Source organism: Oceanobacillus piezotolerans (assembly GCF_003665065.1).
GTDB classification, from domain to species: Bacteria; Bacillota; Bacilli; order Bacillales; family Amphibacillaceae; genus Oceanobacillus; species Oceanobacillus piezotolerans.
The window spans coordinates 173,015-230,373 of record NZ_RCHR01000003.1 but is presented as its reverse complement, the minus strand read 5'-3'; the positions used below and the strand labels follow the sequence as shown (position 1 = coordinate 230,373).

At 37.0% G+C, this 57,359-nt stretch carries 63 protein-coding genes and 1 riboswitch (1 of these 64 cut by a window edge); of the genes, 19 read left to right on the top strand and 44 right to left on the bottom strand.

Annotated features, from left to right (window positions below):
- Nucleotides 1-71 precede the first annotated feature (71 nt).
- Entirely contained in the window at nt 72-731 is a 660-nt protein-coding gene (locus D8M04_RS09170; RefSeq protein WP_121522623.1) for a TVP38/TMEM64 family protein, read from the bottom strand.
- A gap of 198 nt (nt 732-929) precedes the next feature.
- Here D8M04_RS09170 and D8M04_RS09165 point away from each other — a divergent pair, with 198 nt between their 5' ends.
- Entirely contained in the window at nt 930-1,319 is a 390-nt protein-coding gene (locus D8M04_RS09165; protein WP_121522622.1) for a YhjD family protein, read from the top strand.
- Here D8M04_RS09165 and D8M04_RS09160 read toward each other — a convergent pair.
- The 3 genes from D8M04_RS09160 to D8M04_RS09150 all read right to left on the bottom strand — a co-directional run bounded on the left by D8M04_RS09160 (nt 1,267) and on the right by D8M04_RS09150 (nt 4,350).
- Entirely contained in the window at nt 1,267-1,788 is a 522-nt protein-coding gene (locus D8M04_RS09160) for a competence protein ComK (RefSeq protein ID WP_121522621.1), read from the bottom strand. The genes D8M04_RS09165 and D8M04_RS09160 overlap by 53 nt on opposite strands.
- Before the next feature lie 756 nt (nt 1,789-2,544).
- Complete coding sequence (lplA, locus tag D8M04_RS09155) at nt 2,545-3,540, bottom strand: lipoate--protein ligase (protein ID WP_121522620.1); 996 nt, start codon at nt 3,538-3,540, stop codon at nt 2,545-2,547.
- Nucleotides 3,541-3,618: 78 nt separating this feature from the next.
- The gene (locus D8M04_RS09150) at nt 3,619-4,350 is read right to left on the bottom strand and encodes an MBL fold metallo-hydrolase (protein ID WP_121522619.1); all 732 of its coding nucleotides are present in this window, start codon (nt 4,348-4,350) and stop codon (nt 3,619-3,621) included.
- A 99-nt stretch (nt 4,351-4,449) separates the two neighbouring features.
- Between D8M04_RS09150 and yhfH the strand changes: the two genes are divergently transcribed.
- On the top strand, nt 4,450-4,578 hold the full coding sequence (gene yhfH / locus D8M04_RS09145) for a protein YhfH (protein ID WP_121522618.1): 129 nt from the start codon (nt 4,450-4,452) through the stop codon (nt 4,576-4,578).
- A 129-nt stretch (nt 4,579-4,707) separates the two neighbouring features.
- Here yhfH and hemY read toward each other — a convergent pair whose 3' ends face one another.
- The 4 genes from hemY to D8M04_RS09125 form a co-directional block, all read right to left on the bottom strand.
- Nucleotides 4,708-6,108 carry a protoporphyrinogen oxidase gene (hemY, locus tag D8M04_RS09140; protein ID WP_121522617.1) on the bottom strand — a complete coding sequence of 467 codons (1,401 nt, stop codon included), beginning with the start codon at nt 6,106-6,108 and terminating at the stop codon, nt 4,708-4,710.
- Nucleotides 6,108-7,043 carry a ferrochelatase gene (gene hemH / locus D8M04_RS09135; RefSeq protein WP_121522616.1) on the bottom strand — a complete coding sequence of 312 codons (936 nt, stop codon included), beginning with the start codon at nt 7,041-7,043 and terminating at the stop codon, nt 6,108-6,110. Before hemH ends, hemY begins: the two co-directional genes overlap by 1 nt.
- 35 nt (nt 7,044-7,078) lie before the next feature.
- Nucleotides 7,079-8,113: a uroporphyrinogen decarboxylase gene (gene hemE, locus D8M04_RS09130; RefSeq protein ID WP_121522615.1), complete on the bottom strand. Its 1,035-nt coding sequence runs from the start codon at nt 8,111-8,113 to the stop codon at nt 7,079-7,081.
- A gap of 120 nt (nt 8,114-8,233) precedes the next feature.
- On the bottom strand, nt 8,234-10,408 hold the full coding sequence (locus tag D8M04_RS09125; RefSeq protein ID WP_121522614.1) for a transglycosylase domain-containing protein: 2,175 nt from the start codon (nt 10,406-10,408) through the stop codon (nt 8,234-8,236).
- Between the two features lie 175 nt (nt 10,409-10,583).
- On the opposite strand from D8M04_RS09125, the gene D8M04_RS09120 reads away from it, so the two are divergent.
- The gene (locus D8M04_RS09120) at nt 10,584-11,084 is read left to right on the top strand and encodes an antibiotic biosynthesis monooxygenase family protein (protein WP_121522613.1); all 501 of its coding nucleotides are present in this window, start codon (nt 10,584-10,586) and stop codon (nt 11,082-11,084) included.
- 26 nt (nt 11,085-11,110) lie between these two features.
- Here D8M04_RS09120 and D8M04_RS09115 read toward each other — a convergent pair whose 3' ends face one another.
- The 3 genes from D8M04_RS09115 to D8M04_RS09105 form a co-directional block, all read right to left on the bottom strand.
- Complete coding sequence (locus D8M04_RS09115) at nt 11,111-11,590, bottom strand: thioredoxin family protein (RefSeq protein WP_121522612.1); 480 nt, start codon at nt 11,588-11,590, stop codon at nt 11,111-11,113.
- Complete coding sequence (locus D8M04_RS09110; RefSeq protein ID WP_121522611.1) at nt 11,591-12,034, bottom strand: disulfide oxidoreductase; 444 nt, start codon at nt 12,032-12,034, stop codon at nt 11,591-11,593. It lies immediately after the preceding gene.
- 126 nt (nt 12,035-12,160) lie between these two features.
- On the bottom strand, nt 12,161-12,808 hold the full coding sequence (locus D8M04_RS09105; RefSeq protein ID WP_121522610.1) for a phosphatase PAP2 family protein: 648 nt from the start codon (nt 12,806-12,808) through the stop codon (nt 12,161-12,163).
- Between the two features lie 79 nt (nt 12,809-12,887).
- Here D8M04_RS09105 and D8M04_RS09100 point away from each other — a divergent pair, with 79 nt between their 5' ends.
- Nucleotides 12,888-13,322, top strand: coding sequence for a ferritin-like domain-containing protein (locus tag D8M04_RS09100; protein ID WP_121522609.1), 435 nt, complete (start codon nt 12,888-12,890; stop codon nt 13,320-13,322).
- A 26-nt stretch (nt 13,323-13,348) separates the two neighbouring features.
- Here D8M04_RS09100 and D8M04_RS09095 read toward each other — a convergent pair whose 3' ends face one another.
- The gene (locus D8M04_RS09095) at nt 13,349-14,566 is read right to left on the bottom strand and encodes an ABC transporter permease (protein WP_121522608.1); all 1,218 of its coding nucleotides are present in this window, start codon (nt 14,564-14,566) and stop codon (nt 13,349-13,351) included.
- A complete protein-coding gene (locus tag D8M04_RS09090) occupies nt 14,559-15,302 on the bottom strand; it encodes an ABC transporter ATP-binding protein (RefSeq protein WP_121523112.1) in 744 nt (247 codons plus the stop codon). The genes D8M04_RS09095 and D8M04_RS09090 overlap by 8 nt, the downstream gene beginning before the upstream one ends.
- Nucleotides 15,303-15,847: 545 nt before the next feature.
- On the opposite strand from D8M04_RS09090, the gene D8M04_RS09085 reads away from it, so the two are divergent.
- Together D8M04_RS09085 and D8M04_RS09080 are read left to right on the top strand one after the other, a co-directional pair.
- The gene (locus D8M04_RS09085) at nt 15,848-16,279 is read left to right on the top strand and encodes an HIT family protein (protein WP_121522607.1); all 432 of its coding nucleotides are present in this window, start codon (nt 15,848-15,850) and stop codon (nt 16,277-16,279) included.
- Between the two features lie 399 nt (nt 16,280-16,678).
- Entirely contained in the window at nt 16,679-16,999 is a 321-nt protein-coding gene (locus tag D8M04_RS09080) for a hypothetical protein (RefSeq protein ID WP_121522606.1), read from the top strand.
- Here D8M04_RS09080 and D8M04_RS20555 read toward each other — a convergent pair.
- The 5 genes from D8M04_RS20555 to D8M04_RS09065 form a co-directional block, all read right to left on the bottom strand.
- Entirely contained in the window at nt 16,993-17,172 is a 180-nt protein-coding gene (locus D8M04_RS20555) for a flagellin (RefSeq protein WP_121522605.1), read from the bottom strand. The two genes, D8M04_RS09080 and D8M04_RS20555, sit on opposite strands and share 7 nt — an antisense overlap.
- Entirely contained in the window at nt 17,169-17,291 is a 123-nt protein-coding gene (locus D8M04_RS20550) for a hypothetical protein (protein WP_281277121.1), read from the bottom strand. Before D8M04_RS20550 ends, D8M04_RS20555 begins: the two co-directional genes overlap by 4 nt.
- Before the next feature lie 471 nt (nt 17,292-17,762).
- A complete protein-coding gene (locus tag D8M04_RS19990; protein ID WP_158595103.1) occupies nt 17,763-17,915 on the bottom strand; it encodes a hypothetical protein in 153 nt (50 codons plus the stop codon).
- Nucleotides 17,916-18,411: 496 nt separating this feature from the next.
- A complete protein-coding gene (locus tag D8M04_RS09070) occupies nt 18,412-18,612 on the bottom strand; it encodes a flagellin N-terminal helical domain-containing protein (RefSeq protein WP_281277120.1) in 201 nt (66 codons plus the stop codon).
- Nucleotides 18,613-18,794: 182 nt separating this feature from the next.
- Nucleotides 18,795-19,955, bottom strand: a complete 1,161-nt coding sequence (locus D8M04_RS09065) for a flagellin N-terminal helical domain-containing protein (protein WP_121522604.1) — start codon at nt 19,953-19,955, stop codon at nt 18,795-18,797.
- 831 nt (nt 19,956-20,786) lie between these two features.
- Nucleotides 20,787-20,887, top strand: a riboswitch (purine riboswitch).
- Nucleotides 20,888-20,979: 92 nt separating this feature from the next.
- Here D8M04_RS09065 and D8M04_RS09060 point away from each other — a divergent pair.
- The 3 genes from D8M04_RS09060 to D8M04_RS09050 all read left to right on the top strand — a co-directional run bounded on the left by D8M04_RS09060 (nt 20,980) and on the right by D8M04_RS09050 (nt 23,477).
- Nucleotides 20,980-22,275 carry an NCS2 family permease gene (locus tag D8M04_RS09060; RefSeq protein WP_121522603.1) on the top strand — a complete coding sequence of 432 codons (1,296 nt, stop codon included), beginning with the start codon at nt 20,980-20,982 and terminating at the stop codon, nt 22,273-22,275.
- A 149-nt stretch (nt 22,276-22,424) separates the two neighbouring features.
- Nucleotides 22,425-22,949 (top strand): tryptophan transporter, encoded by a 525-nt coding sequence (locus D8M04_RS09055; protein WP_121522602.1) that lies wholly within the window; start codon nt 22,425-22,427, stop codon nt 22,947-22,949.
- A 165-nt stretch (nt 22,950-23,114) separates the two neighbouring features.
- Nucleotides 23,115-23,477 (top strand): YtxH domain-containing protein, encoded by a 363-nt coding sequence (locus D8M04_RS09050; protein ID WP_121522601.1) that lies wholly within the window; start codon nt 23,115-23,117, stop codon nt 23,475-23,477.
- A 483-nt stretch (nt 23,478-23,960) separates the two neighbouring features.
- Here the strand turns inward: D8M04_RS09050 and D8M04_RS09045 are convergent, their stop codons facing one another.
- The 3 genes from D8M04_RS09045 to D8M04_RS09035 form a co-directional block, all read right to left on the bottom strand.
- Complete coding sequence (locus D8M04_RS09045) at nt 23,961-24,860, bottom strand: glycine betaine ABC transporter substrate-binding protein (protein ID WP_121522600.1); 900 nt, start codon at nt 24,858-24,860, stop codon at nt 23,961-23,963.
- A 69-nt stretch (nt 24,861-24,929) separates the two neighbouring features.
- A complete protein-coding gene (locus tag D8M04_RS09040; RefSeq protein WP_121522599.1) occupies nt 24,930-25,787 on the bottom strand; it encodes an ABC transporter permease in 858 nt (285 codons plus the stop codon).
- Nucleotides 25,780-26,979, bottom strand: coding sequence for a quaternary amine ABC transporter ATP-binding protein (locus tag D8M04_RS09035; protein ID WP_121522598.1), 1,200 nt, complete (start codon nt 26,977-26,979; stop codon nt 25,780-25,782). The genes D8M04_RS09040 and D8M04_RS09035 overlap by 8 nt, the downstream gene beginning before the upstream one ends.
- A gap of 264 nt (nt 26,980-27,243) precedes the next feature.
- On the opposite strand from D8M04_RS09035, the gene D8M04_RS09030 reads away from it, so the two are divergent.
- The gene (locus D8M04_RS09030; protein WP_121522597.1) at nt 27,244-27,714 is read left to right on the top strand and encodes a GbsR/MarR family transcriptional regulator; all 471 of its coding nucleotides are present in this window, start codon (nt 27,244-27,246) and stop codon (nt 27,712-27,714) included.
- Nucleotides 27,715-27,816: 102 nt separating this feature from the next.
- On the opposite strand, the gene D8M04_RS09025 is transcribed toward D8M04_RS09030, so the two are convergent.
- Nucleotides 27,817-28,164 (bottom strand): DUF1878 family protein, encoded by a 348-nt coding sequence (locus D8M04_RS09025; protein ID WP_121523110.1) that lies wholly within the window; start codon nt 28,162-28,164, stop codon nt 27,817-27,819.
- 232 nt (nt 28,165-28,396) lie between these two features.
- Here D8M04_RS09025 and D8M04_RS09020 point away from each other — a divergent pair, with 232 nt between their 5' ends.
- Complete coding sequence (locus D8M04_RS09020) at nt 28,397-28,960, top strand: DUF3267 domain-containing protein (RefSeq protein ID WP_121522596.1); 564 nt, start codon at nt 28,397-28,399, stop codon at nt 28,958-28,960.
- Between the two features lie 199 nt (nt 28,961-29,159).
- Nucleotides 29,160-30,047 carry a peptidylprolyl isomerase gene (locus tag D8M04_RS09015; RefSeq protein ID WP_121522595.1) on the top strand — a complete coding sequence of 296 codons (888 nt, stop codon included), beginning with the start codon at nt 29,160-29,162 and terminating at the stop codon, nt 30,045-30,047.
- Between the two features lie 38 nt (nt 30,048-30,085).
- Here D8M04_RS09015 and D8M04_RS09010 read toward each other — a convergent pair whose 3' ends face one another.
- Nucleotides 30,086-30,283: a sporulation YhaL family protein gene (locus D8M04_RS09010; RefSeq protein ID WP_121522594.1), complete on the bottom strand. Its 198-nt coding sequence runs from the start codon at nt 30,281-30,283 to the stop codon at nt 30,086-30,088.
- Between the two features lie 160 nt (nt 30,284-30,443).
- Here D8M04_RS09010 and D8M04_RS09005 point away from each other — a divergent pair, with 160 nt between their 5' ends.
- Complete coding sequence (locus D8M04_RS09005; RefSeq protein ID WP_121522593.1) at nt 30,444-31,658, top strand: HD domain-containing protein; 1,215 nt, start codon at nt 30,444-30,446, stop codon at nt 31,656-31,658.
- A gap of 305 nt (nt 31,659-31,963) precedes the next feature.
- Here the strand turns inward: D8M04_RS09005 and D8M04_RS09000 are convergent, their stop codons facing one another.
- The 7 genes from D8M04_RS09000 to D8M04_RS08970 form a co-directional block, all read right to left on the bottom strand.
- Nucleotides 31,964-32,512 carry a GbsR/MarR family transcriptional regulator gene (locus D8M04_RS09000; RefSeq protein ID WP_121522592.1) on the bottom strand — a complete coding sequence of 183 codons (549 nt, stop codon included), beginning with the start codon at nt 32,510-32,512 and terminating at the stop codon, nt 31,964-31,966.
- 66 nt (nt 32,513-32,578) lie between these two features.
- Nucleotides 32,579-35,530 (bottom strand): ATP-binding protein, encoded by a 2,952-nt coding sequence (locus tag D8M04_RS08995; protein WP_158595102.1) that lies wholly within the window; start codon nt 35,528-35,530, stop codon nt 32,579-32,581.
- A gap of 5 nt (nt 35,531-35,535) precedes the next feature.
- The gene (locus D8M04_RS08990) at nt 35,536-36,771 is read right to left on the bottom strand and encodes a metallophosphoesterase family protein (RefSeq protein WP_246001169.1); all 1,236 of its coding nucleotides are present in this window, start codon (nt 36,769-36,771) and stop codon (nt 35,536-35,538) included.
- Nucleotides 36,772-36,883: 112 nt separating this feature from the next.
- Entirely contained in the window at nt 36,884-38,134 is a 1,251-nt protein-coding gene (locus D8M04_RS08985; RefSeq protein ID WP_121522589.1) for an ABC transporter permease, read from the bottom strand.
- Entirely contained in the window at nt 38,127-39,026 is a 900-nt protein-coding gene (locus D8M04_RS08980; protein WP_121522588.1) for an ABC transporter ATP-binding protein, read from the bottom strand. The genes D8M04_RS08985 and D8M04_RS08980 overlap by 8 nt, the downstream gene beginning before the upstream one ends.
- A gap of 58 nt (nt 39,027-39,084) precedes the next feature.
- Nucleotides 39,085-39,387, bottom strand: a complete 303-nt coding sequence (locus D8M04_RS08975) for a DUF2178 domain-containing protein (RefSeq protein WP_158595101.1) — start codon at nt 39,385-39,387, stop codon at nt 39,085-39,087.
- Nucleotides 39,380-39,589, bottom strand: a complete 210-nt coding sequence (locus tag D8M04_RS08970) for a helix-turn-helix transcriptional regulator (RefSeq protein WP_121522586.1) — start codon at nt 39,587-39,589, stop codon at nt 39,380-39,382. The genes D8M04_RS08975 and D8M04_RS08970 overlap by 8 nt, the downstream gene beginning before the upstream one ends.
- Nucleotides 39,590-39,746: 157 nt before the next feature.
- Here D8M04_RS08970 and D8M04_RS08965 point away from each other — a divergent pair, with 157 nt between their 5' ends.
- On the top strand, nt 39,747-39,932 hold the full coding sequence (locus tag D8M04_RS08965) for a YhzD family protein (protein ID WP_121522585.1): 186 nt from the start codon (nt 39,747-39,749) through the stop codon (nt 39,930-39,932).
- Between the two features lie 118 nt (nt 39,933-40,050).
- On the opposite strand, the gene D8M04_RS08960 is transcribed toward D8M04_RS08965, so the two are convergent.
- Nucleotides 40,051-40,398 (bottom strand): YlbF/YmcA family competence regulator, encoded by a 348-nt coding sequence (locus tag D8M04_RS08960; RefSeq protein ID WP_121522584.1) that lies wholly within the window; start codon nt 40,396-40,398, stop codon nt 40,051-40,053.
- A 166-nt stretch (nt 40,399-40,564) separates the two neighbouring features.
- On the opposite strand from D8M04_RS08960, the gene D8M04_RS08955 reads away from it, so the two are divergent.
- Together D8M04_RS08955 and D8M04_RS08950 are read left to right on the top strand one after the other, a co-directional pair.
- The gene (locus D8M04_RS08955; RefSeq protein ID WP_121522583.1) at nt 40,565-41,449 is read left to right on the top strand and encodes a PucR family transcriptional regulator; all 885 of its coding nucleotides are present in this window, start codon (nt 40,565-40,567) and stop codon (nt 41,447-41,449) included.
- Between the two features lie 89 nt (nt 41,450-41,538).
- Nucleotides 41,539-42,636 (top strand): ABC transporter ATP-binding protein, encoded by a 1,098-nt coding sequence (locus D8M04_RS08950; RefSeq protein ID WP_121522582.1) that lies wholly within the window; start codon nt 41,539-41,541, stop codon nt 42,634-42,636.
- A 66-nt stretch (nt 42,637-42,702) separates the two neighbouring features.
- Here D8M04_RS08950 and D8M04_RS08945 read toward each other — a convergent pair whose 3' ends face one another.
- Both D8M04_RS08945 and fumC read right to left on the bottom strand, forming a co-directional pair.
- Nucleotides 42,703-42,903, bottom strand: coding sequence for an alpha/beta-type small acid-soluble spore protein (locus tag D8M04_RS08945; protein WP_121522581.1), 201 nt, complete (start codon nt 42,901-42,903; stop codon nt 42,703-42,705).
- 196 nt (nt 42,904-43,099) lie between these two features.
- Nucleotides 43,100-44,485 carry a class II fumarate hydratase gene (gene fumC / locus D8M04_RS08940; protein ID WP_121522580.1) on the bottom strand — a complete coding sequence of 462 codons (1,386 nt, stop codon included), beginning with the start codon at nt 44,483-44,485 and terminating at the stop codon, nt 43,100-43,102.
- 186 nt (nt 44,486-44,671) lie between these two features.
- On the opposite strand from fumC, the gene D8M04_RS08935 reads away from it, so the two are divergent.
- On the top strand, nt 44,672-45,586 hold the full coding sequence (locus D8M04_RS08935; protein WP_121522579.1) for a zinc dependent phospholipase C family protein: 915 nt from the start codon (nt 44,672-44,674) through the stop codon (nt 45,584-45,586).
- Between the two features lie 42 nt (nt 45,587-45,628).
- Here D8M04_RS08935 and D8M04_RS08930 read toward each other — a convergent pair whose 3' ends face one another.
- Complete coding sequence (locus D8M04_RS08930; RefSeq protein WP_121522578.1) at nt 45,629-45,862, bottom strand: hypothetical protein; 234 nt, start codon at nt 45,860-45,862, stop codon at nt 45,629-45,631.
- Nucleotides 45,863-46,297: 435 nt separating this feature from the next.
- On the opposite strand from D8M04_RS08930, the gene D8M04_RS08925 reads away from it, so the two are divergent.
- Entirely contained in the window at nt 46,298-47,188 is an 891-nt protein-coding gene (locus tag D8M04_RS08925; RefSeq protein ID WP_121522577.1) for a cation diffusion facilitator family transporter, read from the top strand.
- Nucleotides 47,189-47,219: 31 nt separating this feature from the next.
- Here the strand turns inward: D8M04_RS08925 and D8M04_RS08920 are convergent, their stop codons facing one another.
- Complete coding sequence (locus D8M04_RS08920) at nt 47,220-47,516, bottom strand: AzlD domain-containing protein (protein ID WP_281277118.1); 297 nt, start codon at nt 47,514-47,516, stop codon at nt 47,220-47,222.
- Nucleotides 47,513-48,196, bottom strand: a complete 684-nt coding sequence (locus D8M04_RS08915) for an AzlC family ABC transporter permease (RefSeq protein ID WP_425464021.1) — start codon at nt 48,194-48,196, stop codon at nt 47,513-47,515. The genes D8M04_RS08920 and D8M04_RS08915 overlap by 4 nt, the downstream gene beginning before the upstream one ends.
- Nucleotides 48,197-48,615: 419 nt before the next feature.
- Here D8M04_RS08915 and nhaC point away from each other — a divergent pair, with 419 nt between their 5' ends.
- Nucleotides 48,616-50,004 (top strand): Na+/H+ antiporter NhaC, encoded by a 1,389-nt coding sequence (gene nhaC, locus D8M04_RS08910; protein ID WP_121522574.1) that lies wholly within the window; start codon nt 48,616-48,618, stop codon nt 50,002-50,004.
- A gap of 506 nt (nt 50,005-50,510) precedes the next feature.
- Here the strand turns inward: nhaC and D8M04_RS08905 are convergent.
- From D8M04_RS08905 to D8M04_RS08870, 8 genes are all read right to left on the bottom strand, one after another.
- Complete coding sequence (locus tag D8M04_RS08905) at nt 50,511-51,272, bottom strand: cobalamin-binding protein (protein ID WP_121522573.1); 762 nt, start codon at nt 51,270-51,272, stop codon at nt 50,511-50,513.
- 21 nt (nt 51,273-51,293) lie between these two features.
- The gene (gene map / locus D8M04_RS08900; protein ID WP_121522572.1) at nt 51,294-52,046 is read right to left on the bottom strand and encodes a type I methionyl aminopeptidase; all 753 of its coding nucleotides are present in this window, start codon (nt 52,044-52,046) and stop codon (nt 51,294-51,296) included.
- A 198-nt stretch (nt 52,047-52,244) separates the two neighbouring features.
- Entirely contained in the window at nt 52,245-52,364 is a 120-nt protein-coding gene (locus D8M04_RS08895; RefSeq protein ID WP_121522571.1) for a YjcZ family sporulation protein, read from the bottom strand.
- Nucleotides 52,365-52,455: 91 nt separating this feature from the next.
- Nucleotides 52,456-53,220 carry a (S)-benzoin forming benzil reductase gene (locus tag D8M04_RS08890; RefSeq protein WP_121522570.1) on the bottom strand — a complete coding sequence of 255 codons (765 nt, stop codon included), beginning with the start codon at nt 53,218-53,220 and terminating at the stop codon, nt 52,456-52,458.
- Between the two features lie 22 nt (nt 53,221-53,242).
- Nucleotides 53,243-54,610 (bottom strand): dipeptidase, encoded by a 1,368-nt coding sequence (locus tag D8M04_RS08885; protein WP_121522569.1) that lies wholly within the window; start codon nt 54,608-54,610, stop codon nt 53,243-53,245.
- Nucleotides 54,611-54,847: 237 nt separating this feature from the next.
- Entirely contained in the window at nt 54,848-55,981 is a 1,134-nt protein-coding gene (locus D8M04_RS08880) for a bifunctional cystathionine gamma-lyase/homocysteine desulfhydrase (protein WP_121522568.1), read from the bottom strand.
- A gap of 15 nt (nt 55,982-55,996) precedes the next feature.
- Nucleotides 55,997-56,911 (bottom strand): PLP-dependent cysteine synthase family protein, encoded by a 915-nt coding sequence (locus D8M04_RS08875; RefSeq protein WP_121522567.1) that lies wholly within the window; start codon nt 56,909-56,911, stop codon nt 55,997-55,999.
- Between the two features lie 13 nt (nt 56,912-56,924).
- Nucleotides 56,925-57,359: the 3' portion of a class I SAM-dependent DNA methyltransferase gene (locus D8M04_RS08870; protein ID WP_121522566.1), read on the bottom strand. 207 nt of this gene lie beyond the right edge of the window; the window shows 435 of its 642 coding nt (coding positions 208-642); its start codon lies off the right edge, out of view; the stop codon is at nt 56,925-56,927.

Here is a 57,359-nt window from a genome sequence, read left to right as displayed (position 1 = left end):
TCTAATCTCTATTTTAACAGAGTTAAAAGCTCATATATAGTAATAGGTTACGGGTAAAAATTGCCTTATCCTTACTTACTGTTCTCTATACTTTTTACTTCCTCTTCCTTGCTGCGTTTTTCTAATCTTTTCTCTACCATTTTTCCTATCATCCAGAACAAAACAATCATTAGAACAACCACAATTGTTTTCATCGGATTCTCAGCAAACTCCAATAAACTGGAACCAACAAAAGAGATAGAGAAAATCATGACTGACTTTCCAAGTAAAACAGCTAATGCAAATTGTTGTATACTAATTTTTGAAAGTCCAGCTACGACATTAATGACGGAGGATGGCGAGAATGGAAATGCCAATAATAGAAAAATTGGTCCAAATCCGCGTCGATCCACCCACGTTGTAATCGCAGTTACTTGCTTATTGCGTTGTATTTTATGTACCCATTTTGTATTGGATAATTGACGAATAATTAAAAATACCGAAATTGCCCCTATGCTTGCTCCTAACCAAGACAAGAGAAACCCTTCTAGAAGGCCATACGCCGCAGCGTTGCCAATAACAAACACAATTAACGGTAAAAAAGGCAGAAACGCCTCAATAAAGGGCAATAAAAAACCCGGTAATGGTCCAAGCCCTTCATATTGTGAGAGCAGCTGTTGAATAAAGCCTTCTACCCCCTCCTTTTCCAGCATTTCTCTCCAGTTCGAAAAAGTAATTGTCAGTATATACATGTAGTTTTATCCCCTCATCCGCACAGTGTCTTCTTGTTATATTCCCTATTATGTCTTTTCTAGTATATATTAAATCCCTAAATAGGAAAAATAGCTACTTTCTTCCATTTTACTAGAAATATTTATTTTATGTTGTATTTATCTTTACTTTTAGCATATAATAAAAGGGAACAAACGTTCCGATAAGGAGGAAATCTTATGCGCTATCTTACAGAAGAGGAACTACATATAGCATCCAGGTTCCTTTTTCTATCTATGGCGATTGTTGTGATTAAGCAAGATGTTGCTCATATTCAAAATGGAGCTTTCAAAATAAAAGATCCTTATATTGAGTTGTTGCAAAGAATGGAATCCAATGCATTAAATGAACGGAGAAAGCTAAGAAAAACAATGGAGGATAAGAAATTAAAAGTAGTTCAATTAAATAAAAATGATTCTTTTTCATCTTATTTATTCACTTGTAATGGATATGAGGAGAAACGAAACTACTTTAATCCAGCAATTCGAAAGCATGTGCAGGCCATTTACGAAGAACTTATGGAGCTGTCTCTGCAATCATCTCAACCTGCTGCTGTTGCAAAAGCTTAATTCGTTTATCCAATAAGAAGCGAAACTGCGCTGTACGTTGCACCTGATTTAACATAGAGCCATAAGAAACCTCTAATACAACAGATTTTCCATTTTTAAAGATGACTTCTGTGCGCAGATTGTTTACCTTTTTCATTTTGTGAATATGAGAATGTGAAATCCATGAACACATTCTATGGTTTGGAGAATTGGTAGGAAAGAAATACATGCCACTTGAAGGATCAATAGAAATGGGGATTTTATGTGTAATGCCACTGATGCCGGTAGTCCCCTCCTGCCTGCCTTTCAGACTGGAACCGAAAAACTTGCAAGCATACTCCATCATTCGACGCGGACTCATATCAACAACATATTCTGCCTCCTCTTCCATCACCACCGTTATAGGATTACCGCTAATATCTTCTTTTGTAATAATGGCCATCGTAAGAGGATTAACTTCATAATTCGAGCTATCAAAATCGATTTTCATTATATTCTATTCTTCCTTTCATGTTCAGTAAAATGTAAAGAAAGTAGCGTTACGTTCAATTTATCAAACAAAAAATCAAAAGTATAGCGAAAAAGACAATCTTTTCAATAAATTTACATTAATTGCGAGTTTTTGAATTTTACACTTAAAGTAAGGAAGTTTTAAGGGCTGCACTGAGTTGACTTAAATATACATTACGTTGGTTTCGTTTTTTTAACCCTTTGGCAATTAATAGAAAGTGCAGTTAAGTTAATTGTAAATAGTGCGTAGAACCGCTACGGAAATACACTACGCTTTCCGCGGGCTCGCGCTGAGCCTCCTCGTTCGCAAAAACCGCTCTCTGCGGGGTCTCAGCGTCTTCGCTTTCCCGCAGGAGTCTCCGTGTATTTCCTCCGCTGATGTGGTGCTTTAAAAGCTTTAACATATTCAAGGAAACACTAACCACATAGACAGTGATTGAAGCGGAGGGCAGTCGACTCCTGCGGGAGGACAGGCCTAGGTGAGACCCCGCAGTGCGTAGCACGAGGAGGCTCACCAGCCGCCCGCGGAAAGCGACTGCCCGCAGCGGAAATCAGCACATATTTTCATGTGTTTCCTAGTCTTTTTGCACAATAATAAGTCTGGAGCTTATCTATTTTGGCATAAACTACAAGTTTTTAAATATCATAATCTCATTAAGAATGATACACAGCCCCATAAATTTCACGATTTCCAAGCACAAAAAAAAGGCTACCATATAAGATAGCCTCCTAAGAGTTAGTAGAGTAAACCAACAAAATCTTCTTTTGAAATTTTACCTAAATAATGTGGCACGTCAATATCTGCTAAAGCATCTTCAATTGCTCCACGCTCATGACGGACTCCTACTAATTTCTCTTCCAAGTCTTTCACATTTCCAATTCCAAAGAAGTCTCCGAAAATCTTGCAATTTTCAATTACTCCTTTTTGCACATCTAATCGCACATCAACTAAACCAGCTGGGAATTTATGTGACTCTTGTACATTATAAGACGGAGATTTTCCAAAGTTCCATTCCCATTGCTGATATCTATTTTTTGAAATTTCATGGATATTTTCCCAATCTTTAACTGTTAGAACATATTGTGGAACATCCTTTATATCATCTACATCAAAGACGTTCTTAAGAATTGCTTCCTTGAACTGCTCCATCGTGACTTTTTCATCAAGATATTCAGAAATATTCGCTACACGGCTGCGGATAGATTTAATTCCTTTAGATGCGATTTTCTCTTTTTTCACTTTTAATGCCTTTGTAAGCTCTTCAAGCTCAGAATCTAACATAAGTGTGCCGTGACTAAACATACGTCCTTTTGTAGAGAACATGGCATTACCTGAGATTTTTCTTCCTTCAACAGCCACATCATTACGTCCTTGCAGTTCGGCTGGAACTCCTAATTCATTTAATACTTTAATAATTGGCTGAAGGAACTTAGCAAAGTTCTGGAAGCTTTCCCCGTCATCCTTCGTAATAAAGCTAAAGTTAAGGTTTTGTTCATCATGATATACAGCTCCGCCACCAGAAAGACGACGAACAACTTTGATTCCTTTTTCATCCACATAATCGGTATTAATCTCTTCAATCGTATTCTGATTTCTCCCAATAATAATAGATGGCTTATTAATATAGAATAATAAATATGTATCTTTCTCACCGAAGTTTTCTAAAATATATTCTTCAATAGCAAGATTAATCATTGGATCTGTAATGCCTTTGTTATCAATAAACTTCAACGCGAAAACCTCCTAGTAAATTAGTTCTACAAATTAGTTTAATGCATAAATTTAAAGGAATCAACGAATACGTTTCTTTTAGCCTTCCCAGGTTAGCCCTTCTTCAGCAAGCATCAGCTTTCCTTTATAACTTTCGCCTGCTTCTTTTAAAAGCTGACTTCTGTCCCCAAATTGAGGTAAATGACTTAATATAAGTGATTCTACCTTCGCCCTCTCAGCAATTTGACCAACTTCCTGACTATTCATATGGCCCGCTTTTGAACCATCTTGTCCAGCATAGTAATTGCAATCCGCGATAAGTAAACCACTATCTTTTGCAAAGTCAATCCAATCTTCTGTATAACTGGAATCTGCCGTATACACCAAGACACCTTTCCCGTCAGAAATTCTCATGCCATAGCACGGAACAGGGTGTTTCGTTTTCATAAACGTAATTGTAAATGGACCAACTTTTAAAGCTTCCCCCGGCTGATATGCGATTCCTTTTGTAAAGTTATGTGTCAGAGAGCCGAAACCTTCTTTATCCTCCGTATGACCGTATATTGGCAAAACTGTATCACTCTCTGTTACATAATAGTGAATTAAACGAGCGTACTGCAGGACACCAATATCCGCTGTGTGATCATGATGATAATGCGATAGAATAACGGCATCCAAATCTGATACAGCCTTATACTTCTGCAGCTTTGATAAAGAACCACTGCCAGCATCAATCAGCAATGTAAAATTATCATGTTCCAGTAAATAAGCTGATGTTGCCCCATCTTTAGTGGGATAGCCTCCCCAATATCCAACAACTGTTACCTTCATTTTATCCTCTCCTATTTAAAATTTTGTTATAAAACAGTATTGACAAAACACCTTCTGTAGTAATACAATATAAATAATCAAACGAAGGAGGAGTTAATCATGATGAGTGTAATTGAATTTTTCAAAAATCTACCGAAAAAGAAATGCCAGCAATGCGGGAATGACATCCACGAAAAAGCAGATTGTTACGGCAATATCTGTGACGAATGCGATCATCCTGCTAGATAATCACCTTGGATATCACATCGTTATTATAACAGCTAAATGGAGAAACATCCCCATTACAGCCAACCATAGCTGTATTTTTTTTGTCTAAAATAAAAAGGAACAGCAAAAGCTGCCCCTTTTAATTGATATTTACCTCGTTAGAAAATCCAAAACATCGTTTGCTGCTTTTTCCGCGTTTCGAACACAGTCAGGAATACCTGCTCCATCATAGGAACTTCCTATGAGATATACACCGGGCAATTGTGATGAAACAGATTCACGGATTTCTCTCACTCTCTGCTGGTGTCCAACCGTATACTGTGGCCTAGCATTCCTGAACCGAGTAACAATCGTAAAGTCTGGTTTTCCTTTTATTTTCATTACTTTACGTAAATCATTTAATACAATATCAATAATCTCATTATCTGATAAGTCCACTATCTCCTGATCACTCGGTTTCCCTGCGAAGCATCGCAATAACACTTTTCCTTCTGGCGTGGTTGTTGGCCATTTTTTGTTCGCCCATGTACAAGCGGTTATTCTGTACTCATTGGTCTTTCGGGAGACTTGAAAACCAGTCCCGTCCATATTATTCTTTACTTCTTTAGCATCAAAAGCCAAAACAACATTAACCGTAGAAGTTGTCGGTATATCATAAAGCTTCTTGAAGAAATCAAATTGACTAAATACCTTTGGAATTGCACGATGTTCGGTAGCCATCACAACTGCTTCTGCTTTTAATACGCTTCCATTACTTAATAACAAGTGATAACCTTTTTCCTTTTTTTCAATATGGTCGACTTTACAGTTCAATGTGACCGTATCTTCTTCCAGTGCTACTGTCAACCGAAGAACAAGGGTTTCAAGTCCCTCTTGGAAAGTGAAAAACATGCTCTGTTTCTTCTTCTTTCCTTGAGTAGCTGGCATTGTTTTCTGTAGCCCTTTCATTACACTGCCATACTTTTGCTCCAAATGATAGAAATTAGGATAAGTCGCCATAAGACTCATTTCATCAATGTCACCAGAATGAATGCCTGATAGCATAGGTGAAATTTGACTATCGACTACTTCATTACCAAACCTGCGCCGCATAAATTCTCCGATAGAAACATCTTCTTTTGGCTTAGCCTTCGGAAGAATGTAATCACACAATGCCCTTATCCTGCCTTTCACACTGACAAGCTTGGAAGTTAATAAGGGCCCTACTTCTTTTGGCACGCCCATAAACGTTCCTTTTGGCATCGGATGCAATTTGTTATTCTGTAAGATATAGGATTGGCCTGTCTTATTACGAATGATCTCATCGTTTAATCCAAGCTCATCTACCAGCTCTACAATCGAAGGCTTTCTTGAAAGAAGTGAATCAGGTCCCAGCTCAATTGTGTATCCATCTTTTTTTAAGGTTTTTATCCGTCCACCGAGCTTTTCCCCTGCTTCTATTAAAGTAACCTTATATGGAAGCCCCTGTTTATTTATCTTTTTTTGTAAATAATAGGCAGCGGATAAACCACTCATTCCGCCACCTACTACAACAATATTTTTTCGATTCATTACGCTTCACTCTTTGTTGCGTTTAGTACTACATGGGCTAACATTTGAATAAATTCCGGATTTGCATTCGGCATTTCTGGACGATAATAGTTTGCACCTACTTCATCACACACAACTTTACATTCATAGTCATTGTCATAAAGAACCTCCAGGTGATTGGCAACAAAGCCAACAGGTGCGTATACAAAGGAGCGATACCCTTTTTGCTCATATAAATCACGAGTTAAATCCTGTACATCTGGTCCTAGCCATGGATCTGGTGTATTTCCTTCACTTTGCCAGCCTACTTCATAGTTTTCCACCCCAGCAGCTTCTGCAACTAACTTAGCTGTTTCATGTAATTGATCTGAATATGGATCACCATTCTTTAGGATTTTCTCAGGTAAGCTGTGTGCAGATACGATGAGAACTGCATTTTTTCTTTCTTCATCATTCATATTTGTAAATATTTCACGAATCCCATCTGCCCAGTATTTAATAAACCCAGGTTCTTTGTACCAGCTCTCTACAGATTTAATCGTCATTCCGTATTTCTCAGCCTCTGTCTGAGCACGATCATTATAAGACTTGATACTGAATGTAGAATAATGTGGCGCTAAGACGATGGATACAGCTTCCTTTATTCCATCCTTCGCCATTTCTGCAACTGCATCTTCAATAAATGGTGTAATATGCTTCAATCCAATATAAGCTTTAAATTCGTACTCATCTTGACTATTATTTACTGCTTCTTCTAATGCCTTTGTTTGTTCTTCTGTGATTTTGGCAAGTGGAGAAATACCGCCTATTGCTTTGTAACGATCTTTTAAATCCTGCAAAGCTTCTGGTTCAGGTTTTCTGCCGTGACGTATATGTGTATAATACGGTTCGATATCTTCCTCTTTATATGGCGTTCCGTAAGCCATTACTAATAACCCTAGTTTCTTCTTTTCCATGTTGATGCACCTCTCCTGATAGATTAAATTGTCCCTTATTTCTGAGAATAGTCATGGATAAGGTTCGTTAACCTTTTTAAGGTCTCTGGTTTAATATCTGGGGTCACCCCATGACCTAAATTAAAGACATATCTGCCGTCTGCCATGCCTTCATCTAAAATTGCCTTTGTTCGTTTCTCAATTGTTTCCCAATTTGTTAATAGGATTGTCGGGTCAAGGTTACCCTGTAATACTTTTGTCACTCCCAGCTTTCGAGCTTCCGAAATGGAAGTGCGCCAGTCTAACCCGATAACATCTACAGGCAGGTCATTCCATTCCAGCAATAGATGTCTTGCTCCCACACCGAAGAGTATTAATGGTACTCCATGCTTTCTTAATTCCGAGAAAATCTCCGTCATTACAGGTTTAATAAACAGACGATAATCTGCTGCATTTAATGAACCCACCCATGAATCAAAGATTTGAATGGCCTTTGCTCCTGCTTCAATTTGAGCTTCTACATAGGTGATGACCATATCGGATAGCTTGTCCATTAGCGTAAACCATGTTTCAGGCTCGCTGTACATTAATGCTTTTGTTTTACTGTAGTTTTTCGATGGGCCCCCCTCAATCATATAGCTTGCTAAGGTGAATGGGGCACCACTGAATCCTATTAAAGGTACATTCAATTGCTCTTCTGTTAATAATCGAATCGTGTCTAAAACATACGGAACATCCGCTTTTGGATTAATCGTTCCCAGTTTCTCAACATCTTGGAAGTTTCTAATTGGATTGTGAATCACCGGGCCGATACCAGATTTAATTTCCACATCCACTCCAATTGCCGGCAATGGACTCATAATATCTTTGTAAAGTATTGCTGCATCTACGCCGTAATTCTCAACTGGAAGCCTGGTTACATATGCACAAAGTTCTGGTTGATGCGTGATTTCGAATAAAGAATATTTTTCTTTTAAAGCACGATATTCAGGTTGTGAACGACCCGCCTGACGCATAAACCAACCAGGAACATAATCCGTTTCTTCCCCATTATATGCTTTAACAATTGTCTCATTAATTTGTCTAGACATCTAATTTCACCCTTTGTCAATTCTGCCACATTTCTACTATAATAACTAATGTCATAAAAGTGTAGCATATTATATATATTGTCATGAATTTGTACGATATTCGCAAACTTTGACAATCTATTACCAAGAAAATTTAACCGTTTCTGACCGCTTGCCTTCTAATTTGGTTAATGGATTATAAGGTACTACATAGTAACTGTTTTCTTGGAAAAGTACATTGCTTATAACGTATTCTGTCTCTCCCTGCACTTCAGCAACACGCTTATCTATTCCATCCTGCTCCCGGTAAACTCGATATACGACCCGATCATCGCTGGAACCATCCCAGACTAACTTTCCTCTCAACATAGATAATCCACCAAACTCATATTGTGCATGGAGATTGTTAATCTCAGGCAATTCAATAGGTTCTGGGAGAGATTCTACATTCTCTGGTTTTAGAAATTCTTCTGATAGAGGATGGATATTATCCACTTCTGATAATATTGCCTTGGTTAGCGCTGTTGGATAGGCACTTCCGTCTGTCAAATAATGTTCCATATCTGAATGATCATACCCCATCCATAACGCTGTCACATATTCTGGTGTATATCCAACAAACCATGCATCCTTAACTCCCCCATCTACATGAGGATGCTGTGTGGAACCCGTTTTACCTGCTAAAGCTTTATCATAATCCCCAGCTTGAGCCGTCCCTTCCTCAACAGCTGTAGTCAGCATTTCCGTCATATTCCAAGCAACCTGAGAATCGAAGACCCCCGTTTCCTCTTGATTTGCCTGATAAATGACGTTATTTTCATTATCATAAATTGTATTAATACTATAAGAATCCATTACCTTTCCACCACTAGCAAAAGAACGAAAACCTTCCATCATTTGAAGTGGAGAAACACCATACTTTAACCCTCCAAGAGCGATTGCTAAGTCATTATCTTCAATGTGTATCCCCATTTTTTCAAGGTATTGCTTTGCATACTTCACACCTATTTGATCAAGCAGCCAAACAGCAGAGGTATTCTTAGAGTTTACAATCGCATCGTAAATACTTACGTAATCTTGGTAGACGTCATCCACATTGGAAACCATATATTCTTCCATCGGCTGATCAGGGATAATCGTATATGGTGTGTACCCATCTTCATGCATCATAGCTGGCCCGTAAACAGCAATTGGTTTAAAAGTAGAACCAGGCTGGCGGGTTACTGTAACTCGATTTAAATCGCCAAACATAAAGTCTCTTCCACCAAGAGCAGCAACAATCTCTCCTGTTTGTTGATTCATCATAACAAAAGCGCCCTCAACATCCTCTGTATTGCCAGGGAAGTACTCATCATTTTGAAACTGTTCATATGCAGCCTGCTGCACCTCAAGATCCACGCTCACTACAATTCTGTAACCTCCACGCCTGAGTTCATCAATGGAGAGCTGATATTTATCAGCAGCTTCTTTCGTAGCTAAATCTACATAGCTTGCCAACCATGGCATTTCCTCTTTTTCTTGAACATTTAACCCTAATGTTTTCCCCTGCTCACTTAATCTTGCCTCCGTAGAAATTTTCTCAGCTTCATCCATTGCATAAAGCACTGTATTTCTTCGGTCCAAAGCTTTCTCAGGATGATTAATAGGTGAATATCCATTAGGGGCCTTTGCTAGCCCAGCCAGTAAAGCTCCTTCTGCGACAGATAAATCTGCAACCGGCTTAGAGAAGAAGAATTGAGATGCTGTTTCTACTCCATACACACCATGACCAAAATAAATTTCATTAAGATAGAGCTCTAATATCTCATCCTTGGTTAGTTTCTTCTCTAAATAAATAGCTGCCATCACTTCTTTTATTTTTCTGGACCATGTTTTATCATTATATAGAAATAAGTTCTTTGCTAATTGCTGTGTTATGGTGCTGCCACCTTCTACCTTGCTCATGGCCATAATATCTTTTATTACTGCACGTGTAATAGATTTCATATCTATACCAGCATGGTCATAAAATCGTCTATCTTCTATGGCGATAAAAGCATCTTGAACGTGCTGCGGGATTTTTTCAATTGAAAAATAATCCCGGTTCTCGTGATACAAGGTTTCTATAACTTCACCATCTGTGGTTTCAATCGTTGTAGTCGTATTTAATATTAGATCTTCTTCCTTAACTACTATACTTCCACCAACTAAAACTCCGCCATATCCTATTAAACCAAGAAAAAGAACAGATACACAAATAATCATCGTATATCTAAGTTTTTTATTCTTAGGAAGAGGGAGGCGAAATTTCTTATAACGTTTTTCATTATCCTGCATTTGTTCACCTCTACACAGATTAAATCCATTATACGACATTTTCTAACATGTAGAAAGCAATATATACTTTATCTTATTTAATAATAATTACATTTTTAAACTTTGCAGATTATTAGATGTTGAGTATATAATGTCGTATACTCTAAGCAAAGGATAAGGAAAGGATGGTTGTTCAATGAAAGCTTATATGACTAAAGGAACCGTGGATTTTCTCGTTAAACTTTCTAAAAAGCATGCACTAGATATTTACATCATGAACAACAATGAAGGCGGATTAGCTTATTATGAGGATGCGAAGAAGAGTATTTTCACTACCGGTAAAGACTATGAAATCATTACACAAAATGGAGAAATGCAAGCAGAAGGGTTTGTTGTCATGAACAACATTCCTGTCACAGATGATGCACGTGCGGTGTTTGAGGACAGATTTAAGGCTAGACGCAGTGATGTGGATTCGATGCCAGGCTTTCAAGCATTTCGATTCCTGCGTCCACTGAAAGGAAATCATTACGTGGTACTGACTCAATGGAATTCGGCTTCAGATTTTGACAACTGGAAGAACTCAGAGACATTCCAAAAGGCACATCAAAACCAAGAAGTCAAAAAACCGGCTTATTATGCAGATCGTCCGTTTACTACAAGTTATCAAATGTATGTAGAAGAAGAAAACAGCTAACTAGGATTTCCTAGTTAGCTGTTTCGTTAGTTTAATACATATTGATCAAAAAACGCCTGAAATTCTTCTTCCGTTCGTTGACCAACAATGCGGGCAACTTCTTCCCCATTCTCAAAATGTACAAGAGTTGGAGTAGATTGGATTGCGTAAGGTGCAGCTTCTTGTCCAAATTCTAAAAGATTATATTTCTTCATATCTATATTATTGTCCTCTGCTAAAGGAACAAGATATGGTGTTGTTTGTTGACAGTATACACAAGTTGGACTATAGAAATAAACAGTAACTGGTTCGCCACTCTCTACTTTTCCAGCAAGCTCATCTGGTAAAATCTGATTCCCATAGTCTGGATTGTCTAATTGATCGATGGTTGCTTGATCCAGATCTGTAGTTCCATATGGATTATCAGCACCAGCCAGTTTTTGATTGTTTTGATATTGTACTACAAAGAATAATGCGATAAGAAGGACAACGATAACTCCTATTATTGCAATCATTTTTTTCCCCATTTATTTACTCTCCTTTTTGTTTTTTAACTCTCTTAATAGTAATAGATGTGAAATAAAAATTACACTAAAAGCTATGAAAGCTAAAAACGGTATAGTAATAAAACCAAAATAATCTATGTATTTTAGGTTACAAGAAACTCCTTCACACGATCCCCCTAACTCCTGGAAGGCAGGGACATTTTGCAGGAGATAGTGATACATGGATAGAAGTATCCCGATTCCACTCAAAATGAGTCCAGGTAATGCGACACTTATTTCTTTTTTAATAGCTGCGACCCCATAAATGACAACCAATGGATACATGAGAATACGCTGATACCAGCAGAGTTCACAAGGAACATACCCCATTACTTCAGAGTAAAACAAGCTGCCAGCCATCGCAATAAAGGCTTGAGTCCACGCTAGAATAAGTAGATTTTCTGCTTTCTTCGTTATTTTCACCATCGCCATTTCCCCTTCTTCATCCTTCTCTTAAAGTATACAAACTTTAATTACAATGTACAAGATAATTACTAATAATAAGTAATAGAAATTTGACAGAATCCGCAAACTTTACAACATGTCTTTCATTCAGTCACGAGATCGATACCTCTCTCTTTGAAGCCTCTCGTAAAGATAAGTGAGCGCGATTAAACATAAATAACCAATATTAAACCCAGCAATGATATCCGTTAAATAATGAACGTTTATAAAATATCTGCTAATCCCAATTAACAAAATAACAAGTGAAAAACCTACCTGCGTACAAATAATAGCATGTTTAGACTTCAATTTTCTCGTTATAAAATAAGCAAGCAAACCATAACAAACGATAGAAATCATCGCATGTCCTGACGGGAAACTATACCCCACTCCACGCGCTTCTTCTAATATAGAAGGTCTTTCGCGTTCAATCCATTGTTTGATCCAACTATTAAGATAATAAGTAAGCAATGTTCCAAAAGCAAAAATGATTGGTGCCTTCATATTTTTTAAAAGCACCCACAGCACAATAGACATAGAGATTACAAAGGGTATAAGAAAACCTCGAGAACCTAAGTGAGTAATCGTAAGAAAAATATTATAAACAAAAGTCCCACCTGCCTGACTGGCTAGTTCACGAGTCCATTGGTCTAATAAAGGGACAGAACCATTCACAATCTGTATCATCCAAATGCATGTCATAGCGACTAGGATCATCAATAAGACTAAAAGAATTCCTTTTCTCTCACTAAACATAAAGTACTCCTTCAAATGTTTGAAATATATTCATCGTGGTATAAGAGTAGTATAACAAAAAATAAAGGCAGGGATTAGGATGGATAAAGATTTACAAGAATTAATCGATGGGTTAAATGTTGATTTAGCGAATGAATATGGTGCAGCAATTCAATACACCTATAGTGCGTCGGTTGTTTCGGGTTTATACCGTTCTGCTTTAAAGCCATTCTTTGAAGAAGAAATTACCGATGAACTTGGGCACGCCCTCTATCTATCAGAAAAAATTAAATCATTAGGTGGTACACCAACTACAACGCCTGCAGAAGTACCTCAGCCTACAGATGTAAAAGATATACTAAATGCAACACTAGAAGCGGAAACAGCAACGATTAAGCGTTATGAAGAAAGAAAAGAGCAAGCAGAAAAACTAGGACTTACAGAGCTTGTTGTTAAACTGGAAGATTTAATTTCCGATGAAACACACCATAAAGAAGAAATCGAACGGCTATTGGAAGACCCTAGATTATCATAAAAAAGGATGGTACCGAACCATCCTTTTTATTTGCTTAATTTTCCTTTTACATATCCATTTATGAAAAGGAAAGTAAATAATATACCACTACCTAAAGCCAGGATAAACCCAAGGTATTCCTGTGAAAAAAGGAATAGAACTGAGAAGATAACCGTTTGAACCAAACCTAACTGATATAGAATAGTAACAAGTGCTCGCTTCTTCTCTTTTGCTTCCACAGGGTATATATCAAGCCACATAATCGTCCGGTGATGCTTATACAAAGCCATCATTTGAAAGATGCTTAAATAGAGAAACAGGATTCCGAAAAGCAGCTTCATCCAGAGGTTTGGAATAAAGACGATAAACAGACCTCCAATGATGATTAATCTGACATACATCCCGATATAATCACCGCTGCGAACAAACGTGATTCGATATAAATAATCATACGTCTGTTTTTTCTCTAACGGTACACGGTCTGTTATTAGAGATACTAACCATTGTCTCTTCCTTACCTTAACACGAAGGTGCGGAACCTCTGCAAACATACTGGCTAATCGATAAAAAGCCTGCATGCGCTGCTGGTCTTTTTCAATTAGATGGCCCCAATTTAAGCAAATTTGTTTCTTGGAGACCGTATAATCATATAAGAAGACCAGTCCAAAAATAACAGTCGTAATTGCTGCGAAGAGCATATCTCCGTTAACTAAAAAGTAGAAAATCGCTATATTTAGCAATAATCGAACAGCAACATCGATCCTTCTTACATTCTGATCGCGAACCTTTAACATCCACCAGTTCGCAAGTAAATTTCCTATTTTAAAAATTAAAATCACTATTAGAGTGTAGAGATAAATTCGTCCTGTTCGTTCTGGATATGCAGCAAAATACAAAGGTCCAAACGCAGCAACTATTAAAAGAATGACGTAAAGCTGTATGAAAAAGCTATATATGATTGCATTTCGAAAATAAGCGGTCATCTTGTCCTCGGCTGTAATAATAAAGACGACGTCCGGCTCTTTTAATAACGTTCTTACTGGGCTATATGTAACTAATATTCCAAACACCACTCCTATAATTAACGATGTTGGAAAATTATCTGGAAGCTGTGTCACCCAGCCCTGGTAATAATAAGCTAAGGCAGAAATCAGAAAAAGCATGGCAATGGCTGTATGTCCATTGAGGATATAACGCATATATCTTCCTATTTCCTTCATATGCGAGGACAATCGCTGTTTATAAAGTGAATTGGAATCAAACATGGCTATCTTCCTTTGTTAATTGTACATACAAATCATCCAGCGTCGCCATCGGCATATCAAAGCTTGCCCGTAATTCTTCTAATGTCCCCATCGCCCGAATTGTTCCATCATGCAGAATAATAAAACGGTCACAGTAACGTTCTGCCGTAGCTAAAATATGAGTGGACATTAAGATTCCCGACCCATTATTCTTCATTTCTTCCATTAAACGCAGATAAGACTGAATTCCTAATGGATCAAGCCCAACAAAAGGCTCGTCCACAATATATAAGGGTGGTTCTATAAGAAAGGCACACATAATCATTACCTTTTGTCTCATTCCCTTAGAGAAATGGACTGGAAACCACTTTAACTTCTTCTCCATGCGAAATTCCTTCAACAATGGCGGGAGCCGTTTTTCAAATTCTTCCTCTGAAATGCCATATGCCATCGCCGTTAATTTCAAATGCTCCTGTAGGGTTAATTCATCATATAATATCGGCATTTCTGGAATGTAGGCGATTTGATTACGGTAGGAAGTTGGATTGTCCTTAAATGTTTTTCCATTTATCGAAATCGTCCCTTTTCTCGCCTGCATCAAACCGATAATATGCTTAATGGTTGTACTTTTACCAGCACCATTAAGGCCAATCAAACCAACAATTTCTTTCGGCTGTATTTCAAAAGAAATTCCGTGTAACACATCTTTATGGGTATAACCTCCGTAAAGGTTCTCTATCCGTAACAATGATTCCACTAATTCTTCCTCCTCTTTACTTCTCTCCATTTTATCATTTCCACCTATCTTTTCCAAAGCAAACCGCAAATGACTTTTCGACAAGATTTTTTTATTTTTCATGTATAGTTATAAAGATATCGCACAAGATAGTATTGAAGAAACGGGATGCAGCAAGCACTTAAATCGTGTGTATCACAAATGAGGTGTTGGTGATCGAGTTACTAATTTAGCTTTTGTGTTTAACATTAAAACACAAATGAGGTGTTAGTGAACGATAAACTACTCTGAATTTCGTGTATAAAAGTCACACAAATGAGGTGTTAGTGTTGGCGTTCTAATGACAACAAAACCCTTTTGCCAGAACGCACCTCAGGCTCTCTGAGATGCTGACAAAAAGGTTTTAGTAAACAGTTCACGCAACTGCTTTACAGGGTCCCCACGCATTAGAGGTACCATCCCGTTTCTTCATTCACAAGGCTTAGTCCAGATGTTGGACTAAGTCTTTTATTTATGACATACTTAAGGAAACTAAATTTTAAAAATATATAAGGAGTGGAGTACTTATGAGTCATGAAGATTGTATCTTTTGTAAAATTATAAATGGAGAACTTCCATCCGCCAAGGTTTATGAAGATGAGAAGGTATATGCATTCCTGGATATTTCTCAAGTAACAAAAGGACATACACTAATTGTTCCAAAAACACATACGAAAAACATTTATGAAACACCTGCAGATGTTGCTGGCGCACTATTTGAACGTGTACCAAAGGTTGCTAATGCGATTAAAGCAGCATATAATCCTTTAGGTCTTAACCTTATTAATAATAATGAAGCAGCAGCTGAGCAATCTGTGTTCCACTTACATATTCATTTGATTCCTCGTTATGGTGAGGGTGATGGTTATACACCTAATTGGGTGACGCATAGTGAGGAGTATAGTTCGGAGGATTTGGGTAGGATTGCTGGGGAGATTAGTGGGGCTATTAAAGAGTAGATAAAGTATAGGTTCTTTCAAGGTTGGATAGTCGGAGGTTTAGATTTTGTTATGATTTCTTAAGAAAACGCTTGTCCTTTTATGGATTGAGCGTTTTTTGTGCTAGTCCTTTTGTAAATCATTAAAGTATAAGTATGCCAGTAAGTAATTTTTTACCTATTTTGTCATAAATACAATTAATAATATAAGGTAATGCTCACAGAAATATACTAATTACAAAATACAACAAAAATGAAAAGCATTTCAATTGATGATGAATATAAATACATTTCTTAGATTATAACTTTATAATTATTTATTTTGGGATAGAAATATAAATAAATATTCATATTACATGTAATGCATTACTGCTTTAACGTAAAAAGTAAGTGATTTTAATAAATTATAGGAGGTCGTAAAATGGAAAACTATATTAAAGTAAGCACTATTATGTTAACTCAAGGTAACATTACTGATATTACCATTAATAATGAGGAAACAATAGTAGAAGCTATTACAAAATCTGAGATACTCAATGAGTCAAACCTTCGTCAGATTTTCAATATAGGAGCTTGGCTGCTTATTATCCATTGTATTATTGTATTATTGTTTTGTTTTCGATCCTTCACATCTACCGTTTCCAGCTCCGTTGTGGTACAAAGCGATTTAGAAAGTTCCAGCAATTCACCCAGTTATGACCTAACCGGTAACCAGATTAGACAACCCCCATCAAATTACTGAAGTATTTGTAATACTCCTTGAGGAATTTGTTGGGATTGAGCTAACATAGATTGTGCGGCTTGTGTAAGGATATTATTCTTCGTGAATTCAATCATTTCTTTTGCCATATCAACGTCACGTATACGTGACTCTACAGAAGATAGGTTTTCTGTACTTAACTGGCTTACGTTCATGGCATGTTCTGTACAGCACCTAATTTTGAACGATAGGATGAAACTGATTCGATAGCATTATCAAATTTGGTAATTGCTTCAATGTTATCTGTTACAAGGTCAACATTCTCAATGCCCAATGCAGCTGTGCTAACCCCCCTCAGGTTTACTTCTATAGATTGTCCCCCATTTGCTCCAATTTAAAACTTAATAGAACCTGCAAGTGTATCCATATTTATTTCGGTAAAATTGTCAACCCAGTGTACCATTGGGTCTGTTGCAGCTGTTGGTGAAGTTAATTCATCTTCAACAAAGGTCTTCCCATTAGTCTTAAAGTCAGTAATAAAACCACTTAAACTTCCCCAAGTTGTTTTAGAAAGTGTATCATCTAAAGTTTCAGTCCTTTTCCCATTACCATCGGTAATTGATAGGTCAGCAAAAAAACTTTATATCTGAAATAGAGCCACCTTTAGTCGCTAACTTACTATCAAGATACTCCACCGATGCATAACCAGCGGCATAATTAATACTTTGACCGCCCCGCTTTGCCCATCTCCTACGGCATAACAATTTTGTCTGCAGCATCCGATTTGTCTACTGCAACCCTCTTATTAAATCAGGTTTTTCATTCCCCCCCAGACCCGGTCTGCACCACCACTTAAATATTCTGCTGATTCTTCATTGAACCATTTGGGTATAGCACGGTCGCCTGTTAGCCCTTCATTGTTTACGCCTTGATCCATGTTCAATGTACGAGTAAACACAGCATGTACCATTTCATGCGCAATAGTAGCATCAAAATAGTTAAATGGATCGTCATTTCCATTGGGAGCGAAAGATTTTTATAAATCAGCAATGTCGATTTCCATTACTATATTTACACCTTGATTTATGGAAGATTTCACACCATCAGCTAACCTGTGCTAATGTACCACTCTTTCCATCAACTTCAGTAAAACTTATGGTGATGCTAGCCCCATCCCCAGTTAAACTAAATTCTTGTTCAATCTTTTTTTCTGCATTTTGCAGCATTCCTGGCAGTGCATCTTTAAACTTTTGTATTTCTTCTAAGAATAGAAGAGCTATTACGATTTAATAATTTTATCGTATTAAATTCAGTTTCACTGAAATACAATTAAATTCTTCTTTCAATTGAGCAACTTCTTCTTGCGATATTTTTCGATCTTTTTCTGTTAATGTAATTGTTGCTAGCTTGTACACTTAATTCCCTGCCTCTTTGCAAAATTAAGTTAACCTCATTTAATCCGCCTTCCGAGTTTGGATTAAGGAAAATCCTTCTTGGATATTTCTAGAAGCTTGTTCTAGACCTCTTATTTTACCGTGCATTTTTTCAGGGATAGCTAGACCTGCTGCTTCGTCTCCAGAATTATTAATGCGTAAACCATAGGATAACTTCTCAAAGATTGTTGTATCTTTGATGAATTGACAGAGAGTTATCATTGTGCTTTTAATGCGGTGATATTGTGAATCATGATCATGCTGTATATTTTTTCCTTACAACCATTTAGAAAATTTAATGTAAACATTCATCTGGAAGTTAAACCCCATATATAAATATAGAATAACTCTCTTGAATTGAAAAAGGACTCTAGCAATGCTAGAGTCCTCATCTTCAATTGCTATTATTGAAGTAATTGTAATACACCTTGTGGTTGTTGGTTTGCTTGAGCTAACATAGATTGTGCCGCTTGTGAAAGGATGTTATTCTTAGTGAATTCCATCATTTCTTTAGCCATATCAACATCACGGATACGTGATTCTGCAGCAGTAATATTTTCTGCAGAAGTTCCTAAGTTGTTAATTGTGTGATCTAAACGGTTTTGAACTGCACCAAGTTTAGAACGTTCAGCAGAAACTGTATCAATTGCTGATTGAATCTTTGTAATTGCTACATCAGCTGAAGTTTGAGATGAAATATTAATTCCTTTTGCTGTATTCGGATTAGCTGGGTCAACAGCACTAGCAGTAACACCAGTTCCAACAGCAGATAATGCAGTATCACTATAATCATCGGCTTTAACTACGTTGATTTCACCTAACTTTTCCAAAGCTGCAACAACGTCATCAGTTGTTGCCGTCGAAGTACCATCAGCTTGTTGTGCTAGAGTGATTGTGATTGTATCTCCAGCGTCATTTAATTCTGCAGTTGTTTCAAGTATTGCTTCACCTGAAACTGTATCTAAAGCAGTATATGAAATGTCGATATCCTTAGTTGTATTGTTAGTTACACTAACCCCAGTAATACCAGTAAGTGCTTGTTCCGCACCAGTATAGCCAACAACACCTAATTTAGTAGCATCCATGTCACCAATTTCAATCTTAATATTTTGTCCTTCATTTGCACCAACTTGGAATGTACCGCTAAATGTACCATCTAATAGCTTTTGAGTATTAAACTCTGTGTCATCAGAGATATCAGTTAGTGCTTGTGCTAATTGATCCACTTCTTTTTGTAGCTCTGCGCGGTCAGATTTAGTATTCGTATCGTTAGAACTTTGTACAGCTAATTCACGCATACGTTGTAAAATTGCATGAGTCTCATTTAATGCACCTTCAGCTGTTTGAATTAAAGAAATACCGTCTTGAGCATTCTTTTCAGCCATTTCTAATCCACGAATCTGTCCACGCATTTTTTCAGAGATAGCTAAACCTGCTGCGTCATCTCCAGCTTTGTTGATACGAAGACCTGAAGAAAGTTTCTCCAATGAATTTTGTGTTGCACCTTGGTTTGCTCCTAATTGGCGGTGTGCGTTAAGAGCAGAAATATTGTGATTGATAATCATGATCAATCTACCTCCATGTTGTTTATTTTTAGCAAGTCACATCCTTGTGTCTTGCTTCATAATTAATATCGGCATGGTTTTGGATAGTTTAAATGTTTTGTATAAATTTTTTTCATATTGATAGATAACTTATTATTTGAAAAGTTCAAGAACATAATAGAAGATAAATGGAAAAAATCAATATGATAATTCAAGTGTTAACTTTGAAAGGAAAGAAGAGAGATATTTATTAATACAGCACCATCTCATGAGGCGAAGTTCATATAATCTATTAATTGGACACAGAGAACAGGAATTTTTAATTATTTCTAGAAGTGTCTAAAATGATTAATATAGAAGATTAGGTGAATTTGAATTTGTTATTATACTTCCCAACGACTTGAATAGAATTGATTCTATTTTAAAAATAATGAATTAAAAGGAAGGAGATTTTCGTTCCAATTATTGCAAGTAATTAACTACTCTAAGTAAAATTAGCTTACTTATGTATATTATTTTTATAATTACAATTCTCCTAAGAATTGTTTCCCCTGGGATTCTTTATGTAATCTTTACCTCTTAATAAGAGTTTAAATATATGGCTATGCTTTCAATATTCACATAGAACTCTTAAAAGTAGATTATAAGGGTTCTATGCATAATAATCTTAAAATGCTAATTGGCATTCTTCTTTCACCTCAAAACAACTGCAAAATCTCCTTTATCTCGACAATTATCTATAGATTAAATAAAAGCATAAACCATCCAGAAGATCTTGTAGGAAAAAAACATCTCTTAATCCCCCTCCACCTTGACGCCTCCCCCTCGACTTGTTAAAATCTTTCTATTGTCTAAAAACAAATAGCTACATCTTGTATAAGTCCAGGAATATGGCTTGGACGTTTCTACCAGCTACCTTAAATAGCTTGTCTACAAGGGATGGAATGTGTTTTATTTCTATACCTTTGAATGTTACTTTGGCATGCTGGAAAGAAGCCAAAGTTTTTTTATATACAAAAGTAGCAATTAGGAGATACTACACATTATGAAAAACTTTTTTGGATTTACCGAAAGAAATACATCATATAAGCAGGAAATATTTGCAGGTCTAACAACCTTTCTTTCCGTTTCGTATATTTTAATCGTAAACCCGCTTATTCTAAGTCAAGCGGGAATGGATCGAGGGGCTGTATTCACCGCAACCGCTCTTACCGCAATCATTGGTACATTACTTATTGGTTTACTTGCGAACTACCCAATCGCTATTGCACCTAGTATGGGACTAAATTCATTCTTTACTTTTTCCGTTGTGATCGGAATGGGGATTGAATGGCAAGTAGCTTTGACTGGCGTTTTTATTGCGGGAATTATTTTTATGATTTTAAGCTTAATGAAAATAAGGGAAAAGATCATTAACGCGATTCCCAAGGATATAAAACATGCGATTGCTGCTGGGATTGGTTTTTTCATTGCATTTATCGGTTTTAAAAATGCCGGAATTATTGTTGCCAACCCAGATACTTTTGTTTCCATTGGTGACCTAACATCTCCTGGTACAGGATTAGCTATCTTTGGTTTTATTATTACCATTATTATACTCGTTCGTGGTGTAAATGGAGCAATTTTTTATGGAATGGCGATTACAACGATTATCGGTATGCTTGTTGGCTTAATTAAAATTCCCTCTTCGATTATTGGTACCATTCCAAGTCTTGAACCCACCTTTGGTGTTGTATTTATGAATTTGGATGCAATTTTTACACCGGATGTGTTAGCAGTTATTTTCACCTTTTTATTCGTTGCCTTTTTTGATACAGCTGGTGCGTTAATTGCACTAACTAGTCAAGCTGGAATTATGAAAAACAATGAGATTCCGAAAATAGGACGAGCATTGCTAGCGGACTCTTCAGCTGGGGCAATAGGAGCGGTACTTGGAACGTCTACACCTGCAACAAGTGTTGAATCCTCCTCAGGTATTGCAGTTGGCGGGAAAACTGGATTTACATCGATTATCATTGCACTCTGCTTTGCAATAGCACTGTTCTTCTACCCTATTCTGGCGGTAATCACTACAGAGGTCACTGCTCCCGCATTAATTATTGTTGGGGCATTAATGTCGATGGATATTCGAAATATCGACTGGAGCAAAATCGAAATTGTCATTCCAGCATTTTTGACCATAATTATGATGCCACTAACTTCCAGTGTGGCAATGGGGCTTGCTTTTGGATTTATCCTTTACCCTTTAGTGCTACTAGCACAAAAGCGTTATAAAGAAATACATCCTATTATGTATATCCTGTGTGTATTGTTTATTTTATACTTTATTTTTATTGCATAGTGAGAATAAATTTCTGAAGCTACTCTTAATAATTAGTACTTTCTATTTACCTATTCCTCTGTTATAATTATTTGTATATTCCGCAACTGACAACAGTGTACAGTTGGGAAAAAAGATTAGAAGAGAAGAGCAGAGGAGAGATTTAGAAAATGAAAATACGTGTATTAATTATGTTGGCATTACTAGTTGGTATTGGTACGGTTCTACACGCCGCCATCCCTGGTTTATCTATAATGGGTGTAAAACCAGACTTGTTATTATCAATGATGTTTCTAGGAATCTTTTTATTCCCTAAAGCTAAATATGTATTATTACTATCCTTAACTTCAGGAATCGTTGCTGCTTTAACTACAACAGCAGCTGGTGGACAAATTGCAAATGTTATTGATAAACCAATAGCAGCATTTATTGTCTTAGCCCTATTCTTATTAATAAAGGATAGAATAAACACAGCAATCACTGCACCTATCTTAACGTTTATTGGTACAGTAATTAGTGGTTCCGTATTTATAGGTATCGTATCTATGATTGCAGGTTTACCTGAAGGTGGCTTTATTGCTTTAATATTAACAGCAGTAGTACCTGCTGCAGCTATAAACACTGTGATTATGGTAGTGGTTTATCCAATCGTTCAAGCAATTATGAAGCGTTCCAATTTAGCAACTGCATTATAATAAATAATAACCACCCTCTGGCACCCGATGTCAGAGGGTTTTTTTAAAAATTTTCACTTGTAGTGTTTAATAGCAGGTAAAGAGAGGAAATGTTATAATAAAGTGGAACTTCATTATGTGAAGGTTTGTACATCACATAAATGAAAGAAAGGGGCGTGTGTTTCTATGTCAAGAGCAAAATCATTAGCACTCGGGCTCGTAGTCGGGGCTTCCGTAAGTACAGCCATTACTTTGTTAACTACACCTTCATCTGGTCGTGATGTCCGTAGTCGTGTGAAAGATCAAAGTCTAGAACTTAAGGACTTGTTTTATAATCTTAAAGAAGATGGCTTACGCCTTAAAAGACAAATTACGGAAACTTCCAAAGAAAGTGCTGTTTTAATCAAAGATTTAACCGAGGATATTAAAAAATCCGTAGAAGAATGGAAAGCAACAGTTGAACCACATCAAGAAAGTATTCACAACTATCTAGAGCAAATTGAAAGCAGCTTAAGAGATTTAGAAGAAAAAGTAAAATCGAACAAATAACCTTCTCATTAAATGAGAGGGTTTTTTGTTTACTACATGTATCCACCAAGCTTACATCTATTTTTCCTCCTCATAATGGTTTACCAAGATAATTGCTACAGTCAACTAATTACTCCGTTCTACTAAATCTCACAAAGAAGTCAAAAAGTCGCTCCATTATAACTTATCTCGCCCCAAGTTTATCAAAACTTAATCCAAATCAAACAAAAGTTACCCCAAGACTATCAACACTTGACCCAAGCCAAACAAAAGTCACTCCAAAACTATTAAAACTTACTCCAAACCAGAAAAAGTTGAACCAATCCTGATAGACCACTCACGTTGATTCCTTCCTATCTCACTCATTTCCCCACTTTTTCACTTCAATTTCACTACTTTAGTGCTGATTCTTCATTGCTCGCACTATTTCTCCAGTCCCTACCTCCCCTCCCAAGATCCGCAAAAAAAAGACTACCCCAAAGAGTAGCCTTCCTAAACCAAACCTTATTCAATTCCTTCTGTCCACTCAGCAACAGTATCTTGGTTATCCTCAACCCACTGCGCTGCTGCTTCTTCAGGATCCGTACCTTCTTGAATAGCCAACATTACTTCTTCCATATCAGCTGTGTCCCAATAGAAGTTATCAAGAACTTGATATGCTTCTGGTGCATCTTCTTCTAATCCTTCACGTACCATTGTATTGATTGTTTCTGCTTCCCCAAATGTTCCTTCAGGGTCTTCTAAATATTTAAGGTCATATTTACCGAATTTCCAGTGTGGAGACCATCCTGTTACGACAATTTCTTCTTCATTTTCATACGCTTGACCTAAAGCAGTTGCCATTGCACCACTTGAAGAGGTTTCTACTTCCCAGCCTTCCAGGTTGTCATAATCTTCTAGTGCTTGCTCTGAAGCTGCAACAACACCCGCACCTGGTTCGATACCAGTAATCGTCATATCTGCTTCGTCTGTTAAATCAGCAATTGAGTTTACATCCATATAACTAGGAACAACAAGGCCAATAGCAGCACCTTCTAAGTTTGGACCAAGGTCTTCCATTTGGTCACCATACTGTTCAAATTGAGCTCCATGAGTTCCAGGTAACCAAGCAGCGACCATTGCATCTGCTTCACCTGATGCTACAGCTTCCCACATAACTGCATTGTCAAGTGGAGTTAGCTCTACATCATATCCTAAGTCTTCTAATACTTTTCCAACCACATGGGTAGATGCAATTTCTGTATCCCACTCCACATAAGATAGATTAAGTTCCTGTCCATCTACAGCTGTATCTCCTGATCCTGCAGATTCTGTTCCTTCTTCTTCCGCTGCACCACAACCTGCAGCAACTAATGATAACGATAGTCCGGCAGCTAAGCCAAGACGTTTCCAATTAAATGACATATTTAACTCTCCCCTTCTTCTTTCTATATTTTTCTATATGGAAACTTTTCTAATGAAAAGATACCAGCTTTAGTCTTTGTCACGATTTAAATTTTGTGTAATTCGGTCAATAATAATAGCTAATATAACAATGGCGATACCAGCAACAAAACCAGTACCAGCATCGGCACGTTGCAAGGATGATAGAACCTCACGTCCAAGACCCTTCGCTCCGATCATTGATGCAATAACAACCATGGATAACGCAAGCATTACAGTTTGGTTAATTCCTGCCATAATCGTTGATTTTGCCATTGGTAATTCTACCTTAAATAGCTTCTGGGAGCCTGTTGTACCGAAAGCATCTGATGCTTCCACTAAATCCTTCGATACCTGTCTAATACCTAAGTTCGTAAAACGAACAGTTGGTGGTGTTGCAAAAATAACAGATGCAAATACACCAGGTACCATACCGATTCCAAAGAATGCTACGGCAGGTATTAAGTAAACAAACGCTGGCATGGTTTGCATGAAATCAAGGATTGGAGTAATAATGGCATTTGCCGTTTTGCTTTTCGACATTAAGATTCCGATTGGAACCCCGATGATAATTGAAATTAAACTAGCAAGCAATACAAGAGTAACAGTGTTCATTAAGTTCTCCCAATGCCCTTGGTTATAGACAAGCCACAGACCAACAATGGAGAATGCCGCTAACCCGAATTTCTTACCTGTTACAAAGAATGCAATTAATGCAATAGCAAGGATAAAAATAACAGGTGGAATTGCCATTAGAACATCTTCTGCAAAGAACTCCATAAAGTTTCCAAAGTGCTCTTTTATGGGGTCAAATAGAAAGGCAAATCCATCGGTAATTACTCCTGTTAGCCAGTCTACCCATTCAGCTAACGGTATCTTAGGTGCAAAGTCTAGAATTGTATTAAGCATTTTCCATATTCACCTCACCCTCTCCAGCTAGAGCTGCAATCACAGAACCACGAATGATAATTCCCTTTAATTTACCTTCTTCTACGACTGCTACTGGAACTTTTGAATCATAAATAATGGAAAAGATATCATGTAAGGCGGTATCTATATCTACTTTTGGAATGTCCGTTTGAAGAATCGCGTGAATGTCTTTCACATTGTTTTTACGAGCTTCTAATGCATCTTCAGCCGTAACATATCCTTTTAGATTGCGTTTACTATCTATCACTAAAATACTTGAGATTCCTTCTTCACCCATACGTTCTAAAGCAACTCTTGGACCATGCTTATCAATATTAATCGTTTCTGGTCGTTTCATAATATGACTGGCAGTTAATACTTTAGATCGATCAACATCTTCTACAAACCGTTCTACATAATCATTTGCTGGATTCATCAGAATCTCTTCCGGCGTACCTATTTGAACAATAGAACCGTCTTTCATCAGAGCGATCCGATCACCTAAACGTAACGCTTCATCTAGATCATGAGTAATAAATAGGATGGTTTTCTGCATAGAGGATTGTAAATCAAGCAGCTCGTCCTGCATTTCTTTACGAATTAACGGGTCTAACGCGGAGAATGCTTCATCCATTAAAAGAACTTTCGGATCATTCGCTAGAGCTCGTGCTAAACCTACACGTTGCTGCATCCCACCTGATAGTTGACTAGGCTTTTGATGGAGGTATCCACCTAATCCTACCAACTCCAGTGCTTCCTTCGCCTTCTTCTCTCTTTCTTCCTTAGATACTTTTTGTATCTCTAAACCAAATGCAGCATTTTCTAATATTGTTCGGTGTGGAAACAATGCGAATTGCTGGAACACCATACTTAATTTTTTTCTTCTTACCTCACGAAGGCTATTCTTATCCATTTTTGATAAATCTTGCCCATCGATAAGAATACTACCCGATGTTGGTTCTATTAATCTATTAATTAACCGTATTAATGTAGATTTCCCACTACCGGACAACCCCATAATAACGAAGACTTCACCTTCTTCTACAGAGAATGATGCACGGTTGACACCTACCGTACTCCCTGTTTCCTTCAGGATTTCTTCTTTAGACTTTCCTTCATTTAAAAGGTTTAAAGCCTGCTTTTTATTCTTTCCAAATACTTTCGTTAAATCTTTCACTTCAATGATTGGCAAAAGTTTCACCTCACCCTTCTACTTAAGACTTATGGCTTATGTCATGCAAACCACCTTTATACTATAACCCTTAATCAAGTTATTTTTCAAACATCAAATCCCGTAAATTTCGTTTGTTTTTTACGTACAGTTTATTCTGTACGTAATATACATCCGGAATCCTTTTAATTCCTCCCAGATCCTCCCATATCCAGTACAACTTGCTATTTTAATTATTAATTGATTTGTTGTATCTTATTAAGGTATAGAGGGGATTGGTTTAAAATGAAGGAAGTCGAACACACACAACAAATAATGATTCAATTTTCAAAGACAATTGAAATGTTTGGACTAACCCCATTAGAGGCAAGACTTTACACTTATCTGTTCTTGTCGGATAAAGCGCTTACTCTGGATGAAATGGGTATCGCGATGGGAAAAAGCAAAACAGCTATGAGTACGAATATTCGGAGTCTCCTAGATCTTAATCTCGTTACAAGAGTATGGAGAAAAGGAGTGCGTAAGGATCTTTATGAAGCAAATTCACAGTTGTTGAAATCCTTTATGAATTTCTATTTCAAAAAACGGGCAGACCAAATCATTCAGCAAAAGGAAGCATTAGAACATATGAAGGAGAGCATAGAGGAAAACAAGACCGCTATAGAAGCAGATGATTTTGGAAAGTTTACCAGTCAATTGGAATCTATGATTGACTTTCATCAAGAGTTAGAAAATCGATATAAAAATATGGGATGAAGGAAATCATCTCTATGTATAGTTCATAGGGATTTAAGCGGCAGAAATAACTCAAAAAAGCCGACTCCCCCAGTCGGCATTTCTGCCTAACAGAATCTTTTATTATCTACGTCTCCTTCTTGCTTCATAACGATATAAAATATCGATAAATTCGTTCATTAAAGAAGGATAATAACCTTCTTTTTTTAATGCTTGAATCGTATCGTTTGGATCTAGCTTTTCATTTAACATTCCCGCGAAATGGATTAATAGGGATGTAAAGTCAATCAGCCCCTCCTCTTTCTGGGCGTCATATTTATCATTTAAGTATTGGAGCATATTTAGCAAAGACTTGTATTCTTCCTTGGATATATCATTCTCTATAATTAGCTTGATAAATGGATATTGTTCCATGTCAACAGTATTTGAAAGTAATTGAATATGAAAAGTGCATGTATCAGAATTCTCCATTTCCCCCAACAGAAAATACCCCCTATAACCGTATTGCTTCATTCTTTTTCTCTTTAAAATTTAAACTTGGTATTCACCGTGCTTATTATCCAGTTAGTCTAAAAACCCTCTCATATTCAATCCTTAAAAATTATGATAAAAATTAACAAAAAAACTATTGATTTTTCTCCTAAAACATACTATGATTCTCAAAGAATTAATAAGAATCATCTGCTAAGCAGGAGGGAACATCATGAATTGCTGGAAATCATATAACATCAAGAAAGAAATCGGACTACATCGCTTATACCTTATTTCTACTTTAATAGGTGTTTTAGCATTCATTATACTATATGTCCCTTATTCCATTGTACATAATTCCATTGAAGTGAACGAGTATGGAATTATTCCGCTATTGATTGCTGTAATCTTATTACCAGCGATGCACTCATTCATGCATATTATCTCACTAAAAATAATGAATAAGAGTGCACTAATTGTTATTAAACGTACTTATAAATGGTTTCCTGTTTTCACCTATTATACAAAATCTCACGTCACAAAAAAAGTATCTTTATTAACAGCATGTGCACCAACCATCTTTATTACGATTCCTGGACTTGCAGCAAGCTTCCTATTTGCTGACTTCTATGTCTATATTCTATTATTCACAAGTCTTCATATTGGAATTACGTTTATTGACTTTTGGTATATTAATCATATTCTTCGAGCTCCAAAGCAATCCTTTATCCAAAAAGATAAGGATGGGTTCGATATTTTATTAAAATTAAATGAAGAGGCTGGACAACTTAATTGATAAACAACATGTCCAGCCTCTTTTTGATTGGTCTGGAAGCGCCATAACTCATTGCTGTATTACATATCTTAATATTTGTGGCATAATTTAGTTATTTTCTAGTTAATTTATGTTTGAACTATTTTTTTGCTATTGAAGTATGGTATATTTATCATTGACGAAAATAAGAGTAAGTTAGATATAAATGAGGAGTGTTTATATGAAAAAAGTAGCGATCGCACTGGCTCTATCTGCTAGTGTACTTACATTAACTGCTTGCAACTCAGATGGGGCAGATTCAGAGGTTGTAGCAGAAACCGCAGCAGGAGATATTACAAAGGAAGAATTCTATGAAGAATTGAAATCCCGTAATGGTGAAGCTGTACTAGAAGAACTAGTTACAGTGAAGGTTTTGGAAGACAACTATGAAGTATCAGAAGAAGATGTGGATAATGAAGTACAATATATGAAAGATATGTACGGTGATCAATATGATATGCTAATACAGCAACAATTCGGCGGTGAAGAAAACTTCCGTAATATTATCTATATTTCATTGTTGCAGGAGCAAGCAGCTGCAGAGGGTATTGAAATTACAGATGAAGAATTACAGGAAAAATACGATCGTAGCTTAAAAGAAATTGATGCACAGCATATTTTAGTAGCAGATGAAGAAACAGCCAAGGAAGTAAAACAAAAGCTTGATGACGGTGGAGATTTTGCTGAATTAGCTAAAGAATATTCAACAGATGGCACTGCTCAAGACGGTGGTAACTTAGGATATTTCTCTACTGGAGATATGGTTCCTGAATTTGAAGATGCTGCATATAGCATGAAAGTTGGAGAAATCAGTGACCCAGTTCAAACACAATATGGATATCATATTATTAAAGTAAATGATATTCGTGATACAGAGGAAGAAGTTGGCGAGTTTGAAGAAGTAAAAGATGAACTTCGTCGTGAACTTGTTGCACAACAAGTGGATGCAACTAAACTTCAAGAAAAAATCAACAGTTTAATCGAAGAAGCTGAAGTAGACATTAAAATAGACGAATACAAAGATATGTTTAAAGAAGAACCTGCCCAAGAAGAAGAAGCACAAGGTTAATCAATGACAAGAAAAAGGCTGTCCCTAGGATAGCCTTTTTAGTTTGGAATTCTTTCTCTTTGCTCTTCACGTCTCGTCTTTTCTTCTTCCATCCGTTTGATATACACTCTTCCTTCTCTTTCAATAAATTGCAGCTCTAGTCTTCTCTCTGCGATTGAGGTTCGAAAGGCCATATATCCACTAAAGAAAATTAATCCAATCACCATTATGATCCACCAAGGTATTCCTAAGATCATTTCGATTCCTCCTTGTCCACATACTATCTATGAAGATATATATGTTTACCGATTTACGAATATAACTAAATCCTCCAATAGTCTCCGCCTGAAATTTACATTTTCCAAACTCTTGTAAAGTACGTTACAATAATAGGAGAGATTTATGTGGAGGGATACGATGGATTCTTACTTTTATAATATCATTCCGATTAGAATTACTATAACGGAAGAAGAACGTACCAAAATACTGGAACAATATCCAACCCCAAACCTACCAGCTAGTGAAGAGCACTTTCAGATGGATAGAGAGGCACATGGTAGTTTCGTTGAAATTCGAGTTTTGCTAAATGATTATCAAGTACAACAGACTAAGACAAATAAACAATATTTAAAAATACGCTTCAGCAATAATGCAGGAAGCTTAAATGCAAAAATGTGGGACAATCAAGGGGCTGTTGAACGAACTCTCCCTATCCTTGAACAGCATTCTGTTTTTGACATTTCTGCAAAGGTCGAGGAGTTTAATGGATTTAAATCATTAACTATTGAACGAATCTCTCCTTGTACAGAAGAGATCAATCCTTTTTCCTTATTGCCGTATACACAGCAGGATATGGAATCCTTAACAGTTGAGCTATTCTCCTATTTATATGAGCTGCAAGGTGCCTATCGTGAATTGAGTCTATCCGCAATGAACCGATTTTGGAAGCAATTTAGTATCCGCCCTGCTGCAAAAGGTTTTCACCATAACTATCTTGGTGGCCTTTTGAAACATACGGTAGGTTTAATGCGTTTTGCTAGATATATTTTGAAGTTTGAAGAGAATCACTTTAAAGCAACGATGAAATTAATCCAAGTAGTGGAAAAGGCTCATAAAAAAGAGCTTTGGAATGCAATAGAAAAGGATGAGAAGCAGTTTGTCTGGAAAGATACAATCGATCACCTTTATCAAATGTTCTATGGAATGATGCAGCATAAAGATACTACGCCAAATTATGACTTGTTGATTACTAGTATTCTATTTCATGATATTGGTAAACTGCTAGAATATGATCACGCGGGCAAAACATTTGATGGGTTCTCTTTTCTTTATCCAACCGCAACGGATGAAAGTACAAGCATTAGAAAACAGGCAGGCATTACCATGGATGAGTTAGGCGTCATGATTGGGCATATTCCTTATGGCGTTTTACTATTAACAAAGCTTATCGAGATAGAGAATCTTACTTTCAGTTTGGAGGAAATTCATCAATTATCGCATTGCATTCTCTGTCACCACGGTTTACCTGAATGGGGTTCAGCTGTAAGATCACCACTGACAGTAGAAGGATATCTTATTCATATTGTAGACTATTTAGATAGTCGTTATGAAAATACAGAAGCGATCAAGTAAGTGATGGATTTTATTTGACTTCGAGAGTGAGCTTTATATTTAAGCAGGAAGGTCACTTAAAAATCAATTATGCAATGGAGCGGGACAGGGCAGTTTCGCGGTCAATTGGGGCAGCTTTTAGACGACGCCGAGCGACTTCACACTCGGTTGGAGCAACTTTTAGACAGTCCCGGGCGACTTCCTACTCTGCCTAGGTCAGCTTTTTAGACACAGGCTGCTCTCCACTTGGAACGTTTTAACACCATAAAATATTAATTCTGGCTTCCAGCACATCAAAAAACAGCACCGGTATCCTGGTGCTGTTTTTATTTTCGTGGAAGATATTTAAAGATTTCTCCTGATTCTACCACTTTTATAAAGCTCATAAGCCATTCATAGTAATTTTTTGCATAATTTAACTTATCCAGATCCTGCTGAATTCGTTCTTTCAGTGCTTCATCCTCTGTAACTTTATATAATGCCTCTAGCTTTTCCATTGTTTCTTCCGCTTCTTCAATATTCGTTTCTGTTTGTTGTTTCCATTTAATTCCGAACAAGGAAGTAAAGGATTTATACCAATCCTCTTCTGATTGGTAGAGGTCTTTTCTTACTCCTTTTCTATATGCGGATTCAACCATTTTCATATCTGCCAAGGTTCGAACTCCTGTTGACATACTCGTTTTACTCATAAATAGGGCATCACGCATATCATCCAGAGTCATAGGCTCATCTGAGAAATATAATACACCATAAAGCCTTCCTATTGATGGTGTTATACCATATAAATTCATATTTTTCGCGATTACCTGAATGAACTTCTCAATTGTTTCTTCATGTTTATTCCAATTTGTTGTATCTTTATGTTGCTCAGGCATGGTAAACCGCCTCCACCTAATTGTAATCTACAAGATAGTTTAACACTATTTTTTAGTTTATGCGAATCAATTATTAAGGGAGATACTATATAATTTCTCACAGCTCTTGAGAACCTCATTTTTACATGTAAACAACAGTACCTGTTGCCTGTCAGAAATGCTCTCCATTATTTCTACCATTCGCTGTGCTCTGATAGAATCAAAATGAACGAAAGCATCATCCATTATAAATGGGAGCTGGTGTACATCACTCATTGCTTCACTAATTGCAAGTCGCAATGAAATATAAAGCTGGTCCACCGTACCCTGTGACAGCTCATTAATGGTGTACCTAATCCCATCCTCTGCCTCTACGATAAAAGGCTTATCTTCTGAGGGGGCGAAGATTTTTGTATAGTTACCACCTGTTAAATGCTGAAAGTAAAATGCTGTACGTTCGATTACCATGGATAAATATTTCTCTCGATAATCCCGTTTCGTATCTGCCAGGACTTCTTTAGCAACCTTCAGCACAGCCCAATCTTTAGACAGTTGATGCAATTTCTCTGTTTCCATTTCAAACTGGTGTAATGTATCAGAGTATTGACTGGATGATTCCATCGCTTCAATTTCTGCCTGGACCCTGGCCAATTGTTCCCTTTTGTTGTTTAATTCTCTTTCTAATTGATCCAATTTGTACATAGAATGTTGTTTCTTTTCCTTTAAATCCAGTTCACCTAGTTTATTATCTACATAATATTCTAAATCAGCTACAGCAAGCATATTTTCTAACTGAAGCTTCACTTTCTCTAAGGCAATTTCATTTCCTTCTTGTTCATCCAGCATTCTTGATTTATGATAAAACGCTTCTTCAGAATCTACCTTAGCAACGGAAAATAATACATCTCTTTCCTGCTCATAGCCAGTCATTTTTTGACGAAGCTGATGCTCTTTCTCTTTACTTTCAGAGAGTAATTCTTCATATTGCTGCATTTGTCGGTTTGATTGATCCTGTTTTAATAAAAATGCTTCTATTCTTTTAAAAGATTCTTCCATATTTGCTGATAGAGTCCAGTTCACTTCAGCAAAGAACTCGTTTATATTATCGCTTATCTGGCTCATTCTATGTTTTACTTCTTCTATTTCTTTCATCTGTTGCTTTCTTTCTCTTTCCATATGCAGCACATTTTTTAAAGCATGATAGAGCTCTGGCCAATAGATTAACTCAAGATTTCTTAAAAATGGATAGTTTATATACTGAGTGTGAATGCTTTCATTCATCCGCATTTCCTTTTCCTTAAGTGCTTTTTCTTTTTCCTTCCAAGCTAAGCTATTCATATTATTATTACTTAGCTTTTCTTCTAGTTGAGCGATTTCCTTTTGATGTTTGGAATGCATCTGGATTAATTGCTCCGCACGATTTCTTTCTTCTACTGAGGACGATGATGGATTACTTAATGAATTCCCTTCAGTAAAAATCTTATCCATTTCTTTCACTGAATAATAGCTCCATAGGAACTGACCTATCCCAACCAATGCAAACAAACAAGCCGCTAACATAAGTTGACTTATATCTGTTAGAAATGTCCCTATAAAGCTGATTACCGCTAACAGGCTGAAAATATAAAGAATCTGCTTGCTTTTTTCCTGTTTTTTCTTTCTCCTTTTACTCCAGGATTTCCGCTCCTGATCCTTTTCTTCTTTGAGTTTCTCTAATAAATGAAATTCGTTATGCTTTTTCAGTAAGGAGTCTAAATCCTGATAGGTTTCATCTGTCAGCAAACCATCCTCATGCATCCCAATCTGGTTAAGTAGATAATTTCTTTCCTGCTTTAATTGATGTTCTTCTTCTTTTAATTTGCCCTGTTCAAATGTTAGTTGTTCATATTGTTTTTTTATTTCCTGCCATGTTTTCTCAATATGAAATGGAAAGGAAAGATTTTCTAAATCTTCCTTTTCTAAACCGATATTAAGGCGTCCAAGCTCTGTTTCTATTTGAATTGTCACCTTTTCTATCATAGCTACTAGCTTTTTTAATTGCTGATTATCATCCTGCCATTGCGCTTTAAGTGAATAAACCGCTTCTGCTTGACTAATGATAGTTCCCGCTGGACTTTGAGTTTGCAGATCTTCCAGCTTTCGTCTATACATTGCCTCATTTTCTTTTAATAGATGAAGCTCACTCTGCATTGGAAGCAAAGCTTGTTTTAAAGATTGAAGTCTTTCTATCCCTTTTTCGGGAAAAGAACGGTCTATTTTTTCAGATTGTATAGCTGATAGATATTGTCGATACTCATAAATTAGTGGCAATGCTCCAATATGTCTCTCTAGTTTAGATAATTCACTTTTTGAAAAAGAGATAGATTCATGAAGCTGTGTTATTTCTGTCTGTAATTCTGATTTTTTATCCTGCTTTTCCAGATAACTTGCCTCTTTACTCTTGCTCTGTTGCAGTTCTTTAAAACGCAATTCAAGTGTTTCAAGCTGTTGATTTATTATTGGCTTTGTTCCATATCGCTTGAATAGACCTGCCAATCTTTGGTCGAGTCGCTTTTCCAGTTGGTAAATTTTAGAAGACCCTGACAAGCCAATTCCTAAAATAACTTCACCGAGTTCTTCTTCCTTCATACTCTTTATATCATTTAAATCGGTAGCCGAAAAAGAGAAAATAGCTTGATAGGTTTCTAATGTCATCCCATGCAATCTTTCTCTTAGCCATTCCTCATCTTTCTTTTCCCCATCTGGCAAATAACAAACCGCTGCACCATTTCTTACCTCGTCCAAACGCTCTATCGTATACTTTCCATATTCTGTGTCATTTACCGTTAATCTTCCGCCCATTCTTCCACTCGTTTTTGGCCGGTAAAAGTTTCGTTGTTTCGGCGGCAGACCAAATAGCATGAAAAGGATAAAACGTTGAATGGTTGACTTTCCTGATTCATTTTCTCCGTAAATACAAATGCCCGATGCCTTCGAAAAGTCAATAGAGTGATCCACCCATTTTCCAAAACCAAATATCTTGGCATGTTCAATTCGCAACCTATTCACCCTTTCCATAATTCCCGCATTAATAATTCTTTTGCTTCTGATACAATAAGCTGTTCTTCCTCGCCCGATAATGATGATAAGAACTTTCTTGCACTTCTATGATAATATAATTCCTCGAGGTGAGAGTGAATACTTGTCTGGTCAAAATGGCGAACTAATTCACCGACAAAATGCTCTCCTTTGAATAATTGATGCTCTTTGATATCTTCGTCATATCTGTTTTTCACTCGGTAGATATACTTCCAAAGCGCTTCCTGCTCAGCTGTTTCGTTAATAATTTCAATTAAATCCTCTATTCTTTTTTCACTATCCCATTGTCTTAAAAGTTGGTTATCCCCTATCAACAATAGATCTATTAATAAATGGGATCTTTGGTCAAAACCATTTAAAGAGGATACAATTTGCTTTTCTAATTCATGAATCTCCTTACAACCTGAAGCATCCACTTCTAGAGAAGTAAACTGGATTTCCTGCAGCGGAATAAAAGTCATATTTACATCGGCTTCCGAAAGCACAACATGATAACAGCCTTTTTCTCCAGTCTCCTTTCTGTTTCTCCCTTGGATATTTCCAGAATAAACGATGGGAGGGTTTCCCTTTAAAATTTCTCTTTTATGTATATGACCCAAGGCCCAGTAATGAAAAGGAGCCCCTGCCAAATCGGAAATTTGAAAAGGAGCGTATGTATCATGCTCCGTATTGCTTCCAACACTTCCATGCAGCATCGCAATATGAAAGGGAACGTCTGAATCTTTTCGTTCATATTCATTTGCTTTATTCTCCAGAACTGCACGATTTTCATAACTAAATCCGTAGATATTTGCAATAGGTTGCCCATCCTTTTTATAGGTGAAATGAGTAACCTGTTCATCTGGAAATACAAATACATTATCAGGATATGTAACAGGATAAACGTTGCCTATTATGTAATCATGGTTTCCATAGGATAGGTAAACGTTTATCCTATGCTGCTTAAGTTCCTCAAATGCTCTTCTTAAATATATTTGTGCTTTCAAACTCTGCTTCTCATTATCAAATAAATCTCCAACCATAAGAACAAAATCTACTTTTTTATCAATAGCCGCTTTTACTAATCGATCAAGGGCAAGAAACGTACTTTCCCTTACCTTATGAAAAAGATCTTCCGGTAAATCTGTTAATCCTTTAAACGGACTATCTAAATGTAAATCTGCTGCATGGATAAAGGAAATCTGCTTTGTCAATTTAGTCACCCTCTTGCTTCCTATTAGACTCCTTCCTATTCTAGCAAAACAAGGAATAGAATGCACGTTCTATTCCTTTTCAATAAAAGAGGCCGCTCTTCCGCGACCTCCTATGTTTCTTCTATTCTTTTTTCGAAAGTGCTAATGCCTTCTTAATATCTTTAAATGAGCTGGAGCGACCATACATCAGTACGCCACCTTTATAAATCCGTGCACCTATTGCTGCAAGTAAAATAATCGTAGCGATCAAGATGCCGATGGATATTGCCACTTCCCAAACGGGAACATCAAGCATTCCAACACGCATGAACATGATCATTGGTGAGAAAAATGGAATATAGGATGTCACCGTAACTAAAGTAGTATCTGGAGCATTTAAACCAAACATCGCAATAAAGAAAGCAATCATAATTAGGAAAATCATCGGGATCATCATTTGTCCAGCATCTTCCACTCTACTTACCAGAGAGCCTAACGTGGCTGCAAGTGTTGCGTACAGTAAGTAGCCAAGCAGGAAAAAGACAATCGCATAAATATAGATGGAAATAGAGACATCTTGAAAACCAAGGTATTCAAAAATTCCACCCATTAGTTCATCCTGTTTGGACTGAATGAGGAAATATCCGACCAACACAAGAGCACCCACCTGCGTTAACCCCACTAAAGCAATTCCAATTATTTTTGCAAACATATGGGTAATGGCCGGGGCACTGGAAACGAGTATCTCCATCACACGGGAGGATTTCTCATTTGCCACATCGGTCATGATCATCTGACCATATGACATAACTGCGATATACAAGACAAACAGCATAATGTAAACAATACCTCTGGCTTGATTTAACTCTTCTGATGTCTTAGCAGCCTCATCCAGTGGTACTACTTCGAATGACACTGGCGAATTAATCTCCATTAAAGTAGCAGGATCCATTCCAGACTGCTGGCTTGCCATTATTATTTTCAGTTGCTGCAGCTGCTGCTCAAAAAAGGACTGCATTCCAGTTTCCGAAATCGTATTCGCATAATAGGTTCCTTCCGGTAATCCAGTATCATCAAGTGATAAAACGATTAACGCCTTAAACTCATCTTCCTGGACAGCTGTTTTTGCTTCCTCTTCTGTTCCCTCGTAGACAACCATGTCTATTTCATCATTTGCCTGCTCTGCATTCTCAACAAAGCCATCGATTAATCCACCAGATTCATCGATAATGGCTACTTCATCTTTTCCATCTCCTGAAAACAAATCAATAATAGACTGGAGATTAGCTAAACCAACTACAAATATAATTGCAATTACGGTACTAATAATAAATGATTTCGCTTTTATTTTTGTTAAATAGGTGTGTGATAGAATCGTCCAAAACTTATTCATAAGAAGCACCTACTTTCTCAATGAAAATGTCATTTAGAGAAGGCTCTTCTAATTCAAATTTACGCAGGAAGCCTTTTCCTTGAATCTCTGCCAAGATGTTTTGTGATATTTCTTCATTTTCGATTTGCAGTTCACAACCTTGAGCAAGTGCTTTATATTTTACTACCCCAGGAAAGCTTTCTAAAAAATCTAACGGAAATTCACTATGAATGATTAGATTCTTTTTACCAAAGGAGCGTTTAATATCCCTTAGTGCACCTTGAACGACTGGTTTCCCTTTTTGCAGGATACACAGATGTTCACAAAGTTCTTCCACATGCTGCATTTGATGGGAAGAGAATACGATCGAAGTACCTTGTTGTTTCAAATCAAGAACCGCTTCCTTAAGCATTTCTACATTGACAGGGTCTAATCCTGAGAAAGGTTCATCCAAGATTAATAGTTTTGGTTTATGTATAACTGCAGAAATAAACTGGATTTTTTGTTGGTTCCCTTTTGATAGTTCCTCTACTTTTTTATTGAGATAATCCGGGACTTTAAATCGTTCTAACCATTTTTCAAGCTCAGACAAAGCATCATTTTTATTCATACCCCTTAGCTTTCCTAAGTAAATAATCTGGTCCTTCACCGTTAATTTCGGGTAAAGTCCACGCTCTTCTGGCAGATATCCAATGAGATGACTTTTCTTATAATCAATCTTCTTCCCATCCCACGTAATCTCTCCCTCTGTCATATCGATTAAGCCGAGAATCATGCGAAATGTTGTTGTTTTTCCAGCACCATTCCCTCCTAAGAAACCGAACATTTCCTGTTCAGGGATTTCTAATGAAAGCCGATCCACGGCCGTATGCGTGCCAAATTTTTTAGTAACTTGGTTTATAACTAATGTCATGCGTTCTCCTCCTTCATATAGATATACGATTTCACCTTCAATAGGTTTCAAATTTCATCTATTCTCTATTGGAATAATAAGCGGCTGAAATGGCATAGGTTATATTCACTATTACGTACAGAACTGTGATTAGAAAGAAACTAAAGGAAATGCCCTCTACTACAATGACCAATGCCCAAGCTATGAGCAATAGAATAAATGTTACATCATACGTTCTGGCCTTTGCCTGATGATGAATTGATTTGTAACGCTCATCAAATAAATGCTTTTTCTTACCTACTCTATACGAAAAATACCTTGCAATAAACGCTATCGAAACGCCACCAATTAGACCTGACAAAGCAAATAAAGTATCACTCAATATTCTCATCCCCTTCAAAAATAAATAATTCCTCAATTGTACAACCAAAAGTCTGAGCAAGCTTATGTGCCAAAATTAATGAAGGTTTATATTTCCCCTTTTCTAAGGAGATGATGGTCTGTCTGGAAACACGCAGCCTCTGGGAAAGATCTTCTTGTGTCATCCCCCTTTCCATTCGTTTTTCCTTTATTCTTGTTTTCATTTATCTTCACCCTTAGTAAAGTTAACTTTACGTAAAGCATACTTTACTAGAAAACAAATGTCAAGCAGGCTTTACAACCATTTTTATTTTATTTTAAACTTTCATAATTTATAATAATAATGAGCGTATACATGATTGTAAAAAGGAGAGTTGGATGATGCGGCAATATACATTAACCGTTTTTAACAAGACAGGGGAAACATTGCTTGATGAAACATTTCCAGCAGAAAATAATGAAGAGGCAAAAACAATTGGAGAACAGATGCTAAAGGAAAAAGGATATCAAGAATACACCCATCGTTGTGTATCCCCAGAAGCCAAGCTAGTATTATTTCACAGATAAAATCACGCAGTGGGAGTTTTCTTTCAACTCCCACTCTGAAAAAGATTTAATACTTCCTTGATGCAAAAAAGCTGATCTTCACATAAAGTGAAGTCAGCTTCTTTTTACCTTACTATATTTATGATGGATTACTATACAATTCTTCTAATGGTTTTGTTATGATTCGACTAATATCATTGATTACTTGATTTAGGCGTTGTTCTTCTTGCATCAACCTCGTAATCATTGCATGCTGCTGCACTTCTTCAACCACTTTTCGTGCACTTTCCACTTCTTCTGTTGATATCTCTAAACCTTGCATCTGCTTTTCTTGCAACTGCATTTGTGTATCACGAAATCGTTCAAATTTTTCTTTCGCTTCCGGGTCATTCAAGACAGCCTCGTAAGCAGACTTTAGGGATTTAAATTCTTCGCTATCACGAATTCCTTTTTCAAGTTCATACGCACTATCGTATATATTAGACAACATTTTTCCTCCTTACTTTTTTATCCTTATTAACTATAACAGAGGTAAAGTTCAATGTATACCCTTACGAGGATACTCCTTAAACGATGATATTAACCTCATTCTTCCATCATTCTTGTTATAATTACACTATCTATATCTTATTATTGTGAAAGTGGGTATTTACATGGAAAACGAACTTAAAAAATTATTTCCATCCTTTACTTATTATAATGAAGAACATTTAGATACCAAAAAGGATTATCAATGGTTTATAACTGAAAAAAATGACATCATCGGTATTGCTAAATCGGAGTTAACAGCTAGAGACATGAAGCTGATAAGCACGTTTTTACCCACTTATAATATTCATATTCCAATACCAACAGAATTAGAACTGTGGTGGAGAGAAACAATACGCAAAGGATCGAACAAAAAGATTTCTCCTTTTCGTTTCGTATTCTTTCAGATCAAAAAGGATCAAATCGAGCCGGAGCAATTTAAAGCTGCTATAGATGATTTTTATTCCAAAGGAGTGCCGATTCTCTGGGAAAATGAGTATCAGGGCGTCATTATCGAAGAATCTTTACAATATGGTGAAGAAGCTATTTCTTATGACCAAATCATTGATGTGTTAATGAGTGATCTGTATTCTAGAATTCGTTTTTTCGTCGGGCCGTTTATGGATTCACTCCAAGAAATTAATAGCTTTTATACTTCCTTTATTAAACATGCTGAAATGGCGTTATCTCATTCTGATTCAGCTGTCATTTCCTATTCGGAAGCAATCATCTACCATTTTATTAATAAAGCCGATCCGGAATTCATAAACGAGGCAAGTAAGATTATTTTAAAAGAATTTTTAATGGATGAGGAATTATTACATACGATTAAAGTATTTATATCTTGCAATTTAAATGTTTCTGTTGCTGCCAAGAAACTTCATCTCCATCGGAACAGCCTTCAATACAGACTGGATAAGTTTATTGATAAAACTGGAATTGATATTCGGAAATTTCATGAAGCAGTAGTTGTGTATCTTATCCTACTGGCAAAGGTGCACAAAAACTAGTCCCATTTTTGTGCATTCCTTCCATTACCCTATTTCAACCTATGTTCTATACTATATTTAAATCGTTTACATTAATGGAGGGGAACTAAATGGCTGAATTACGTTTAGAAAACATACAAAAAAGATATGACAAAAATGTCGTAGCTGTAGATAATTTTAACTTACACATTAAAGATAGAGAATTTATTGTATTTGTCGGTCCTTCAGGCTGCGGAAAATCTACTACATTGCGGATGATTGCCGGACTTGAAGAAATTTCTGATGGTGAATTATACATTGATGATAAAAAGATGAATGATGTTGCGCCTAAAGACCGGGATATCGCAATGGTTTTCCAAAACTATGCACTATATCCTCATATGAGCGTTTACGATAACATGGCTTTCGGACTTAAATTACGTAAATTCAATAAGGAGGAAATCGATAAACGTGTTCAAAACGCTGCAAAAATATTAGGACTTGAAGCATATTTGGATCGTAAACCAAAAGCACTTTCGGGCGGGCAGCGTCAGCGTGTTGCTTTAGGACGTGCCATTGTACGTGATGCAAAGGTCTTTTTAATGGACGAGCCATTATCTAACCTTGATGCAAAATTACGTGTTCAAATGCGTTCAGAAATTCAAAAACTTCATAAACGTCTGCAAACAACAACTATATATGTAACACATGATCAAACAGAGGCAATGACGATGGCAACAAGATTAGTGGTTATGAAGGATGGAATTATTCAGCAAATCGGCGCTCCTAAGGACGTGTATGATGAGCCGGATAACATGTTTGTTGGTGGTTTTATCGGATCTCCTTCGATGAACTTCTTATATGGGAAATTAACGGACGGTTATTTTGAAATAGAAGATAAGAAAATTGCAGTACCGGAAGGAAGAATGAAAGTCCTTCGTGATCGAGGTTATGCAGGAAAAGAAATTGTTTTAGGTATCCGACCTGAGGATATTCATGATGAGCCTGCATTCATCGCTTCTTCTGCAGGTACCGGCATACAAGCAACAATCGATGTTGCTGAACTTATGGGTGCTGAATCTATTTTATATTCCACTTTAAACAAACAAGACTTTGTTGCTCGTGTGGATTCCAGATCAGATATACGCGGTGGAGAAACCATCGAGTTAGCATTTGATATGAACAAAGCGCATTTCTTTGATAAAGATACAGAGAATAGAATTAAGTAAGGGTAAAACATAACCCGAAACAGAGGAAAGTTTATAAAAACTTTCCTCTTGCCATCTATTATTTAATTATTGACCACCGTTAAGCTGTTGTTGTGCAGTTCTTACTAAACGCTTCGTAATTTCTCCTCCAACAGAACCGTTAGCACGAGAAGTTGTATCTGCTCCTAAGTTAACACCAAATTCTTGTGCGATTTCAACTTTCATTTGGTCAAGGGCTTGTTGTACACCAGGTACAAGTAATTGGTTTGAGTTGTTGTTGTTTGCCATCTTGTATCACCTCCTTGTGTACTTCTATTGTGTGTTGTTAGCGCAAACTTATAACCTAATTTCTCTGGTAAATTGTAGATATTATTCCATTTTGATAGAGGATTGCTTTCTAAGCTTCTCAAATGAGTGATTCACTTTCTTTTCCATAGAAAAAAGCCGAATGATAAATCACTCGGCTTCTTCAATATATTCAACTTTATTTAGGATATGTCATCTCTTCTGGCTTCACATATTGATCAAATTCTTCTTCTGTTAATAGCTCTAAAGCTACTGCTGTTTCCTTTAGTGTAGCGTTATCAGCAAATGCCTTTTTCGCGATTTTTGCGGCATTTTCATATCCAATATGTGGATTTAATGCTGTAACAAGCATAAGTGAATCATTTAAATTCTTTTGAATTTGTTCATGATTCGGCTCGATACCTTGTGCACAGCGCTCGTCAAAGGAAAGAATACTATCTGCTAATAATTGGCAGGTTTGCAGGAAGTTATAAGCAATAACAGGTTTAAATACGTTTAGCTCAAAGTTACCCTGACTAGCAGCAAACCCAATGGTTGCGTCATTTCCCATCACTTGTGCAGCTACCATTGTCACTGCTTCACTTTGTGTAGGATTCACCTTTCCAGGCATAATTGAGCTTCCTGGTTCATTTGCAGGAATGGTGATTTCACCTATTCCACAACGAGGGCCACTAGCTAACCAGCGAACATCATTCGCGATTTTCATCATATCTGCAGCTAGTGCTTTTAATGCTCCGTGAGCATATACCGATTCATCATGACTTGTTAAAGAATGGAATTTATTTGGTGCAGAAATAAAGGTTTTACCAGTATATCTGCTAATATGAGCACATACACGATCAGAGAATTCAGGATGTGCATTTAATCCAGTTCCAACAGCAGTACCACCAATTGCTAATTCTTTTAAGTGGTGAACACTTTCTGTAATCATGACTTCAGATTTTTCAAGCATGCGATGCCAACCACTAATCTCCTGTCCTAACGTAAGAGGAGTTGCATCCTGTAAATGAGTACGTCCAATTTTAACAATATCCGAGAACTCGTCCATCTTTTGCTTTAATGTAGCTTTCAAAGCCTGAACAGCTGGAATTACTTCTTCTTCCAGTTTTAATACAAATGCGACATGCATCGCTGTAGGGTACGTATCATTCGAGCTTTGGGATTTATTGACATCATCATTCGGATGAAGTGTCAGCACGCTGCCTTTTTCACTCAGCCACTTATTACCAACATGTGCAATTACTTCATTAACATTCATATTGGATTGTGTACCACTTCCCGTTTGCCATACAACAAGTGGAAAATGATCATTTATATTACCTTCAATAATTTGGTCAGCAGCATATGCAATCGCTTCTGCTTTTTCGCTTTCCATTAATCCTAAGTCACTATTCGCTTTTGCAGCACTTTTCTTTAAAATAGCAAACGCTTTAATAATTTCTGTTGGCATGGTTTCATCGCCAATCGGAAAGTTCTCTTTACTTCTTTGTGTTTGCGCCCCCCAAAATTTATCAGCAGGCACATTAATATCCCCTAATGTATCTCTTTCCACACGAAATTCCATCGAATTATCCTCCCTATGTAAATTCGTCTATTCTTCTCTATTGTAACAAATTTTTCAAATAATGAAATATACAAATCACTGCACATTAAAAATGTTCGCTTTCTTTGAAGCTCTTTCTATATAATAGAGTTACATTTAATAATCCAATTTCAAGTTGAAAAGACATAGTATTAAAGGAGGTTTGCTATGCCGAACATATGGACACATATTCTATTTAGCGAAGAAGTTATTGACGCTATTGATCAATCATTCTTAACAACCGACTATGAAGCCTATATTAAATTGGGTGCCCAAGGACCAGATCCGTTCTTCTACCACAATTTCTGGTCATGGATTAAAAATAAATCTGTTCATGAGGTAGGTATGGCACTACACACCAAAAACTGTGGCACATTTCTTATGGATATGATTCAATCTGCAACTAATATGAGTTATGAAATAAAAGCATATGTAATTGGCTTTGTAACACATCATATTCTGGATCGAAATGCACACCCTTATATTCATTATGCAGCAGGATACGAAGGGAATAACCATGCAAAATTGGAGATTATAATTGATACGCTTATGATGGAGAAATTCCATCATGTGAAAACTTGGAAAACACAGGTATATAAAGAAATTTATATTGGAAAATCATTAGATAATGATATCAGGGATTTTCTTCATCAGAAGATTACTAAACATTATCCTGGGCTTCATCCTAAATCGGGAAAGTATATTAGTAAAGCATATAAAGATATGATCCTTGCCTTAAAGCTACTATCCGACCCATATGGTTGGAAAAATAAGCTATTCGGCTCTTTAATAAATCCCTTTTCCCATCAGCCTATTAAAGATAATATTGACTATCTTAATACCAATCATCATACATGGCACCATTCCGCAACAGGGGAAGAAATGAATGAAAGTTTTATTGATTTATACAACCAAGCTCGGGTGGAAGGTATAGAAGTTGTTAGAGAAATATTACGCTACTGGGATAATAATAATGAGTTCACTGAGAAAAGGCTCTCCCAACTAGTTGGAAATATTTCTTATGATACTGGAAAACCATTAGAACTGCAGTTAGAAAACAAATATAGCTACCCTATTATATAACGATTCAAAAGAAATTGGCCTTGCACATGCAAGACCAATTTCTTATTCCCAAACATATTCTTTGTATAAATTACTATAATAATTAAATGCTGATCTATCCTTTTTAACAAACGTGTTATTTATCTCTTCCATTAATTTCCTCTTATTCCAGCGATAGCATAACTCATCTAGTACAAGCTGTGCAACTAAACTAAATTCATAAGGAATTTCTCTCTTTGCAGTAAGGGTCTCACCGTCATAACGAATAAATCGATAAACAAGTTTCTCTTTCTTCATAGAAAGCCCCCCCTTATCCTTTACACCATTATGCCCGATTTTTCTAAATATATCAACTAATTAGCATTCCCATCTTGTAAAAAAGTGAAATTACACTCAGTCGAGGTTTTCTTCACCCTACTGAGCATTAGTACCACAAGAGTATGACCTAAAGCCCCTTGAATGAATCGGGCATTTGACCTGCTGTTTGTCCACACTTGCTTATTGTATTTTACTCGGATTTTTTAAGGGGGACTTGCAGCCAGTTAACCTACGATAAATGATGGATGAGACATATTATGTTTCCTTCACTAAACTTCCTTAACAGGTCCCAATAGATATTGCCGGGTGCTTTATTTTTTCTCTAGACTCACCAGCTCCTTATTTGATAGACTTAATAAGCTATTTACATATGGATCTTAGCAATGATTTATTTTATTTAATGGAGGAAGTTAAATGGATTATTCGGATAACCTGAAAAAAGGAGAAAAAGGGGCATGGATTAGTATTATTGCCTACCTATTTTTATCCATTACTAAGCTGGTTGTTGCTGGCTTAGGGAATTCAGAGGCCTTACGAGCAGATGGATTAAATAATACGACAGATGTTATTGCTTCCGTGGCAGTTTTAATTGGATTAAGAATATCCAGAAAGCCACCAGATGAGAATCATCCTTATGGACATTACCGGGCAGAAACAATTGCCTCCCTTTTTGCTGCTTTTATAATGATGGTCGTGGGTTTACAAGTCATTCTCTCAACCATACAAAAAATCTCTTTAGGACAAACAACTGAACCGGACATGCTTACTGCCTGGACTGCATTAGGAGCTGCTATTGTTATGCTCATGGTTTACCGCTACAACGTCACTTTAGCTAAGAAGATTGAGAGCTCTTCCCTATATGCTGCAGCACAGGATAATCGCTCTGATGCTTTAGTTAGTATAGGAGCATTTATCGGGATTATAGGAGCTCAATTTGGTTTAATTTGGTTAGATCCACTAGCTGGACTAATTGTAGGGGTTATTATCTGTAAGACTGCCTGGGAAATCTTTAAAGATTCTACCCATACGCTTACAGATGGATTTGATGAAGAGAAGATTGAGCATATTCGTCAAAGAATAGAGAAGATAGAAGATGTGAAAAAAATTAAAGATATTAAAGGTCGAGTTCATGGAAATCACGCTCTCGTTGATATCACCATCTTAGTCGAACCACAGTTCACTGTAGAACAAGGACATCGAATCTCAGATCATATTGAAAAACAGCTAGAGCAAAATTATAAAATAACTCATGCACAAATTCATATCGAGCCTTACTATAGGAAAAAAGAAGAAAGCGACAATTAATGTCGGTTTCTTCTTTCTTATCAGTGTTTAGTTACATCGTTAATAATAAAACCGTAATAATCGCCCCTACCACAACTAACACAACATTTAGGCCGAAATACGCTAACAAAACAGCAACTAAGCCGCCGACAATGCCAATGATAGGTTGTTCAGGTACTACTTTCATAATCCCCGGAAAAATCAGTGCACCTAGAGCAGCATAAGGGACAGCAAGTAATGCTCTATTTAACCAAGGACGCAGCTGAATCTTTTCCATCACAAATGCAGGTACCAATCTGGGCACCATAGTAGCGATGGACATTCCAATTATAATCAGGATAGTTGTCAAGCTTCTTCCTCCTTTAGCAGGTAAATTCCACTTAGCGCCCCAATAATTGTGCCTACAACAATTGCCCATCCACTACTCATCCCTAATTGAACACATAATGCGTTTAGCAGCATGGCAATAATAGCTATTAATCCAACCTTTATGTTCTTTTTCACTGAAGGAACTAATAGCCCAATAAACATGGCATACAATGCAATTCCCATACTCTGACTCAAGGCATGAGGAATAATATCTCCCAGCAATCCGCCTACTAATGAGCCAAGTACCCATGATAAATAAGCAACTAAAATAATTGCTGCATAGAAATAAACTCCTTTTTCCTTTTTTGCCTCTTCTGAATGAAGTGCAGAAACAGCAAAGGTTTCATCAGTTAAACCTAATGATAAAGGAGCTTTCCATTTTAATGGAATGTTACGTAATTGATTCATGAATGATAAGTTCATTACAAAGTGACGGAAATTAAGGATAAAGGTAGCTATCACAATTTCAACCGCTCCCGCTCCTACTGCAATCATATTCGCTCCCATAAATTGACTAGCACCTGCAAATACGAGTACACTCATTAACGTAAGCTCAAGTAACGACATTCCAGATTGTCTTGCAAGTACACCATATGTAAGTGCAATCGGTATGTATCCAAGCATAATAGGAAAGCCAACCATTAAACCACGTTTAAACATATGACCGGCTTGTGAACTTCTTATATTTGAAGAAGAACGAAGCTTTGCTCCTGTACGCATGTCTGCCCCCCTTTGAACAAATGAATTGAATTCATTATATAGCATTTATCCTATTTGAAAAAGCCCCCTTTTGTTTTTCTATGTTGACAAGAAAAGCTTGTGAATTGTATAGTCATTAGTAACATAAATATTATGATCCTAAAATGAAAGTAGATTTCTTTTGAGCAGCAAGCAGAGACAAAGCAGCGGGTGAGAGCTTTGGCAGGAAGAAATTGAATTACACATTTTATTCAGAGGATTTTTTCTTATTAAGTGGATGAATCATATTCATCAATCAGGGTGGTACCGCGGAGTAAGCTTCGTCCTTGAGTTCAAGGATGAAGCTTATTTTGATTTAATTACGGCTTAGGAGGTTCTTTATGTTTTCCATTCAACCAAGATTTAAACCATCTGTTCTTGAAGCTTTTTTCATTCTAATTCTAGTTATTGCACTAATAGGATATTTCATAATCGGACTGGAAATTGTTCCCCACATTCCAATTTTATTGGGAATCATGCTGCTTATTGGATATGGCTACTTGCATCGAATTTCATTTAAACAAATGGAAGAAGCAATGATAAATGCTGCTAAATCTGGAATGGGTGCCGTTTTCCTTTTGTTTCTAATTGGTATTCTTATTAGCAGCTGGATCATTAGTGGAACTATTCCAACTTTAATAAATACGGGATTCTATTTAGTGAACGGTACGTGGTTCTATGCCATCGTATTTGTAGTTACTTCGATTATTGGAGTATCTTTAGGAAGCTCTTTAACTACTACCGCAACAATTGGTATAGCGTTTATTGGAATGGCGGATGCGATGGATGCTTCCCTTGCCATCACAGCTGGAGCAATTGTTTCTGGAGCATTCTTTGGGGATAAAATGTCTCCTTTATCTGATACCACAAATCTGGCTTCCGCTATTGTCGGTGTAGATTTATTTGACCATATTAAGCATATTAGCCTAACGACCATCCCTGCATTTATTATTTCTTTTATCGTTTTTGTGATTCTTTCACCGGCGCAAACAAGTGATTCTCTTGAACAAATAGCTATGTATCAAGCGGCACTAGAAGCTACTAATTTAATTCATTTAGCTTCCTGGATACCATTGATTATTTTAATTGTTTGTACGATTCTCCGCGTACCAGCATTTATTTCTTTAACCTTGAGCAGCTTAGCCGGGACATTCATTGCTTGGAGCATGAATCATTTTACCGGAACAGAACTTTGGTCAGCTTGGTTCAATGGATATGTTGGTGAAACTACCTTTGAACCTGTCAATGAACTATTGACCAAAGGTGGCATGAATAGTATGCTCTTCACGATTTCACTCGTTATTTTGGCGTTAAGCTTTGGAGGATTATTATTCGTAACAGGTGTTATTCCTAGCTTACTAGCTTCTATCCAGGAAAAAATCAAAACAGCTCGAAAGGCGACTATTTCTACAGCAACTACTGCTATAGGAATTAATGTGATAATTGGGGAGCAATATTTATCGATTTTACTTACTGGAGAAACCTTTAAAAGTGTTTATCAAAATGCTGGACTTCCAAATAAAGCATTAGCAAGAACTTTAGAAGATGCTGGTACAGTAATTAATCCCCTCGTTCCTTGGAGTGTATGTGGTGTATTTATAGCAAATGTATTAGGTGTTTCTGTTATGGAGTACTTGCCGTTCGCGTTTTTCTGCTTGCTTAGTCCGATTATTACAGTGCTATTTAGTGGCAGAAAGGTAAGTAAAAAGAAGGAAGAAGCAATCCAATAGGATTCTTATTTAAGATGAATAGAACAAAGGCGCAAGCGCCCGTTTAACAACGTACAAACTGGAGCGCTCCGCAATGAGATAAAGGAAACATGCCCCTTTATGGGGTACGCCGACGTTGGCGGAAGCCGGTTTTAGTCGGCGCAACCTATGACTGAGTCGATGTTGACTTATCGTAGTGGAGGAGTGTGAAGTTTGGGACTGCGCAATGCTCGTCCCACCAAAAGATCTGCTAGTTGCTGGGCGCTGGAGCCGGACGTGGCTTTTCTTAATGATAAGAAATATCCACAGGTCGTTCATTTTTATAATTTCCTAGACAATGAAAAAGCAGATTGGAAGTGTTCGTTCTCAATCTGCTTTTTCTGTACGCTTTATGGGAGAGTGACCGTATAATTGGTGAGTCCACTTTCTTGACTCTCATTCGCTTGATGAGTGAACGTGTAGATTATAGCCTTTCAAACGTGAAAAGAGAGCCCGTTGTATAAAACGATTTCCCTCTTCTTTGGTGTTTATATAATGTCCACTAGTTTCCTTAGTCCTTCCAATAATCTTGGCGAGGGTCTGCAATATAAGGACTCTTCTAATACGTGAATATTCCCTTCTTGAATAGCTTTCATATTTTTCCATCCAGGTCGATTTATCACTAATTCCGGTTTCATTTTTTCCTCTTTTACACCTACCCAGACCATACATATATGGTCTGGATTTCGTCTTTTAACTTCATCCCAATCCGTTTTAAAACTTGCGACCTTTTCTGTAGCAAAAATATTTTCTGCTCCGGCAAGTTGACTGATTTCAGTTAGCCAATTTACTGATCCTGGGGTAAAAATGGGCTTTGGCCACCATTCCCAGTAAAGTCTCAGCTTTTCTCTTTTATTCTCCGCTTTTATTCGTAAGGACTCGATCTCTTTTAAAAACAGCTCCGCTTTACGATTCGCTTCCTCTTTTATACCGATTGCTTCTCCTACTTTTCGGATATCTTCAGCGATTTCATGAAGAGTATTAGGATTAAGAATGATGTAAGGGAGCTTTCTTTCTTCTAAACCCTCGATATTTTTTTCCATTCCGGGTACACTTAGTGACGCTAATATTAAATCCGGCTGCAATGCCTCTACTTTGTCCATATCAATCGATAAGTCAGGACCTACTTTAGGCAAGGTTTCCACCATAGCTGGCCAATCAGAATAATTATCTACACCCACTAGCACCTCTGTCATATCTAAGTAAGCAAGTATTTCGGTATTGCTTGGACATATGGATACGACACGCAAGATAACTCCACTCCCTAAAAGTTATTTATCTTGATCAGTTATTAATAATGGACCATCTTTTGTAATAACAAGGGTGTGTTCGTATTGGACGGAACGACCTCCATCAACTGTTCTTGCTGTCCAGTTGTTTTGATCCATTTTACTTTGCCAATCTCCTTCATTAATCATTGGCTCAATAGTAATTACCATACCTTCCTTTAAACGTAAACCTTTATTCGGAAGTCCAAAATGAGGAATGTGCGGTTCCTCATGAATGGTTGGTCCAATCCCATGACCAGTGAAATCACGTACGACAGAGAAGCCCTCACCTTCTGCATAGGATTGAATAGCATGGCCGATGTCACCAATTCGATTTCCAACCTGCGCTTGCTCAATTCCTTTGTATAAAGCATTCTTCGTAACTTCCATTAGACGCTTCCCAACAGCGTCCACTTCTCCCACTGCATAAGACCACGCAGAATCAGCTAGACCACCATCTAAATTTACAACCATGTCAATAGTTACAATATCTCCATTTTTTAGTGGTGTGTCGCTAGGAAATCCATGACAGATTTCATCATTTACAGAAGCACATATTGCATAAGGATAACCATTATATCCTTTTTGCTCTGGTGTAGCACCATGCTTTGCTAAGAATTCTTCTACAAAGGTATCGATTTCCTTCGTTGTAATTCCAGGCTTAATCATTTTTGCAATCTCTTTATGTGTTTGAACAAGCAAATCGCCTGCTGCTTGCATTTTTTCAATTTCCCGTTTACTTTTACGAGTGATCAATTTCATCTTCCTCTCTAATGCACACTAATACGTTATACTATATATACTACCCGACGTTAAAAATCAATACATAGTAATCTTTATTTTACCATAAATATAGCAAGAATGTAGAAACACAGCATTCAGCATTGTTTCTCTCCGACCTTTAAGAAATTAAAAAAATACAGTGAGAATCCCACTGTATTTTTTCTCCTTATATTACCAGTACCCGCCACCGTAACCGCCAGTGTATGCAGTACCGATGATGATTAATAAGATAAATAGCACGACTAGCAGTGCGAAACCAGAGCCGTAGCCAAATCCACCAACTTTACTCATAACATTCCCTCCTTATTATTAAGGCTACATTACTGTATGCCTATCACAACAATAATGAGAGGGCGTTTACCCATATTTTTTCTGGACAAGTCTATAGATATTCTTTGACATTATAAATTTCACCATTCACTACAGCTTCATCATTAATAATATCGATTAACACACCAGCAACGATTTTTGGATTCTTTAATGCATTCTTTTCTTTTAGATTCTTATAGTGCTCGACATCCGTGAATGCTTCTTTATTGCTGGAGCGAATGATTTCCTGCATTTCCGTATCCATCACACCAGGATTAAAAGCAATCACTTTATTTTCAGTCTGCATTTCTTCTTGTTCTAAAGCCACGACCTTCGTATACATGTTCATACTTGCCTTTGTCGCACAATAGGCGCTCCAGCCTGAGATTGGTCTTTCAGCAGCCCCAGAAGTAATAACAACCGAAATAGAAGGTATCTGCTGTTCTGTCGCAGTTTTCAGAAGCTGATTGGTGAGAATCATTGGGGTTATCGTATTGAGCTGAACATGGCGCATAATGTCCCGACTCTTTGTATTTATCGCCTGATCCATTGGCTCTACAGTTGCTGCATTGTTGATGAGATAAATCATTTCTGGTTCCTTCTCAATTAATGAAATATCATGCATCACTTTCTGAAACGTCTCTTCTACTTCTTCTGAAACAGTAAGGTCACAAGGATAATGCTGATAGATCTGATTATTCTCTTTTGCAATCTCAGAGAGCTTAAAGCTATTACTTCTTGATATCCCATATACAGCTACACCCGACTCAAGTAATAGGCTCGCTATTGCTTCTCCTAAGCCTTTCGATACTCCGGTAATAATGGCAATTTTTAACAAATTTGGTTCCCCCCATCGTTCATTATTTTTGTCCTAATTTCTCCCAGTAATATACGAGCGTTTCCATTCCTTTATCAAAGCTATCTAAAGGAAAGCTTTCATTTGGCGAGTGAAGTCTATCCTCTGGAGTACCAAATCCCAATAACACAATCGGTATATTATAAATTGCTTCGATCCACTCTACAACTGGAATGGAACCACCCATACGAATATAAACGGTTTCTTTACCAAAGGCTTTTGTATAGCTTTCTGCAGCTACTTTAATCAGCGGGTTACTTGGTTCTACCTTGTATGCTCGTGCAGAAAGTTTCTCTTTTTTCACTTCAACCTTTACCCCTGCTGGTGCTGCCTTCATAATATGTTTCTCTAATAGATCTTGTATTTTATTTGGATTCTGTCCTGGAACTATACGACAAGTTATTTTTGCTGTCGCTGTGGAAGGAATAATCGTCTTTGTACCCTCTCCCTGATACCCACCGTATATTCCGTTAATTTCAAACGTAGGCCTTCCCATCGTATGTTCTTGAGGTGTATATCCCTGCTCAGATACGGTTTCAGGTATACCCGTTGAATTTCTGTAATCTTCACTAGGAACCTCAGAGATTAACTTTCTTTCTTCGTCAGATAAAGGTTCAACATCGTCGTAAAATCCTTCTACCGTGATGACTTCCTCTTCATTTTTCATAGAGGCTAAAATATGACTTAAAGCCGTAATCGGATTTCGTACTGCCCCTCCATATATTCCAGAATGTAAGTCATGATCTGGCCCAGTTACTTTCACTTCGATACCAGTAAAACCCTTTAATCCATAAAGAATGGTTGGCTGGTTCGCCGCCACCATTCCCGAATCTGAAATAACAGCAAAATCAGCATGAAATCGTTCTTTATCTGATTGCAGAACTTCATAAAGGTGTTCACTTCCAATCTCTTCTTCACCTTCAATACATACCTTTACATTAATAGGAAGCTTGCCTTCTGTTTTCATATAGGCTTCAAAAACCGCTAGATGCATAAAGACTTGTCCCTTATCATCGCTTGCACCACGAGCATAAATACGTTCATCTCTTATTTCCGGCTTAAATGGATCACTTGTCCACTCGTCAATTGGATCGACTGGCTGCACGTCGTAATGACCGTAGAATAATACAGTTGGGGCTTCTTCCCCAGCGCCGTTGTATTCTGCATAAACAAGAGGATGGCCCTTCGTCTCTTGCTTATCTACATTTTCAAATCCGATTTCTTTTAAATAACGAACAACGAAATCAGCTGCTTTTTGAACATCTTGTTTATGTATACTATCTGTGCTTATACTAGGTATAGTTAGAAAATCTGTTAGTTTATTAAGAAGTTGATCCCTATTCTCTTTTAAATAGGCTAAAACTGCACTCATCACTATTCCCCCTTCTCGAATATACATATTTTAGCATTTCTTTTCCCTGACTTCCATTAGTTGTCATTCTAATAAGAAATACGCTTTTGCTCATCTTTTAGGGAAAGAGGCAATAGAGGGAACTCCCTCTCTTAAGAAGTGACTTTTAATAGGACCATTAACTACTCCTTAACTGCATAATTCGCCTCCCAAACGTAATACCAAGTATAAAAAAGATGCCATAAAACTTGGCATCTTTTATTCTAATGCAGATTGTAAATCCTCCAATAAATCTTCCACATCCTCAATCCCAACAGATAGACGAAGCAGTCCATCACTTATTCCCAATTGGGCTCTTCTTTCCTTTGGTATAGATGCATGCGTCATTTTGGCTGGCAATGATATGAGACTTTCAACCGCTCCAAGGCTTTCTGCCAGCGTGAAGAACTTTACCTTCTGCAAAATTTTGTCTGCTTTTTCTCCACTTCCAACATCAAAAGAAAGCATTCCACCAAATCCTGCAGCTTGTGTTTTTGCTATTTCATGGCCAGGGTGATGTTTTAAACCTGGATAATAGAGATGCTTAATGTCTTTATGACTTTCTAAAAACGACGCAATTTTTCTTGTATTCCCTTCAATTGCTTCCATCCTGAGAGCTAACGTTTTTATACCGCGCATCAGTAACCATGCATCCTGCGGCCCTAGAATCGCTCCTACTGCATTTTGGATATAATGAAGTCTGTTTGCATGCTCTTCCGTTTTCACGACTACTAGTCCTGCGACGACATCACTATGTCCGCCAATATATTTGGTTGCGCTATGCAATACGATATCAGCTCCCAGCTCTAATGGCTGCTGCAGATAAGGTGTTGCAAACGTATTATCAACGATTAATAATAGATTATGCTTCTTAGCAATTCTCGCCATTGCTTGTATATCTGTAACTTTCAACAAGGGATTTGTTGGTGTTTCTATAAAGATCGCTTTTGTATTATCTTTTATATTTGCCTCTACTTCTTCTAGTTTTGTCGTATTAACAAAATTATGATGGATGTGATAGCGATTTAAAATGTTTGTCATTAAACGATAGGATCCACCATAAATATCATCCGTTACAATAATATGGTCGTTTGCATCAAGCATCATCATTACAGAAGTAATAGCGGCCATTCCTGAACCAAATGCAAAACCCGCCTTTCCTCCTTCTAACTCAGCGATAATCGTTTCAAGGGCATGCCTTGTCGGGTTACCTGTTCGCGAATATTCATAACCCCGATGCTCTCCAGCTCTATCCTGTTTGTAAGTACTTACCTGATATATGGGAACAGACAATGCACCAGTTTTCTGATCCATGGTGATTCCACTATGAATCATCTTCGTTTTTTTTCGCAATTTCTTTTCCTCCTATCATCCATAAATATTTTTACTCAAGTAACGATCACTGCCGTCTGGAAAAACAGTAACAATATTAGTTCCTTGCTTCGCATGCTTTGCTTCTTCCAGTGCAGCATACATGACAGCACCAGAGGAGCTTCCTATTAACAAGCCTTCTTTTTCAGCAAGCAGCTGTACCATCGAAAAAGCATTCTCATCTGAGACGGTGTACACTTCATCATGTAACGGTGGATTCATAAACTCTGGGATAAATTCCATGCCAATCCCTTCCGTTCGATGGGGGCCAGCCTTTCCTCCACCTAGAATGGAGCCTTGAGGCTCTACAATGATCGTTTTTATATTCTTATTTTTTTCTTTAAGGTACTTAGCCGTACCAGTAAAGGTTCCACCTGAGCCAGCACCCGCTATAAATACATCAACACCAGGCTTTAAATCATCCCATATCTCTGGACCAAGTGTGTCATAATACGTTTTTGGATTGGTTGGATTTATAAATTGTTGGGGAGAGTAGCTATTGGGGATTTCATTTAACAATTCCTTTGCCTTGGCAATTGCCCCACGCATTCCTTCTTCTTCAGGCGTTGGGACAATAATCGCTCCTAGTGCTTTCATTAGATCCTGTTTTTCTTTACTAAATTGATTTGGTACACAAAAGACAACAGATACATTTTTGTGTTTAGCAGCAAGAGCTAAACCAATTCCTGTATTACCTGCTGTTGGTTCAATAATCGTTCCTCCCGCTTTTAATAGCCCTTTTTTCATGGCCTCCTCAACTAAGGCTACACCCAAACGGTCTTTAATGCTCCCCCCCGGATTAAGATACTCCAGCTTAGCGTACAGATGGACCTCCTTTGGAATGTCAAATTGAGTAATTTCCAGTAATGGTGTATGACCGATTATCTCTTGAATGGAATGATAAATAGTCATCATGATTCTCCTTTTAAGCTTGTTTTTCAGCAAACAATATCCAAACAAAATCATTCATCTGTTTAAACGAAACCTTGAAATGATACTTTTTAAATAATTCTTCGAGTATATCTTTTGTCGTATAATATTCTCGTTTAAGGTCATCCGCTAAATTCTTATAACCTAGTTTATGCGCCTGCTGGATCATAGCTGTTTTTGCTTCCTTTGTAATAAACATCGTATCACCAAAAACAATTCTCCCATGTGGATCTAATAGCTTACTATAAAGTCTTATTGCTTGTTCCTTTTCACTGTCCTTTAAATGATGAAAGGCATAAGTACTTACTATGGTTTGAACCGGGTAATCCGGTTTTGGGAAATCAAGAAAGTCTCCTTTAGATATGGATACACCAGGTATTTTTTTGTTTGCTATATCACGCATCGCTTTAGATGGCTCTATCCCTATTAC

What these genes read in the sequence shown, in the direction of transcription:
- D8M04_RS09170 (WP_121522623.1), bottom strand. Translation starts at nt 731, where the DNA reads ATGTATATACTGACAATTACTTTTTCGAACTGGAGAGAAATGCTGGAA.
- D8M04_RS09165 (WP_121522622.1), top strand. Translation starts at nt 930, where the DNA reads ATGCGCTATCTTACAGAAGAGGAACTACATATAGCATCCAGGTTCCTT.
- D8M04_RS09160 (WP_121522621.1), bottom strand. Translation starts at nt 1,788, where the DNA reads ATGAAAATCGATTTTGATAGCTCGAATTATGAAGTTAATCCTCTTACG.
- D8M04_RS09150 (WP_121522619.1), bottom strand. Translation starts at nt 4,350, where the DNA reads ATGAAGGTAACAGTTGTTGGATATTGGGGAGGCTATCCCACTAAAGAT.
- yhfH (WP_121522618.1), top strand. Translation starts at nt 4,450, where the DNA reads ATGATGAGTGTAATTGAATTTTTCAAAAATCTACCGAAAAAGAAATGC.
- hemY (WP_121522617.1), bottom strand. Translation starts at nt 6,108, where the DNA reads ATGAATCGAAAAAATATTGTTGTAGTAGGTGGCGGAATGAGTGGTTTA.
- hemH (WP_121522616.1), bottom strand. Translation starts at nt 7,043, where the DNA reads ATGGAAAAGAAGAAACTAGGGTTATTAGTAATGGCTTACGGAACGCCA.
- hemE (WP_121522615.1), bottom strand. Translation starts at nt 8,113, where the DNA reads ATGTCTAGACAAATTAATGAGACAATTGTTAAAGCATATAATGGGGAA.
- D8M04_RS09125 (WP_121522614.1), bottom strand. Translation starts at nt 10,408, where the DNA reads ATGCAGGATAATGAAAAACGTTATAAGAAATTTCGCCTCCCTCTTCCT.
- D8M04_RS09120 (WP_121522613.1), top strand. Translation starts at nt 10,584, where the DNA reads ATGAAAGCTTATATGACTAAAGGAACCGTGGATTTTCTCGTTAAACTT.
- D8M04_RS09115 (WP_121522612.1), bottom strand. Translation starts at nt 11,590, where the DNA reads ATGGGGAAAAAAATGATTGCAATAATAGGAGTTATCGTTGTCCTTCTT.
- D8M04_RS09110 (WP_121522611.1), bottom strand. Translation starts at nt 12,034, where the DNA reads ATGGTGAAAATAACGAAGAAAGCAGAAAATCTACTTATTCTAGCGTGG.
- D8M04_RS09105 (WP_121522610.1), bottom strand. Translation starts at nt 12,808, where the DNA reads ATGTTTAGTGAGAGAAAAGGAATTCTTTTAGTCTTATTGATGATCCTA.
- D8M04_RS09100 (WP_121522609.1), top strand. Translation starts at nt 12,888, where the DNA reads ATGGATAAAGATTTACAAGAATTAATCGATGGGTTAAATGTTGATTTA.
- D8M04_RS09095 (WP_121522608.1), bottom strand. Translation starts at nt 14,566, where the DNA reads ATGTTTGATTCCAATTCACTTTATAAACAGCGATTGTCCTCGCATATG.
- D8M04_RS09085 (WP_121522607.1), top strand. Translation starts at nt 15,848, where the DNA reads ATGAGTCATGAAGATTGTATCTTTTGTAAAATTATAAATGGAGAACTT.
- D8M04_RS09080 (WP_121522606.1), top strand. Translation starts at nt 16,679, where the DNA reads ATGGAAAACTATATTAAAGTAAGCACTATTATGTTAACTCAAGGTAAC.
- D8M04_RS20555 (WP_121522605.1), bottom strand. Translation starts at nt 17,172, where the DNA reads ATGAACGTAAGCCAGTTAAGTACAGAAAACCTATCTTCTGTAGAGTCA.
- D8M04_RS09070 (WP_281277120.1), bottom strand. Translation starts at nt 18,612, where the DNA reads ATGATAACTCTCTGTCAATTCATCAAAGATACAACAATCTTTGAGAAG.
- D8M04_RS09065 (WP_121522604.1), bottom strand. Translation starts at nt 19,955, where the DNA reads ATGATTATCAATCACAATATTTCTGCTCTTAACGCACACCGCCAATTA.
- D8M04_RS09060 (WP_121522603.1), top strand. Translation starts at nt 20,980, where the DNA reads ATGAAAAACTTTTTTGGATTTACCGAAAGAAATACATCATATAAGCAG.
- D8M04_RS09055 (WP_121522602.1), top strand. Translation starts at nt 22,425, where the DNA reads ATGAAAATACGTGTATTAATTATGTTGGCATTACTAGTTGGTATTGGT.
- D8M04_RS09050 (WP_121522601.1), top strand. Translation starts at nt 23,115, where the DNA reads ATGTCAAGAGCAAAATCATTAGCACTCGGGCTCGTAGTCGGGGCTTCC.
- D8M04_RS09045 (WP_121522600.1), bottom strand. Translation starts at nt 24,860, where the DNA reads ATGTCATTTAATTGGAAACGTCTTGGCTTAGCTGCCGGACTATCGTTA.
- D8M04_RS09040 (WP_121522599.1), bottom strand. Translation starts at nt 25,787, where the DNA reads ATGCTTAATACAATTCTAGACTTTGCACCTAAGATACCGTTAGCTGAA.
- D8M04_RS09030 (WP_121522597.1), top strand. Translation starts at nt 27,244, where the DNA reads ATGAAGGAAGTCGAACACACACAACAAATAATGATTCAATTTTCAAAG.
- D8M04_RS09025 (WP_121523110.1), bottom strand. Translation starts at nt 28,164, where the DNA reads ATGGAGAATTCTGATACATGCACTTTTCATATTCAATTACTTTCAAAT.
- D8M04_RS09020 (WP_121522596.1), top strand. Translation starts at nt 28,397, where the DNA reads ATGAATTGCTGGAAATCATATAACATCAAGAAAGAAATCGGACTACAT.
- D8M04_RS09015 (WP_121522595.1), top strand. Translation starts at nt 29,160, where the DNA reads ATGAAAAAAGTAGCGATCGCACTGGCTCTATCTGCTAGTGTACTTACA.
- D8M04_RS09010 (WP_121522594.1), bottom strand. Translation starts at nt 30,283, where the DNA reads ATGATCTTAGGAATACCTTGGTGGATCATAATGGTGATTGGATTAATT.
- D8M04_RS09005 (WP_121522593.1), top strand. Translation starts at nt 30,444, where the DNA reads ATGGATTCTTACTTTTATAATATCATTCCGATTAGAATTACTATAACG.
- D8M04_RS09000 (WP_121522592.1), bottom strand. Translation starts at nt 32,512, where the DNA reads ATGCCTGAGCAACATAAAGATACAACAAATTGGAATAAACATGAAGAA.
- D8M04_RS08985 (WP_121522589.1), bottom strand. Translation starts at nt 38,134, where the DNA reads ATGAATAAGTTTTGGACGATTCTATCACACACCTATTTAACAAAAATA.
- D8M04_RS08980 (WP_121522588.1), bottom strand. Translation starts at nt 39,026, where the DNA reads ATGACATTAGTTATAAACCAAGTTACTAAAAAATTTGGCACGCATACG.
- D8M04_RS08970 (WP_121522586.1), bottom strand. Translation starts at nt 39,589, where the DNA reads ATGAAAACAAGAATAAAGGAAAAACGAATGGAAAGGGGGATGACACAA.
- D8M04_RS08965 (WP_121522585.1), top strand. Translation starts at nt 39,747, where the DNA reads ATGCGGCAATATACATTAACCGTTTTTAACAAGACAGGGGAAACATTG.
- D8M04_RS08955 (WP_121522583.1), top strand. Translation starts at nt 40,565, where the DNA reads ATGGAAAACGAACTTAAAAAATTATTTCCATCCTTTACTTATTATAAT.
- D8M04_RS08950 (WP_121522582.1), top strand. Translation starts at nt 41,539, where the DNA reads ATGGCTGAATTACGTTTAGAAAACATACAAAAAAGATATGACAAAAAT.
- D8M04_RS08945 (WP_121522581.1), bottom strand. Translation starts at nt 42,903, where the DNA reads ATGGCAAACAACAACAACTCAAACCAATTACTTGTACCTGGTGTACAA.
- fumC (WP_121522580.1), bottom strand. Translation starts at nt 44,485, where the DNA reads ATGGAATTTCGTGTGGAAAGAGATACATTAGGGGATATTAATGTGCCT.
- D8M04_RS08935 (WP_121522579.1), top strand. Translation starts at nt 44,672, where the DNA reads ATGCCGAACATATGGACACATATTCTATTTAGCGAAGAAGTTATTGAC.
- D8M04_RS08930 (WP_121522578.1), bottom strand. Translation starts at nt 45,862, where the DNA reads ATGAAGAAAGAGAAACTTGTTTATCGATTTATTCGTTATGACGGTGAG.
- D8M04_RS08925 (WP_121522577.1), top strand. Translation starts at nt 46,298, where the DNA reads ATGGATTATTCGGATAACCTGAAAAAAGGAGAAAAAGGGGCATGGATT.
- D8M04_RS08915 (WP_425464021.1), bottom strand. Translation starts at nt 48,196, where the DNA reads ATGTTTAAACGTGGTTTAATGGTTGGCTTTCCTATTATGCTTGGATAC.
- nhaC (WP_121522574.1), top strand. Translation starts at nt 48,616, where the DNA reads ATGTTTTCCATTCAACCAAGATTTAAACCATCTGTTCTTGAAGCTTTT.
- D8M04_RS08895 (WP_121522571.1), bottom strand. Translation starts at nt 52,364, where the DNA reads ATGAGTAAAGTTGGTGGATTTGGCTACGGCTCTGGTTTCGCACTGCTA.
- D8M04_RS08885 (WP_121522569.1), bottom strand. Translation starts at nt 54,610, where the DNA reads ATGAGTGCAGTTTTAGCCTATTTAAAAGAGAATAGGGATCAACTTCTT.
- D8M04_RS08875 (WP_121522567.1), bottom strand. Translation starts at nt 56,911, where the DNA reads ATGACTATTTATCATTCCATTCAAGAGATAATCGGTCATACACCATTA.